52 protein-coding genes and 1 tRNA gene (2 of these 53 running past the window's edge) are annotated in these 57671 nt (G+C 68.1%); 22 read left to right on the forward strand and 31 right to left on the reverse strand.

What is annotated here, in order from left to right; translation table 11 throughout:
* The 3 genes in view from valS to E6C70_RS04010 are tightly spaced (at most 9 nt apart) and all read left to right on the forward strand, a layout consistent with a single transcriptional unit that may run on beyond the window.
* Window positions 1–588 carry the end of a valine--tRNA ligase gene (gene valS, locus E6C70_RS04000; protein WP_136422445.1) on the forward strand. The gene continues 2010 nt to the left of window position 1, outside the view, so only the last 588 of its 2598 coding nucleotides appear in the window; its start codon lies off the left edge, out of view; its stop codon occupies window positions 586–588.
* 9 nt (window positions 589–597) lie between these two features.
* Window positions 598–1047 (forward strand): GNAT family N-acetyltransferase, encoded by a 450-nt coding sequence (locus E6C70_RS04005; RefSeq protein ID WP_136422448.1) that lies wholly within the window; start codon window positions 598–600, stop codon window positions 1045–1047.
* A gap of 4 nt (window positions 1048–1051) precedes the next feature.
* Window positions 1052–1318 (forward strand): hypothetical protein, encoded by a 267-nt coding sequence (locus tag E6C70_RS04010; protein ID WP_136422450.1) that lies wholly within the window; start codon window positions 1052–1054, stop codon window positions 1316–1318.
* 16 nt (window positions 1319–1334) lie between these two features.
* On the opposite strand, the gene E6C70_RS04015 is transcribed toward E6C70_RS04010, so the two are convergent.
* Window positions 1335–2189 carry a methyltransferase domain-containing protein gene (locus tag E6C70_RS04015; protein ID WP_235833261.1) on the reverse strand — a complete coding sequence of 285 codons (855 nt, stop codon included), beginning with the start codon at window positions 2187–2189 and terminating at the stop codon, window positions 1335–1337.
* A 40-nt stretch (window positions 2190–2229) separates the two neighbouring features.
* Here E6C70_RS04015 and E6C70_RS04020 point away from each other — a divergent pair, with 40 nt between their 5' ends.
* Window positions 2230–4269, forward strand: a complete 2040-nt coding sequence (locus E6C70_RS04020; protein WP_136422452.1) for a M3 family metallopeptidase — start codon at window positions 2230–2232, stop codon at window positions 4267–4269.
* Window positions 4270–4749: 480 nt separating this feature from the next.
* Here the strand turns inward: E6C70_RS04020 and E6C70_RS04025 are convergent, their stop codons facing one another.
* From E6C70_RS04025 to sufB, 5 genes are read right to left on the reverse strand one after another with little or no spacing between them, the layout of a single operon-like run.
* The gene (locus E6C70_RS04025; RefSeq protein WP_136422454.1) at window positions 4750–5079 is read right to left on the reverse strand and encodes a metal-sulfur cluster assembly factor; all 330 of its coding nucleotides are present in this window, start codon (window positions 5077–5079) and stop codon (window positions 4750–4752) included.
* A 4-nt stretch (window positions 5080–5083) separates the two neighbouring features.
* Window positions 5084–5848: a Fe-S cluster assembly ATPase SufC gene (gene sufC, locus E6C70_RS04030; protein ID WP_136422456.1), complete on the reverse strand. Its 765-nt coding sequence runs from the start codon at window positions 5846–5848 to the stop codon at window positions 5084–5086.
* Between the two features lie 59 nt (window positions 5849–5907).
* A complete protein-coding gene (locus tag E6C70_RS04035; protein WP_136422458.1) occupies window positions 5908–6261 on the reverse strand; it encodes a non-heme iron oxygenase ferredoxin subunit in 354 nt (117 codons plus the stop codon).
* Window positions 6261–7460 carry a Fe-S cluster assembly protein SufD gene (gene sufD / locus E6C70_RS04040; protein WP_136422460.1) on the reverse strand — a complete coding sequence of 400 codons (1200 nt, stop codon included), beginning with the start codon at window positions 7458–7460 and terminating at the stop codon, window positions 6261–6263. The genes E6C70_RS04035 and sufD overlap by 1 nt, the downstream gene beginning before the upstream one ends.
* Window positions 7461–8879, reverse strand: a complete 1419-nt coding sequence (gene sufB, locus E6C70_RS04045; protein WP_136422463.1) for a Fe-S cluster assembly protein SufB — start codon at window positions 8877–8879, stop codon at window positions 7461–7463.
* A 211-nt stretch (window positions 8880–9090) separates the two neighbouring features.
* Here sufB and E6C70_RS04050 point away from each other — a divergent pair, with 211 nt between their 5' ends.
* Together E6C70_RS04050 and E6C70_RS04055 are read left to right on the forward strand one after the other, a co-directional pair.
* Window positions 9091–10029: a COX15/CtaA family protein gene (locus E6C70_RS04050; RefSeq protein WP_136422466.1), complete on the forward strand. Its 939-nt coding sequence runs from the start codon at window positions 9091–9093 to the stop codon at window positions 10027–10029.
* 109 nt (window positions 10030–10138) lie between these two features.
* Entirely contained in the window at window positions 10139–10822 is a 684-nt protein-coding gene (locus tag E6C70_RS04055; RefSeq protein ID WP_136422468.1) for a hypothetical protein, read from the forward strand.
* Between the two features lie 6 nt (window positions 10823–10828).
* Here E6C70_RS04055 and E6C70_RS04060 read toward each other — a convergent pair whose 3' ends face one another.
* Window positions 10829–11749: a heme o synthase gene (locus E6C70_RS04060; RefSeq protein ID WP_136422471.1), complete on the reverse strand. Its 921-nt coding sequence runs from the start codon at window positions 11747–11749 to the stop codon at window positions 10829–10831.
* A 304-nt stretch (window positions 11750–12053) separates the two neighbouring features.
* Here E6C70_RS04060 and tkt point away from each other — a divergent pair, with 304 nt between their 5' ends.
* Genes tkt through pgl form a run of 6 tightly spaced genes read left to right on the forward strand, consistent with a single transcriptional unit; the run spans window position 12054 to window position 20183 of the window.
* Window positions 12054–14147, forward strand: a complete 2094-nt coding sequence (gene tkt, locus E6C70_RS04065; protein WP_136422474.1) for a transketolase — start codon at window positions 12054–12056, stop codon at window positions 14145–14147.
* Between the two features lie 37 nt (window positions 14148–14184).
* Window positions 14185–15309 carry a transaldolase gene (gene tal / locus E6C70_RS04070; RefSeq protein ID WP_136422476.1) on the forward strand — a complete coding sequence of 375 codons (1125 nt, stop codon included), beginning with the start codon at window positions 14185–14187 and terminating at the stop codon, window positions 15307–15309.
* On the forward strand, window positions 15306–16910 hold the full coding sequence (locus tag E6C70_RS04075; RefSeq protein WP_136422479.1) for a glucose-6-phosphate isomerase: 1605 nt from the start codon (window positions 15306–15308) through the stop codon (window positions 16908–16910). Before tal ends, E6C70_RS04075 begins: the two co-directional genes overlap by 4 nt.
* A 5-nt stretch (window positions 16911–16915) precedes the next feature.
* Entirely contained in the window at window positions 16916–18460 is a 1545-nt protein-coding gene (zwf, locus tag E6C70_RS04080; RefSeq protein ID WP_136422481.1) for a glucose-6-phosphate dehydrogenase, read from the forward strand.
* Window positions 18457–19419 (forward strand): glucose-6-phosphate dehydrogenase assembly protein OpcA, encoded by a 963-nt coding sequence (locus E6C70_RS04085; RefSeq protein ID WP_136422484.1) that lies wholly within the window; start codon window positions 18457–18459, stop codon window positions 19417–19419. The genes zwf and E6C70_RS04085 overlap by 4 nt, the downstream gene beginning before the upstream one ends.
* A complete protein-coding gene (pgl, locus tag E6C70_RS04090) occupies window positions 19416–20183 on the forward strand; it encodes a 6-phosphogluconolactonase (RefSeq protein WP_136422486.1) in 768 nt (255 codons plus the stop codon). Before E6C70_RS04085 ends, pgl begins: the two co-directional genes overlap by 4 nt.
* Here pgl and E6C70_RS04095 read toward each other — a convergent pair.
* Entirely contained in the window at window positions 20164–21744 is a 1581-nt protein-coding gene (locus tag E6C70_RS04095) for an FAD-dependent monooxygenase (protein WP_136422488.1), read from the reverse strand. The two genes, pgl and E6C70_RS04095, sit on opposite strands and share 20 nt — an antisense overlap.
* Window positions 21745–21829: 85 nt before the next feature.
* Here E6C70_RS04095 and E6C70_RS04100 point away from each other — a divergent pair, with 85 nt between their 5' ends.
* Both E6C70_RS04100 and E6C70_RS04105 read left to right on the forward strand, forming a co-directional pair.
* On the forward strand, window positions 21830–22030 hold the full coding sequence (locus E6C70_RS04100; RefSeq protein ID WP_136422490.1) for a helix-turn-helix domain-containing protein: 201 nt from the start codon (window positions 21830–21832) through the stop codon (window positions 22028–22030).
* A gap of 8 nt (window positions 22031–22038) precedes the next feature.
* On the forward strand, window positions 22039–22500 hold the full coding sequence (locus E6C70_RS04105) for a Clp protease N-terminal domain-containing protein (protein ID WP_136422493.1): 462 nt from the start codon (window positions 22039–22041) through the stop codon (window positions 22498–22500).
* 51 nt (window positions 22501–22551) lie between these two features.
* On the opposite strand, the gene E6C70_RS04110 is transcribed toward E6C70_RS04105, so the two are convergent.
* The 14 genes from E6C70_RS04110 to E6C70_RS04175 form a co-directional block, all read right to left on the reverse strand.
* Window positions 22552–22917 (reverse strand): RNA polymerase-binding protein RbpA, encoded by a 366-nt coding sequence (locus E6C70_RS04110; RefSeq protein ID WP_136422495.1) that lies wholly within the window; start codon window positions 22915–22917, stop codon window positions 22552–22554.
* Window positions 22918–22921: 4 nt separating this feature from the next.
* Complete coding sequence (gene secG, locus E6C70_RS04115; protein ID WP_136422498.1) at window positions 22922–23173, reverse strand: preprotein translocase subunit SecG; 252 nt, start codon at window positions 23171–23173, stop codon at window positions 22922–22924.
* Between the two features lie 117 nt (window positions 23174–23290).
* Window positions 23291–24079, reverse strand: coding sequence for a triose-phosphate isomerase (gene tpiA / locus E6C70_RS04120; RefSeq protein WP_136422500.1), 789 nt, complete (start codon window positions 24077–24079; stop codon window positions 23291–23293).
* On the reverse strand, window positions 24070–25284 hold the full coding sequence (locus E6C70_RS04125; RefSeq protein WP_136422502.1) for a phosphoglycerate kinase: 1215 nt from the start codon (window positions 25282–25284) through the stop codon (window positions 24070–24072). Before E6C70_RS04125 ends, tpiA begins: the two co-directional genes overlap by 10 nt.
* 8 nt (window positions 25285–25292) lie before the next feature.
* Entirely contained in the window at window positions 25293–26300 is a 1008-nt protein-coding gene (gene gap, locus E6C70_RS04130; RefSeq protein ID WP_136422504.1) for a type I glyceraldehyde-3-phosphate dehydrogenase, read from the reverse strand.
* Between the two features lie 93 nt (window positions 26301–26393).
* Window positions 26394–27020 carry a superoxide dismutase gene (locus E6C70_RS04135; protein ID WP_136422508.1) on the reverse strand — a complete coding sequence of 209 codons (627 nt, stop codon included), beginning with the start codon at window positions 27018–27020 and terminating at the stop codon, window positions 26394–26396.
* A gap of 116 nt (window positions 27021–27136) precedes the next feature.
* Entirely contained in the window at window positions 27137–28117 is a 981-nt protein-coding gene (whiA, locus tag E6C70_RS04140; RefSeq protein WP_136422510.1) for a DNA-binding protein WhiA, read from the reverse strand.
* A gap of 42 nt (window positions 28118–28159) precedes the next feature.
* Window positions 28160–29032: an RNase adapter RapZ gene (gene rapZ, locus E6C70_RS04145; RefSeq protein WP_136422512.1), complete on the reverse strand. Its 873-nt coding sequence runs from the start codon at window positions 29030–29032 to the stop codon at window positions 28160–28162.
* A 50-nt stretch (window positions 29033–29082) separates the two neighbouring features.
* Window positions 29083–31017, reverse strand: coding sequence for an excinuclease ABC subunit UvrC (gene uvrC, locus E6C70_RS04150; protein ID WP_136422514.1), 1935 nt, complete (start codon window positions 31015–31017; stop codon window positions 29083–29085).
* Window positions 31018–31022: 5 nt separating this feature from the next.
* Complete coding sequence (gene uvrA / locus E6C70_RS04155; RefSeq protein ID WP_136422516.1) at window positions 31023–33926, reverse strand: excinuclease ABC subunit UvrA; 2904 nt, start codon at window positions 33924–33926, stop codon at window positions 31023–31025.
* A 72-nt stretch (window positions 33927–33998) separates the two neighbouring features.
* Window positions 33999–36065 (reverse strand): excinuclease ABC subunit UvrB, encoded by a 2067-nt coding sequence (gene uvrB, locus E6C70_RS04160; protein ID WP_136422518.1) that lies wholly within the window; start codon window positions 36063–36065, stop codon window positions 33999–34001.
* 81 nt (window positions 36066–36146) lie between these two features.
* Window positions 36147–36764 carry a dephospho-CoA kinase gene (gene coaE, locus E6C70_RS04165; protein WP_136422521.1) on the reverse strand — a complete coding sequence of 206 codons (618 nt, stop codon included), beginning with the start codon at window positions 36762–36764 and terminating at the stop codon, window positions 36147–36149.
* 120 nt (window positions 36765–36884) lie between these two features.
* The gene (locus tag E6C70_RS04170) at window positions 36885–37631 is read right to left on the reverse strand and encodes a class I SAM-dependent methyltransferase (RefSeq protein WP_136422523.1); all 747 of its coding nucleotides are present in this window, start codon (window positions 37629–37631) and stop codon (window positions 36885–36887) included.
* Entirely contained in the window at window positions 37612–37812 is a 201-nt protein-coding gene (locus E6C70_RS04175; protein ID WP_136422525.1) for a hypothetical protein, read from the reverse strand. Before E6C70_RS04175 ends, E6C70_RS04170 begins: the two co-directional genes overlap by 20 nt.
* Before the next feature lie 415 nt (window positions 37813–38227).
* On the opposite strand from E6C70_RS04175, the gene E6C70_RS04180 reads away from it, so the two are divergent.
* Together E6C70_RS04180 and E6C70_RS04185 are read left to right on the forward strand one after the other, a co-directional pair.
* Complete coding sequence (locus E6C70_RS04180; protein ID WP_136422528.1) at window positions 38228–38971, forward strand: endonuclease domain-containing protein; 744 nt, start codon at window positions 38228–38230, stop codon at window positions 38969–38971.
* 70 nt (window positions 38972–39041) lie between these two features.
* Window positions 39042–39572: a hypothetical protein gene (locus tag E6C70_RS04185; RefSeq protein WP_136422530.1), complete on the forward strand. Its 531-nt coding sequence runs from the start codon at window positions 39042–39044 to the stop codon at window positions 39570–39572.
* A 364-nt stretch (window positions 39573–39936) separates the two neighbouring features.
* Here the strand turns inward: E6C70_RS04185 and rpsA are convergent, their stop codons facing one another.
* The 5 genes from rpsA to polA all read right to left on the reverse strand — a co-directional run bounded on the left by rpsA (window position 39937) and on the right by polA (window position 47507).
* Complete coding sequence (gene rpsA, locus E6C70_RS04190) at window positions 39937–41382, reverse strand: 30S ribosomal protein S1 (protein ID WP_136422533.1); 1446 nt, start codon at window positions 41380–41382, stop codon at window positions 39937–39939.
* Between the two features lie 171 nt (window positions 41383–41553).
* Entirely contained in the window at window positions 41554–42522 is a 969-nt protein-coding gene (locus tag E6C70_RS04195; protein WP_136422536.1) for a TIGR01777 family oxidoreductase, read from the reverse strand.
* A complete protein-coding gene (locus tag E6C70_RS04200) occupies window positions 42519–43130 on the reverse strand; it encodes a DUF4166 domain-containing protein (protein ID WP_235833262.1) in 612 nt (203 codons plus the stop codon). Before E6C70_RS04200 ends, E6C70_RS04195 begins: the two co-directional genes overlap by 4 nt.
* Window positions 43127–44803 carry a DUF885 domain-containing protein gene (locus E6C70_RS04205; protein WP_136422538.1) on the reverse strand — a complete coding sequence of 559 codons (1677 nt, stop codon included), beginning with the start codon at window positions 44801–44803 and terminating at the stop codon, window positions 43127–43129. Before E6C70_RS04205 ends, E6C70_RS04200 begins: the two co-directional genes overlap by 4 nt.
* A 22-nt stretch (window positions 44804–44825) precedes the next feature.
* Window positions 44826–47507: a DNA polymerase I gene (polA, locus tag E6C70_RS04210; protein ID WP_136422541.1), complete on the reverse strand. Its 2682-nt coding sequence runs from the start codon at window positions 47505–47507 to the stop codon at window positions 44826–44828.
* 80 nt (window positions 47508–47587) lie between these two features.
* Here polA and E6C70_RS04215 point away from each other — a divergent pair, with 80 nt between their 5' ends.
* Entirely contained in the window at window positions 47588–48007 is a 420-nt protein-coding gene (locus tag E6C70_RS04215) for a hotdog fold thioesterase (protein WP_235833263.1), read from the forward strand.
* Here the strand turns inward: E6C70_RS04215 and E6C70_RS04220 are convergent, their stop codons facing one another.
* A complete protein-coding gene (locus E6C70_RS04220; protein ID WP_136422545.1) occupies window positions 48008–48616 on the reverse strand; it encodes an ANTAR domain-containing response regulator in 609 nt (202 codons plus the stop codon).
* 37 nt (window positions 48617–48653) lie between these two features.
* Between E6C70_RS04220 and E6C70_RS04225 the strand changes: the two genes are divergently transcribed.
* The 5 genes from E6C70_RS04225 (at window position 48654) to E6C70_RS04245 (ending at window position 52329) form a co-directional block, all read left to right on the forward strand.
* Window positions 48654–48739 (forward strand) — tRNA-Leu (locus E6C70_RS04225).
* Between the two features lie 39 nt (window positions 48740–48778).
* On the forward strand, window positions 48779–49627 hold the full coding sequence (locus E6C70_RS04230; RefSeq protein WP_136422547.1) for an SDR family NAD(P)-dependent oxidoreductase: 849 nt from the start codon (window positions 48779–48781) through the stop codon (window positions 49625–49627).
* 99 nt (window positions 49628–49726) lie between these two features.
* Window positions 49727–50893 (forward strand): inorganic phosphate transporter, encoded by a 1167-nt coding sequence (locus E6C70_RS04235; RefSeq protein WP_136422549.1) that lies wholly within the window; start codon window positions 49727–49729, stop codon window positions 50891–50893.
* Window positions 50893–51198: a hypothetical protein gene (locus E6C70_RS04240; protein ID WP_136422551.1), complete on the forward strand. Its 306-nt coding sequence runs from the start codon at window positions 50893–50895 to the stop codon at window positions 51196–51198. The genes E6C70_RS04235 and E6C70_RS04240 overlap by 1 nt, the downstream gene beginning before the upstream one ends.
* Window positions 51199–51282: 84 nt before the next feature.
* A complete protein-coding gene (locus tag E6C70_RS04245) occupies window positions 51283–52329 on the forward strand; it encodes a YihY/virulence factor BrkB family protein (RefSeq protein WP_168770848.1) in 1047 nt (348 codons plus the stop codon).
* Between the two features lie 51 nt (window positions 52330–52380).
* On the opposite strand, the gene pyk is transcribed toward E6C70_RS04245, so the two are convergent.
* The 3 genes in view from pyk to gltB are tightly spaced (at most 53 nt apart) and all read right to left on the reverse strand, a layout consistent with a single transcriptional unit that may run on beyond the window.
* Window positions 52381–53796: a pyruvate kinase gene (gene pyk / locus E6C70_RS04250; protein WP_136422554.1), complete on the reverse strand. Its 1416-nt coding sequence runs from the start codon at window positions 53794–53796 to the stop codon at window positions 52381–52383.
* 53 nt (window positions 53797–53849) lie between these two features.
* Window positions 53850–55307, reverse strand: a complete 1458-nt coding sequence (locus E6C70_RS04255; protein ID WP_136422556.1) for a glutamate synthase subunit beta — start codon at window positions 55305–55307, stop codon at window positions 53850–53852.
* A protein-coding gene (gene gltB, locus E6C70_RS04260) for a glutamate synthase large subunit (RefSeq protein ID WP_136422558.1) crosses the window boundary here: on the reverse strand, window positions 55300–57671 show its 3' portion. Its footprint extends 2203 nt past the window's final position; only the last 2372 of its 4575 coding nucleotides appear in the window; its start codon lies beyond the right edge, outside the window — the gene reads right to left on this strand; its stop codon occupies window positions 55300–55302. Before gltB ends, E6C70_RS04255 begins: the two co-directional genes overlap by 8 nt.

Here is a 57671-nt window from a genome sequence, read left to right on the forward strand (position 1 = left end):
GACCTCAGCATGCTCGCAACGCTCAGCGAGGTGGTTCGCCAGGCCACGATCGCGCTCGACTCGTACGACCATGCGCGGGCACTTGAGGTGACCGAGTCGTTCTTCTGGACCTTCTGCGACGACTACCTCGAACTGGTCAAGGAGCGGGCGTACAGCGGCGAGCCGAGCGACCGCGCCTCGGCGATCGGCGCACTGCACATCGCCCTGTCGACCCTTCTGCGGCTGTTCGCGCCGTTCGTGCCATTCGCGACGGAGGAGGCCTGGTCGTGGTCGCACGACGGCTCGGTGCACGTGGCCGGGTGGCCGAACGAGAACGAGCTTCCCGGCGTGGAGGACGGCACGACCGCCGTACTCGACCTCGCCAGCCGCGCACTCACGGCCATCCGTCGGGCCAAGACGGATGCGAAGGTTTCTCAGCGCACCGGGGTGATTTCTGCTGTAATTACGGGTACCGACCAGCAGATCGCCCTGCTCGCGCAGGCGGCAGCTGATCTCAGGGCCGTGGGCCGCATCGCCGATCTCGGTTTCGCCGAGGGAGACGAGCTCACGGTCACGGACGTCGTCCTGGAGGCGGCACCGGAGAGTTAGGAGCGCGTCATGGTCGTTCAGGTCCGTCCGCTGGTCGATCGAGACTTCTTTCCGTGGCTGGGACTCTGGGAGGGATACAGTGCCTTCTACGACTCGCCGGTGACGGATGAGAAGGCGCTGCGGGTCTGGACCTGGCTGATGGACAAGCAGCACGACCTGACCGGTTTCGTCGCGCACGACGGAGACGACCTTCTCGGGCTCGTGCACGTGCGCCAGTATCCGCGAACGCTCGACGGCGATCGCGCCCTGTTCCTCGACGACCTCTTCGTTGACCCCGACTCCCGCGAGCGCGGCGTGGGCGCTGCGCTCATCGAGCAGGCGAAGAGCTTCGCGCGCGAGAACGGGTTGAGCGTGATCAACTGGATCACGGCCGAGGACAACGACAACGCTCAACGCCTCTACGACTCGGTGGCCGAGCGCACCACGTGGGTGACCTACGAGACTCCGGCCATAGGCTGATCGGATGCAACTCGGAACCCGCTGGCCCTACCGATCGACCGAACGACCCACCGGACTGCCGGATGTCGTGCTGATGGCGGTCGATGCCGTCGAGACCGACGAGGAGCTCGTCCCCGACGCGACGGGTGAGTGGCGCTGGACGCTGACCTGGCTCGAGGGACGACCGGTCATCGAACTCGACGACGGAACCGTCATCCGCTACAACGCCGAGGACGACGCAGCGACCATCACGCTCCCGGCCGCAGCCATCGACGACGAGGACGACTGGTAGGTCGCGCCGGAAGCGCTCAGCGGGACGGATCCGCCAGCGGCTTGCGGGCGATGACCTCCCCGTGCGGCATCTGCATCCATCCGTCGGGGTCTTCCTTCCAGTCGAGCCACGCACGCGAGATGGCGCGGAGCCCGTCGACGTCGGCCATACCGCCCTCGACGGCGTGCGCAGCGAAGGCGGACTCCGTCGCCCGCACCGACCAGGAGCTCCCCCACCAGTCCCGCTCGGCATCGGAGGCGAAGCACCAGACCGAGGCCGTGCACGCGACCTGCTCGAAACCGGCCGCACGCACCCAGGCCTTGAGCATCCGTCCCGCGTCGGGCTCGCCCTGGTCGTAGCGTGCCACCGCCTGGTAGGTGCTCATCCAGTCGGCCAGTCCCGGCAACGGGGGGAACCAGGTGACGCCGCCGTAGTCGACGTCGCGGACGGCCAAGACGCCGCCGGGCTTCAGAACGCGGATGGCCTCGCGGAGCGCGTCGATGGGGCGCGCGAGGTGCTGCAGCACCTGGTGGGCGTGCACGACGTCGAACACCTCGTCCTCGAAGGGAAGGGCGTAGGCGTCGCCGACGACGAACTGGGCGTTCTCGGTCCCGGTGTCGGCGGCGTGGGCGGCGGCCTGCTCGACGATGCCCGACGCCGCGTCGACACCGACCACCCGTCCCGGCGACACCCGATCCGCGAGGTCGACCGAGATGGTGCCCGGCCCGCATCCGAGATCGAGGACGACGTCGCCGCGCACGAGATGCGGGATGAGGTAGGCCGCCGAGTTGGCGACCGTCCGCCAGGTGTGCGAGCGCAGCACGCTCTCGTGATGACCGTGGGTGTACTGATCGCGGGGGGCGACCTCGTTCTGTTCCGGATCCATCGCCATGCCTCGAGCCTAGAACCCGCGGCATCAATAGGCTGAACGGATGGCCTCTGCACGCAATCCGCTCCTGACCGAGAGCACCCTCCCGTTCCACCTGCCCCCGTTCGCCGAGATCCGAGAGGAGCACTACGGCGAGGCGTTCGCCATCGGCATGGCGGAGCAGCGCGAGGAGGTGGCCGCGATCAGCGCGAACCCGGATGCGCCGACGATCGAGAACACGCTCGTCGCCCTCGAACGCAGCGGGCGGGTGCTCGATCGCGTGGCGTCGGTGTTCTTCAACAAGGCATCGTCGGACAGCACGGCGTTCACCGATGACCTCGAACAGGACCTCGCGCCACTGCTCGCCGCCCACCACGACGCCATCACGTTGGACCCGGCGTTGTTCGCGAGGATCGACGACCTGTGGCGGCGCGTTGACGAACTCGACCTCGATGCCGAGACGCGCTACCTGCTCGAGCGCTATCACACCGAGTTCACCCTCGCCGGGGCCGGACTGGACGCCGAGCAGAAGCGGCGCCTCAGTGCCCTGAACGCGGAGCTCGCGACGCTGACCACCCGGTTCGAGAAGAACCTCCTCGCCGACACGAACGATCTCGCGGTGCACGTGCTCGATGTCTCCGAGCTGGACGGCGTGGAGGAAGGTCAACTCGCCGCCGCACGGGAGGCCGCGGCCGAGCGTGGGCTCGACGGCGGCTATCTCATCACCCTTCCGCTGTTCACCGGTCATCCGTTGCTCGCATCGCTCACCCGCCGGGACCTGCGCGAGCGCATCATGAAGGCATCGCGCTCGCGCGGCATCCGGGGAGGCGACCACGACAATCGCGACCTCGTGCTCGAGGTCACCCGTCTGCGGGCTCAGCGGGCGAGACTGCTGGGCTTCCGCGACCACGCGTCATCCGTCACCGCCGACGAGACCGCGCGTACCCCCGAGGCCGTCGCCGAGCTGCTCGGAAGGCTGGCGCCGGCCGCCGCGCGGAATGCCGCCGCCGAGAACGCCGCACTGCTGGGCGCGGCAGGCGAGGAGATCGACGAGGTGCGCTCATGGGACTGGGCCTTCTACGCCGAGCGCGTGCGTCAGGCCCGCTACGACGTCGACACCGCCGCGATGAAGCCGTACTTCGAGCTCGAGCGCGTGCTCCGTGACGGGGTGTTCCACGCGGCCGAACGACTCTACGGTGTGACCATCCGCGAGCGGGACGACCTCGTCGCCTACCATCCCGCCGCGCGCGTATTCGAGGTCACGGATGGCGACGGCACCCCGGTCGGCCTGTACATCGGCGACTTCTACATCCGCGACTCCAAGCGCGGCGGTGCATGGATGAACTCGCTCGTCTCGCAGTCGAGCCTGCTCGATGAGCCGGTCGTCGTGGTGAACAACCTCAACATCGGCAAGCCGCCAGCGGGAATGCCGACCCTGCTCACCGTCGACGAGACGGAGACGCTGTTCCACGAGTTCGGGCACGCCCTTCATGGTCTCTTCGCCCGGGTGCGCTATCCGAGGTTCTCCGGCACCAACGTGTTCCGCGACTTCGTCGAGTTTCCCAGCCAGGCCAACGAGATGTGGATGCTGTGGCCGGAGGTCCTCGCCAACTACGCCGTGCACCACGAGACCGGCGAGCCGATGCCAGGCGACCTCGTCGAGCGACTCGAGGCGTCGTCGACGTGGGGACAGGGATTCGGCACGAGTGAGTACCTCGCGGCCGCCATGCTCGATCAGGCCTGGCACCGCATCACCGCCGATGACGAGGTGACGGATGTCGCCGCGTTCGAAGCGCGCGCGCTGGCGGAGGCGGGGCTCGCCGATGAGGCCGTCCCCCCGCGCTACGCCAGCACCTACTTCGCGCACACCTTCGCCGGCGGGTACGACGCGGGGTACTACTCCTACATCTGGAGCGAGGTGCTGGATGCCGACACCGTGGAGTGGTTCCGGGAGAACGGCGGACTCACACGCGAGAACGGCGACCGTTTCCGTGCGCGCCTGCTCGGCGTCGGCGGGTCGAAGAACCCCCTCGAGGCGTACCGCGACTTCCGCGGGCGCGACGCCCGCATCGAGCCGCTACTGGAACGCCGCGGCCTGAGTTGACCGGTAGCTGCCCTACCTGCTGGTGAAAGCGAACGACGAAAGAGCCCGCGTATCGAAACCCGTCACTCGCACGTGCGAGGGCCTCGATACGCGGAGCCGCTGCGCGCCTGCGCTACTCGACCGGCGGTGCCGCTGGTTGAGTAGCCCCGCGACGAAGGAGCAGGGCGTATCGAAACCTGCCTGTCGCACGTGCGAGAGTCTCGATACGCGGAGCCGCTTCGCGTCTGCGCTACTCGACCGGCAGCACCCGCTGGTTGAGTCGCCCCGCGAGCGCAGCGAGCAAGGCGTATCGAAACCCGCCGGTCGCACGTGCGAGGGTCTCGATACGCGGAGCCGCTGCGCGTCTGCGCTACTCGACCGGCAGCTCCGCTGGTTGAGTAGCCCGCGAGCGCAGCGAGCAGGCGTATCGAAACCAAGAACTCGCACGTGCGAGGGTCTCGATACGCGGAGCCGCTGCGCGTCTGCGCTACTCGACCAGCGTCAGATGGCGAAGCCCAGGGCGCGCATCTGGTCGCGACCGTCGTCGGTGATGCGCTCGGGGCCCCACGGCGGCATCCACACCCAGTTGATGCGGAAGGCCTCGACGATGCCGTCGAGCGCCTCGCCGGTCTGCTCCTCGAGCACGTCGGTGAGCGGGCAGCCAGCGCTGGTCAGGGTCATGTGGATGACGAGAGCGTTGTTCTCGTCGTCCCACCCGAGGTCGTAGATGAGGCCGAGGTCCACGACGTTGACGCCGAGCTCGGGGTCCATCACGTCCTTGAGCGCCTCTTCGACCTGGTCGAAGAGTGCCGGAGCGAGAGTGGTGACCATGGTTCTAGCCTACGTTCGCCTCGGTGAGGTACCGGTCGTAGCCCTCGTCTTCAAGGCGATCGGCCAGCTCGCGCCCACCCTGCTCGGCGACTCGGCCGTCGACGAAGACGTGCACGAAGTCGGGCTGGATGTAGCGCAGGATGCGGGTGTAGTGCGTGATGAGCAGGATCCCGAGGCCGGTGTTGGCCTTGGCGCGGTTGACGCCCTCCGACACGATCTTGAGCGCGTCGACGTCGAGGCCGGAGTCCGTCTCGTCGAGCACCGCGAAACGCGGACGGAGGAGCTCGAGCTGCAAGATCTCATTGCGCTTCTTCTCACCGCCGGAGAAGCCCTCGTTCACGTTGCGCGCGGCGAACGACGGGTCCATCCGCAGGCCTTCCATCGCCGCCTTGACGTCCTTGCCCCACGTGCGGATGGCCGGAGCCTCGCCGTCGATCGCGGTCTTGGCGGTGCGAAGGAAGTTGGTGTTGGTCACACCCGGGATCTCGACGGGGTACTGCATCGCGAGGAACAGCCCGGCGCGGGCGCGCTGGTCGACGCTCATGGCGAGCACCTCCTCGCCGTCGAGCAGGATGGAGCCGCCCTCGACGTGGTACTTGGGGTGGCCGGCGATCGTGTACGCCAGGGTGGACTTGCCCGAGCCGTTGGGGCCCATCACCGCGTGGATCTCGCCCTCGTTGATGGTGAGGTCGACACCCTTGAGGATGTGTTTGGTTCCCTGGTCGGTCTCGACGCTGACGCGGAGGTCCTTGATCTCAAGAACGGACATGGATTCTCTATCTCTTTCGTTCGATCGGCGCGGCTGGCGCCGGAAGTTCGGTTGGCGGATCAGACCGCTACGGTCACGGCGGGGTCGACGAAGACGAAACCGTCCCGCACCTCCACCTGGAACACGGGCACCGGTTCGTAGGCCGGGAGCGTGAGGGGCTTGCCGGTGCGCAGAGAGAACTGCGAGCCGTGCGCCCAGCATTCGAGGGTGGGCCCATCGACGCTTCCGGCCGAGGCATCGTCCTCGACGAAACCCTCTGAGAGCGAGATGTCGCCGTGGGTGCAGGTGTCGCCGATGGCGAACACGTCGCCCGTGGCATCCTTCACGACGGCGATCGCAACACCGTCCACGACGAACCGCTTGGCCTCGTTCTCGGGGAGCTCATCGACGGAGCAGAGCTGGGATGCGGGCATCAGCTCACGCTCGTTCCGGCCAGTTCGGCTTCGAGGGCGGCCTGGAGGCGCTGCTCGAGGTCGGCGTCGCCGATCTGCTGCACGATCTCGCTGAGGAAGCCGCGCACCACCAGACGGCGGGCCTCGTCCTCGCGGATGCCCCGAGCCATCAGGTAGAACAGCTGCTCGTCGTCGAAGCGTCCGGTGGCGCTCGCGTGGCCGGCGCCCGCGATGTCGCCGGTCTCAATCTCGAGGTTCGGCACCGAGTCGGCGCGCGTTCCGTCGGTGAGAACGAGGTTGCGGTTCTGCTCGTAGCTGTCCGTGCCGACGGCCTTGTTGCCGATGAGCACGTCGCCGATCCACACCGTCCGTGCCCCGTCGCCCTGCAGGGCGCCCTTGTAGGTGACCCGGGAGCGCGTGTTGGGAGCGTCGTGATTGACGTAGACCTGCTGCTCGAGGTGCTGTCCTGCGTCGGCGAAGTACATGCCGAAGGCCTCGATGTCCGCACCCTGCTCAGCGAGGTGGGTGGAGGGGTTCACCCGCACGATCGACCCGCCGAGCGAGACGACGATGTGCTTGAGCTTGGCGTCGCGTCCGACCCGGCTGAAGTGGTTGGCCAGGTGGATGGCGGTGTCATCCCACTCCTGCACGCTCACGACGGTGAGCTGGGCGCCCTCCCCCACGAGGATCTCGACGTTCTCGGCCAGCAGAGCGTCTCCGCTGTTCTCCAGCACGACGAGCGCGCGGCTGAACGGGGCGGCGTCGATGATGGTGTGCGCACCGCGCGCACCGCCGCCGAGTCCGGAACGGCGCACGTGCACCGCCTTGGCATCCTCGCCGGACACGTCCACGACGAGGGCCTTCTCGAACGCGGTCCACGCGTTGGCGGATGCCCGGTCCTCGGGCGTCCCCGCCGTGCCGACGCGGGTGTCCTCGCGCGAGGTCCAGCCGACGGTGACGCCGTCGGCGTCCGTCGACGTGACGTCGTAGGACGAGCCGTTCAGCTCACCCGCCGTCAGCGCGGTGAGTCGAGAGACGGGCGAGTAGCGCCAGTCCACCTCGCGACCGGTGACGGCCGGGAAGTCCTCGACGTTCGTCGACGTGAAGCGCTCGGAGCGGGTCTGGACCGGCGCCTTGTTGGCCCAGTCCCCGTCGCTGTGCTGCTTCAGTCCGTGCTGCTCGAAGGTGGGAACGGTGGGTGCGTTGGTGACGGCACTCATCTAGCCTACGGATCCTTCCATGCTCATCTCGATGAGCTTGTTGAGTTCGAGCGCGTACTCCATGGGCAGCTCACGGGCGATCGGCTCGATGAAGCCGCGCACGATCATCGCCATCGCCTCGTCCTCGGGCATTCCGCGGCTCATCAGGTAGAACAGCTGCTCCTCGCTCACGCGCGAGACGGTGGCCTCATGGCCGAGCTGCACATCGTCGACACGGATGTCGATGGCCGGGTAGGTGTCGGACCGCGAGATCGTGTCGACGAGCAACGCGTCGCACCGGACGGTGTTGGCCGCGTGGTGCGCGTTGGCATCCACTCGCACCTCGCCGCGGTAGCCGGCACGACCTCCGCCGCGGGCGATCGACTTGGAGACGATCGAGGACTGCGTGTACGGCGCCATGTGGATCATCTTGGCGCCGGCATCCTGGTGCTGACCCGGGCCGGCGAACGCCACAGACAGGGTCTCGCCCTTGGCGTGCTCCCCCATCAGGAAGATGGACGGGTACTTCATGGTGACCTTGGAGCCGATGTTGCCGTCGATCCACTCCATGGTCGCGCCCTCGGCAGCCGTCGCCCGCTTGGTGACGAGGTTGTAGACGTTGTTCGACCAGTTCTGGATGGTCGTGTAGCGAACGCGGGCGTTCTTCTTCACGATGATCTCGACGACCGCGGAGTGCAGCGAGTCGCTCTTGTAGATGGGAGCCGTGCAGCCCTCGATGTAGTGCACGTAGCTGCCCTCGTCGGCGATGATGAGGGTGCGCTCGAACTGGCCCATGTTCTCGGTGTTGATGCGGAAGTAGGCCTGCAGCGGGATCGACACCTGGACGCCCGGCGGAACGTAGACGAATGATCCACCCGACCAGACGGCGGTGTTGAGCGCGGCGAACTTGTTGTCGCCCGACGGGATCACCGTTCCGAAGTACTCCTCGAAGAACTCGGGGTGCTCCTTGAGTGCCGTGTCGGTGTCCATGAAGATCACGCCCTGAGCCTCGAGCTCCTCGTTGATCTGGTGGTAGACCACCTCGGACTCGTACTGAGCGGCGACGCCGGCGACGAGGCGCTGGCGCTCCGCCTCGGGGATGCCGAGCTTCTCGTAGGTGCTCTTGATGTCGTCGGGCAGGTCCTCCCAGCTCTGGGCCTGCTTCTCGGTGGAACGAACGAAGTACTTGATGTTGTCGAAGTCGATCTCCGACAGGTCGGCGCCCCACGTGGGCATGGGCTTGCGCTCGAACAGCTTGAGGGCCTTGAGGCGGCGCTGCAGCATCCAGTCCGGTTCCGCCTTGAGGCTGGAGATATCGCTGACCACCTCTTCCGAGATGCCGCGCCGAGCGGATGCGCCTGCGGCGTCCGAGTCGGCCCAGCCGAACTCGTAGACACCGAGTCCTTCCATTTCGGGGCGGTCGATGAGCACGTCCGACATAATCTCCTCTTTCCTACCTTCGCCAACCGGATATCAGTCCGGCTCATTCCCCTCCCGCGCGTGTGTGCGACGGTCACGAGGCGTGATGTGCGTGGGCAGCTTCTGCGCGTCCCTATGATTGTTGGAGGAACCGCGACCACTCTGGCCGCCCGATCTGCGCGGCGGGGCCCGCTGTTTCCAACTGATCAAGTCTACCTGAGGACCACCCCGCGTGAAGCGTTTCTGGAACTGGCTGCCCGATCACGTCGATCGGCGCGTGCGCGTGCTGGCGTGGCTGTCGCTGATCTGCCAGGTCGTGCTCGTGGGCACCGGCGGACTCGTGCGGCTCACGGCATCCGGCCTCGGCTGTCCCACCTGGCCGACCTGCACCGACGACTCGCTCGTGAACACGCCCGAGATGGGCGTGCACGGCATCATCGAGTTCGGCAACCGCACGCTGACGTTCGTGCTGGTCGTCATCGCGATCGCCATGTTCCTCGCCGTCATCCGCTTCCGCGCCGAGCGCCGCGACCTGTTCCTGCTCGCCCTCTTCATCGGCCTGGGTATCCCCGCCCAGGGCGTCATCGGCGGCCTCAGCGTGCTCACCCACCTGAACCCCTACGTCGTCGGCCTCCACTTCGTGATCTCGGTCGTGCTGGTGTGCCTGGCGACCGTCCTCGTCGTCCGCGTGTACGCCACACCCGGCCCGCGCGAGCGCGCCGTGCCGCGCTGGTTCGCGGTGCTCGCCGTCGTGCTCAGCGTGCTCGTGGCGATCACGATCGTCTTCGGCATCCTCACCACCGGGTCCGGGCCGCACGCCGGAGACGCGAACGCGCCGCGCAACGACCTGAACCCGGAGCTGTTGCAGCACGTGCACTCGTGGCCCGCGTATGCCGTCCTCGCGGTCACGCTGGTGATGCTCGTGGCGACCTTCACCGCGCGCATCCCCGGCCGCCGGGCGGTGCTCCTGCTCCTCGCCGTCGAGGTGCTGCAGATCATCGTGGGCCTGTGGCAGGCTCGCACCGGCCTGCCGCCCTTCCTCGTCGGCATCCACATGGTGCTCGCCGTGACTCTCGCGGCCGCGACCACCAATGTCGTGATGGGACTCACACGGCGCGTCTCGCCCTCCGCCGAGGACGTGGAGCGACCGCACGCCGTCACAACCGCCTGAGCGACTCGCCCGGCGTGCCGCTCCCCCGCTCCCGGAGCACGACGTAGGCTCCCGTCATGGCGGCGGCATCCGTGCTCGGCAGACAGTCCTCCTCGATCGGGGAGGACGGATGACGCCCGAGCGCCTCGACATCGAGTCCCTCGCGCTGGTGCACGCCGCGGCCGCACGTCGGCGGCTGATCGAAACGCCGTTCCCCCAGGGCATGATGCCGGTCTACGTCGACCTCTACCTCGCGGGGGCCCCGGTCGCCTCCTGCGCCGTGCTTCCGGATGATCGCGCCATCGACCTGCTGCACGACCTCACCCGTCTGCTCGACGCGGACACCATCGTGCACACCTGCGACGCCTATCTCGCGGCCGCATCGTCCCCGACGTCGGCGGCGAGCGTGCAGTCCCGGTTCGAGGTGGGAGATCCGAGCGTGTGCGAAGGCATCGCCGTGATGATCGTCTCCCTCGAGGAGGGTGCTCTCTCGGTACGGCTGCCGTACGCGCGCAGCGTCGTCGACGGCGTCGAGTTCCACGACGCGGCGGTGTCGGGCCTGGAGGACGATGACCGCATCGATGAAGCGCTGGCATCCCGACTTCTGGCCATGCTCGACGACTCCGACCTCGGCGTCGCTCCGCTGCCCACCTTCGACGGGGACGAGCTCGCCATCCTGCTGCACGACCCCGACGAGCGCTCGGCCTGCGACGGCTGGGGACTCACCAGCGGTGGCGTGTCGAACGTTCCGGACGGCCATCCGCTGCTCGCTCTGCTCGGCGCCGCACGCTCGAGCATTCGAAGCCGAGGCTGAGGACGCCTAGAACGGCAGCAGCGGGTCGATCGCTATCGCCAGGAACAGCAGCGAGAGGTACGCGATGGACCCGTGGAACACTCGCATCGGCGACGCATCGCCGTGACGGATGGCCAGGTTGTAGAGCCGGTGCGTCTCGTAGATGAACCAGCCGCCCGCAGCGAGCGCGACGACCGAGTAGAGCACGCCCATGCCCGCCACCGGGACCAGCAGCAGCGAGCAGGCCACCGTCGCCCAGGCGTACAGCACGACCTGCAGGCCGACGGCCGCCCGCCCCCGCACGACCGCGAGCATCGGAACACCGGCCGCCTTGTAGTCCTCGCGGTACTTCATCGACAGCGGCCAGTAGTGCGGCGGCGTCCACAGGAAGATGACCATGAACAGGATGAAGGGGGTCCAGGTGAGCGAGCCGGTCACGGCCGCCCATCCGATCAGTACCGGCATGCACCCCGCGACTCCGCCCCAGACGATGTTCTGCGAGGTGCGGCGCTTGAGGATGAGGCTGTAGAAGACGACGTAGAGCAGGATGGCGCCCAGGGAGAGGGCGGCAGCGAGCCAGTTCGCGAACACGCCGAGCCAGAGGATCGACGCGACACCCAGGACGTAGGCGAAGACGAGCGCCTCGCGGTCGCTGAGCTCACCCGTGACGAGCGGGCGCTTGCTCGTCCGCTTCATGACGCGGTCGATGTCACGGTCGATGTAGCAGTTGAACGCTCCAGCGGAGCCCGCGCTCATGGCGCCCCCGACGAGCGTCGCCAGCACGAGCCACACGGATGGCAGCCCGTTCTGGGCCAGGATCATGGTCGGCGCCGTCACGACCAGGAGCAGTTCGATGACACGGGGCTTGGTGAGGGCGACGTACGCAGCGACCTTGCGACGGATGCCGATGGGGCCCGCGGCGGGTCGGGTCTCGAGTGCGACGTTCATTGCTCCCCATCGTCCGGGGTTGCTCAGTGCTGCCCGGTAATGCAGCTTCGAGTCTAAGCCATCGCCGTAGCTCCGGACTCCGGCCGAGCGCCGCCGATCCGGACCCGCCCTCGGCTCCGATGTCAAGCGCGTCATACGCACCGGAGCCCTCCCTATACTGGAAACGCCCGCCGCTGCAGCATGCGTGCGACCCCCTCCAGAGTGCATGTGCTGCGCGCCGATGATGTTGATACGGCGGGCTTCGACAAGGCGGAGTCCGCCCAACAGAACGCGGCTCCCCGGCATCCGAAAGGGTCAGTTTCACGTGGCAGATCTGCAATGGGAACCCATCGACGAGAAAGCGGTGGACACCGCCAGAATCCTCGCCGCCGATGCTGTCGAGAAGGTGGGCAACGGCCACCCCGGAACGGCCATGAGCCTGGCCCCGGCCGCCTACCTGCTGTTCCAGCGCGTGATGCGCCGCGATCCATCGGACGCGGAGTGGATCGGGCGCGACCGCTTCGTGCTGTCGGCCGGCCACAGCTCGCTGACGCAGTACACGCAGTTCTACCTGGGCGGCTACGGCCTCGAACTCCAGGACCTCAAGGAACTGCGCACCTGGGGGTCGAAGACCCCGGGCCACCCGGAGTACGGGCACACCGACGGCGTGGAGATCACCACGGGGCCGCTCGGCCAGGGGCTTTCGTCGGCTGTCGGCATGGCGTACGCGCAGCGTTTCGAGCGCGGACTGTTCGACCCGGATGCCGCTGAAGGCACATCGCCCTTCGACCACCACATCTTCGTCATCGCCAGCGACGGCGACCTCGAAGAGGGCATCACGAGCGAGGCGTCGTCCCTCGCGGGGCACCAGGAACTCGGCAACCTCGTCCTCATCTACGACTCCAACCAGATCTCCATCGAGGACGACACCGATATCGCGTTCACGGAGGACGTGGCCAAGCGCTACGAGGCCTACCACTGGCACGTGCAGACGGTCGACTGGAAGAAGACCGGCGAGTACGTCGAGGATGTCCAGGAGCTCTACGATGCGATCGAGGCGGCGAAGGCCGTCACCGACAAGCCGTCGATCATCATCCTCAAGACGATCATCGGCTGGCCGAGCCCGAAGAAGCAGAACTCCGGCAAGATCCACGGCTCCGCGCTCGGCGCCGAGGAGCTAGCCGCCGTCAAGGAGGTGCTCGGGTTCGACCCCGAGAAGACCTTCGACGTCGACCCCGCCGTGCTCGAGCACACCCGCGAGGCCGTCGAGCGCGGTCAGGCCCAGCACGCCGAGTGGACCAAGAGCTTCGACGTCTGGGCCGAGGCCAACCCGGAGCGCAAGAAGCTGCTCGACCGCGTGCTCACGGGCGAAGCGCCGGAGGGCATGGAGGAGGCGCTTCCGGTCTTCGAGTCCGGAACCGAGGTGTCCACCAGGGCCGCATCCGGCAAGGTGATCAACGCCATCGCCCCCCTGATGCCTGAATTCTGGGGAGGATCGGCCGACTTGGCCGAGTCGAACCTGACGACGATCACGGATGCCGCATCCTTTGTTCCGCAGGAGCGCTCGACCCACGAGTGGACCGGCAACCCGTACGGCCGGGTGCTGCATTTCGGCATCCGGGAGCACGCGATGGCCGCCATCCTGAACGGCATCGTGCTGCACGGCAACACGCGACCCTACGGCGGCACCTTCCTCATCTTCAGCGATTACCAGCGGCCGTCGCTGCGCCTCGCGGCACTGATGAAGGCTCCGACCATCCTGGTCTGGACGCACGACTCCGTGGCCCTCGGCGAGGACGGACCGACGCATCAGCCCGTCGAGCAGCTCGCGACCTTGCGCGCGATCCCCGACTTCACCGTGATCCGTCCTGGCGACGCCAACGAGGTCTCCTATGCCTGGCTGGAGCTGCTCAGCCGTCGCAAGGGACCGGCCGGCATCGCGCTGACGCGGCAGAACATCCCCGTCTTCGAGCGTGGAGACGGCGAGGCATCCGGCGACACCTTGGCCTCGGCGAAGCACGTCGGCAAGGGCGCCTACATCCTCGCGGAGGCCCAGAACGGCGAGCCCGACGTCATCGTCATCGCCACCGGATCCGAGGTGCAGCTCGCCCTGCAGGCGCGCGACCGCCTCTCCGGAGAGGGCGTCAACGTGCGCGTGGTCTCGGCTCCCAGCCTCGAGTGGTTCGAGGAGCAGAGCGCCGAGTACCGCGAGAGCGTGCTACCGAAGGCCGTCACCGCCCGCGTGTCGGTCGAGGCGGGCACCAGCCTCACCTGGGTGCGCTACGTCGGCGATCGCGGTCGCAGCGTGTCCATCGAGCACTTCGGCGCATCCGCCGACTGGAAGACCCTGTTCGAGAAGTTCGGCATCACGACCGACCACGTCGTCGAGGCCGTCCGAGAGACCATCGCGTCGGCCTGAACCACGATCACGACGCGTACTGAGAGAAGACGAAGAGATGACTGAGACCAACACCACCACATCACCGCTCGCGGAGTTGTCCGCCGCCGGTGTGAGCATCTGGCTCGACGACCTGTCGCGCGAGCGCATCACCTCCGGGGGGCTGCAGAAGCTCATCGTCGAGCGCAACGTGGTGGGCGTGACCACCAACCCGACCATCTTCGCGGCCGCGCTGGCCAACGGCGAGGCCTACGACGCCCAGGTGCGCGAGCTGGCCGCGCATGGCGCATCCGTCGATGACGCGGTCTTCGAGATCACGACGGATGACGTGGCTCGCGCCGCCGAGATCTTCGCCCCGGTCTACGAGGCCACCGGCCACGTCGACGGTCGGGTCTCGATCGAGGTGGGGCCCGCTGTCGCGCACGACTCCGACCAGACCATCATCGACGCGAAGCGGCTGTGGGAGAAGGTCGACCGTCCCAACGCGATGATCAAGATCCCGGCGACGATCGAGGGGCTCGACGCCATCACCGAGGTGATCGGATCCGGAATCAGCGTGAACGTCACGCTCATCTTCAGCCTCGACCGTCACCGCGAGGTGATCCACGCCTACCTCGCCGGGCTCGAGAAGGCCCAGGCGGCCGGCATCGACCTCTCCACCATCGAGTCGGTGGCCTCCTTCTTCGTCTCCCGTGTCGACAGCGAGATCGACAAGCGTCTCGACGCGATCGGCACCGACGAGGCGAAGGCGCTCAAGGGCAAGGCGGGCGTCGCCAACGCGCAGTTGGCGTACGAGCTCTACGAGCAGGAGTTCGCCTCCGAACGGGCGCAGGCGCTCATCGCCGCCGGCGCGAACAAGCAGCGTCCGCTGTGGGCATCGACGGGCGTCAAGGACCCCGCCTACCCCGACACGCTCTACGTGACCAATCTCGTCGCCCCCGGTGTCGTGAACACCATGCCCGAGAAGACGATGGACGCCACGTTCGACCACGGGGTCGTCGAGGGCGACACCGTCACGGTGGCCTACGCGTCCGCAGCACGGACGCTCGACGACCTCGAGAAGGTCGGGATCTCCTATGACGACGTCACCGCCCTGCTCGAGAAGGAAGGCGTGGACAAGTTCGTGGTGTCGTGGAACGAACTGCTCGAGACGGTGCGCACCGCCTTGGATGCGGCCAAGTGAGCATCAGCATCTCGGTGACGGGCGCCGCGGCTGAAGCGGTTCGCACGCACCTCCCGGCGCTGGTCTCCGACCTCGTCGCATCCGGCATCACCGCCCTGGACCCTGCGCTGTGGGGGACGGACGCCGAGGACGAGGCCGCCCATCGGCTCGGCTGGACGGAGTCCGTTGCCGGCTCCCGGCCGCTCGTGGCCGAGATCACCGCCCTGCGCGAAGAGCTCCACGCGGCGGGGGTGCGGCACATCGCCCTCGCCGGGATGGGCGGATCCTCTCTCGCCCCAGAGGTCATCACGCGGACGACCGGTGTCGACCTGACCGTGCTGGACAGCACCGCGCCCGGCCAGGTGCTCGACGCGCTCGGAGATCGCCTGGCGGAGACCGCGCTCGTCGTGTCGTCGAAGTCGGGCTCGACGGTGGAGACCGACAGCCAGAAGCGAGTCTTCGAACGAGCATTCCGGGAGGCGGGCATCGATCCGCTCACCCGCATCGTCGTGGTCACCGACCCGGGATCGCCTCTGGACGAGGCCGCTCGCGCCGACGGCTATCGCGTCTTCAACGCCGACCCCACCGTCGGTGGCCGCTACTCGGCGCTCACCGCCTTCGGCCTGGTGCCGAGCGGTCTCGCCGGGGTCGACCTCGACGAACTGCTGGATGAGGCCGAGACCATCGCACTCCAGCTCGCCATCGACGAGGACGACAACCCGGGCCTCATCCTCGGGGCCGCCATCGCCGGGACGGCGCCGCTGCGCGACAAGCTCGGCCTCCTCGCGGACGGCACGCACATCGTCGGGCTCGGCGACTGGGTGGAGCAGCTCGTGGCCGAGTCCACCGGCAAGCTCGGCAAGGGCATCCTTCCCGTCGTCATCGATCACGACGCTCCCGAGCTCACGGAGGACCTGTCCGACTTCCTGCTCGTCAGACTGGTCGACGACGCCGGAGAACACGTGTTCCCGCATGGAAAGGCTAACGAGATCCGCATCAGCGGAACGCTCGGCGCCCAATTCCTGACCTGGGAATACGCCACCGCCGTCGCGGGACGGCTGCTCGGCATCAACCCCTTCGACCAGCCCGACGTCGAGTCGGCCAAGGCAGCCACCCGCGGGCTGCTCGATGCCACCCCCTCCCCCGAGCCGGCCGCGTTCGTCAGCGTGGGCATCGAGGTGCGCGGCACCGCCGACGTCATCGGCGCCTCCAGCGACCTCGCGTCGGCGATCGAGGTGCTCGTCGAGGAGCTGCCTGCAGGCGGCTACCTTGCGATCCAGGCCTACGTCGACCGCATCGCCCTTCCGCGGCTGGCCGAGCTGCGTGACATCCTCGCCAAGCGTTCCGGCAGGCCGGTCACCTTCGGCTGGGGCCCGCGTTTCCTTCACTCCACGGGACAGTTCCACAAGGGCGGTCCCGCGGTGGGGGTGTTCCTGCAGATCACGGAGAACGCGACGACCGACCTGGACATCCCCGATCGTCCGTTCACCTTCGGCCAGCTGATCCAGGCTCAGGCGAGCGGCGACGCGAGCGTCCTGGCCGACCATGGACGCCCGGTGCTGCGCCTCAACCTGACGGATGCGTCGGCCGACACGGCGGCGCTGTTCGACGCGATCCGATAGAGCACATGAATCCTTCAGACGTCACCCCCACTCACAATCCGCTCCGGTCGCCCGCCGACTACCGACTCAACCGCATCGCCGGCCCGAGTGCGCTGATCATCTTCGGCGTCACCGGCGATCTCTCGCGCAAGAAGCTCATGCCGGCCGTCTACGACCTGGCCAACCGCGGCCTGCTGCCCCCGGGCTTCGGACTCGTGGGCTTCGCCCGGCGCGACTGGGAGGACCAGGACTTCGCCACGATCGTCCACGACTCGGTCAAGCAGTACGCCCGTACCGAGTTCCGCGAGGAGGTCTGGGAGCAGCTGAGCCAGGGCATCCGCTTCGTCTCGGGGAGCTTCGACGATGACGAGGCGTTCGAGAACCTCAAGACGACGCTCGAGGAGCTCGATCGTGAGCGCGGAACCATGGGCAACCACGCGTTCTACCTGTCCATCCCGCCTAAGGCGTTCCCCGAGGTGACGGAGCAGCTGCGCCGCTCCGGCCTCGCGCAGGACACTCCCGGCCAGTGGCGGCGCGTGGTGATCGAGAAGCCGTTCGGGCACGACCTGAAATCCGCGCGTGAGCTCAACGAGGTCGTCGGCAGCGTCTTCCCCCAGGACTCGGTGTTCCGCATCGACCACTACCTGGGCAAGGAGACGGTGCAGAACATCCTCGCACTGCGCTTCGCGAACCAGCTCTACGAACCGATCTGGAACACCAACTACGTCGACCACGTGCAGATCACCATGGCCGAGGACATCGGCGTCGGTGGACGTGCCGGCTACTACGACGGCATCGGCGCGGCGCGCGACGTCATCCAGAACCACCTCCTGCAGTTGCTCGCGCTCACGGCCATGGAGGAGCCCATCTCGTTCAAGGCCTCCGATCTGCGCGCCGAGAAGGAGAAGATCCTGGCGGCCGTCCGACTGCCGGAGGACCTGTCCACCGTGACGGCTCGCGGCCAGTACGCAGGAGGGTGGCAGGGCGGCGAGAAGGTGCTCGGCTTCCTCGAGGAGGACGGCATGAGCCCCGAATCGACGACGGAGACCTACGCGGCCGTCAAGCTCGAGATCGGCACCCGCCGGTGGGCCGGAGTGCCCTTCTACCTCCGCGCGGGCAAGCGACTCGGACGCCGCGTCACCGAGATCGCGGTGGTGTTCAAGCGCGCACCGCAGCAGCTGTTCGCGAACAGCCAGACCGCCCAGCTCGGCCAGAACGCGCTTGTCATCCGTGTGCAGCCCGATGAGGGCGTCACCATCCGGTTCGGGTCCAAGGTCCCGGGTGCCGGCATGCAGGTGCGCGACGTGACGATGGACTTCGGCTACGGTCACGCCTTCACCGAAGCGAGCCCCGAGGCCTACGAGCGCCTCATCCTCGACGTGCTGCTCGGCGAGCCGCCGTTGTTCCCCCGGCACGAGGAGGTGGAGCTGTCGTGGAAGATCCTCGACCCCATCGAGGAGTACTGGGAGAAGGCGGGTGGCCCGCTCGACCAGTACAGCCCCGGTTCGTGGGGTCCGACATCAGCCGATGAGTTGCTCGCCCGCGACGGCAGAACCTGGAGACGCCCATGATCGTCGACCTTCCCGACACGACGACGAGCGGCATCTCCAAGTCGCTCGTGAAGCTGCGCGAGGAGGGCGGCGCGGTCGCCCTCGGTCGCGTGCTCACCCTCATCATCGCCTCCGAGGAGGCGACGGCCGAGGAGGCCATCGAGGCGGCGAACGAGGCGTCCCGCGAGCATCCCATGCGCGTCATCGTGCTCGTCACGGATGCGGCTGAGACGGATGCCGAGCCGCGCCTCGACGCCGAGATCCGTGTCGGCGGTGACGCCGGCGCCAGCGAGGTCATCATGCTGCGACCGCACGGCGAGGTCGCCAGCGACGAGCAGAGCCTCGTCATGGGCCTCCTCCTGCCCGATGCGCCCGTCGTGGTCTGGTGGCCGGGGTCGGCGCCCGACGTGCCGGGATCCTCGCCGCTGGGCCGCATCGCACAGCGGCGCATCACCGACGCCTCCGCCCGGGCCGCTGACCCGCAGCAGGCGCTCGTCAGCTGCGCGCGCACCTACACGCCGGGCGACGCCGACTTCGCCTGGACCCGCGTGACGCTGTGGCGCGCCCAACTCGCCGCCGTGCTCGACCAGCCGCCGTTCGAGAACATCACCCGGGTCGAGGTGTCCGGCTCTCTCGACTCGCCGTCGACCACCCTGCTCGCGGCGTGGCTGCACCTGGCCCTCCAGGCGCCGACGCAGTACGCCCTCACCGACGACGCGCACCCTCAGGGCATTCAGGGCGTCCGGCTCTTCCGCGGCGACGACTCGATCGACCTGGTGCGCATGAGCTCGGGAATCGCCACGCTCACGCAGCCGGGTCAGCCTCCGCACGAGGTCGCCCTCCAGCGCCGCAGCCTGCGGGACTGCCTGGCCGACGAGCTGCGCCGGCTCGACCCCGACGAGCTGTACGGTGAAGTCATCACCGCGGGGCTCGCCGGCCTCGACGCACCGGAGCCGATCACCACGGGAGCCCTCGCATGACCAGTGACAGACGCGTCCTCGTGCACGCCAGCACCGAGGAGCTCGCCGCATCCGTCGCCGCTCGCTTCATCACCAAGACCGTGGACATCCTCGACGACCTGGGAAGCGCCACGATCGTCCTCACAGGAGGTCGCGTCGGCACGGCCGTTCTCGCCGCGGTCAACGCGAGCCCGGCTCGCGACAGCATCGACTGGTCGCGTGTGAGCTTCTGGTGGGGCGATGAGCGGTGGCTGCCCCGCGATGACGACGAGCGCAACGAGAAGCAGGCACGGGACGCACTGCTCGACCACATCGCCGTCCCGCCGGAGAACGTGCACCCCTTTCCGGCGACGAATGACGGCATCGAGCTGGATGCGGCCGCTTCGCGTTACGAGGCGGAGCTGGCCGCGCACGGCGACGAGAGCGGCATGCCCCGCTTCGACATCACCTTCCTGGGGGTCGGACCCGACGGCCACATCGCTTCGCTGTTCCCGCACCGCTCGGGCATCAGCATCGACGACTGCGCCGTCATCCCCGTCCGCAACTCGCCCAAGCCGCCGCCCGAGCGACTCAGCCTCACCCGCCCCGCGTTGAACGCGTCCGAGCGCATCTGGTTGGTGCTCGCGGGCGCCGATAAGGCATCCGCGCTGGGCCTCGCCCTCGCCGGGGCCTCGCGCGATGAGGTTCCCGTCGCCGGCATCAAGGGCCGCAAGCGCACCGTCTTCTTCGTGGATGCGGAGGCCGCGGCGGAGGTGCCCGAGGGGCTCATCGCGCCGAGCTACTGAACGCAGGAGCCGGGCTCCAGCGCTCGATCGCCGATCGAAGGCCGTCAACCGCTTGGGCATCGGCGACCCCATCGAGTGCCCACGCGACGTAACCGTCCGGGCGGATGAACAGCGCCGTGTCGCCGAGTTCGGGAGCGTCGACTCGGATGATCGTGTCGGGCACGTCCAATCCCGTGATGCCGTCGTCGACCCCCGGGCCTGACACCAGGACCGGCTTGGCACGTCGCAGCACCTCGACCAGCCGCGTGTGTGCGCCGTCGCCACTGACGGTCAGCTCCGGCGCGAGGTGGCCGACGTACGAGTTCGACGGGTCGGCTCCCCCCATCTCGTACCGGACGTCGGCTCCCGACAGCATGCCCGCAAGGCGAGCGCGCGCCGCGACGTCGCCGAGCAACTCGGCCAGCAACTCGCGCTGGGCGTCCACGCCGGGACCTGGCGCCATGAGAGCCATCTGCGCCCGCGTGTGCATCAGGACGCGCGCGCTCGCGGGCATCCGCTCGCTCTCATAGCTGTCCAGCAGGTCGACGGGGGCGGCCCCGCTGACCACCGCTGCGAGTTTCCAGCCGAGGTTGAGCGCGTCCTGCAGGCCGAGATTGAGCCCGGGACCGCCCACTGCCGAGTGGACATGCGCGGCATCGCCGAGCAGCAGCACTCGTCCATCGCGGTAGCGACTGGCCTGACGCGAGTTCACTCCGATCACCCGGCGCATGTTCTCGTTTCGGCCGATGGCATCGGCAGCAACCGGCAGCGGGTGTCCGGTGACGCGCTCGAACGCTGCCTCGAGCTCTTCCTCCACGGGCTCGGCCGAGTCGTTCTCGGTCACGCTGGCGCCGTTCCACTCCATGACGGAGACGAGCATGCGGCCGGGCGCACCGAGCGGCATGATGGCTACCACCCCGGTCGGGAATCGATTGTGCCGGAAGGGCGCGACAGTGCTCTTCCCCAGACGGATGCCGCCCGTCGCGGAATCACGCGCGTCGTCTGAGATGCCGACGTGCGCCGACCGCGAGACGAATTCGTCGCTCGTGACCCCGTCGAAGTCGATGCCGGCGTGCTTGCGCACGAAGCTGCGTCCTCCGTCCGCGCCGACGACGTACGCACCCGTAAGGGTCGTGGTGCCCGCCGGGCCGCTCACCTCTACGTCGATCGAACCGTCCGACGACTGCGGCGAGCTCGTCTGCCGGAAGCCCAGCACCTCGACGCCGCGCCGGATCTCGACGCCGAGTTCCCGCGCTCGCGCCTCCAGCACCTCCTCGATCCGGGTCTGCGGCACCATCATCAGGGTGAGGGGAACGTCGACGTCACGCAGGTCGAGCGGGATCCCGCCGAACTGGAAGAAGGGCGCGGACGGCGCCGGGCCCGCGGAACCGGCCAGGGGTTCGTAGAGTCCGCGCTGGTCGAGGCACTGCAACACCTGGCCGACCAGGCCATTGGCTCGCTGCGCCGTTGTTCGCCCGTCCAGCCGCTCGACGACGAGCGCGCGAGCTCCCCCGAGGGCGAGCTCGCATGCGAGGAGGAGGCCGTTCGGTCCTGCTCCCGAGATGATGACGTCCGCGTCCATGATGATCCCCTTCCCACGTCACCGACGGCGACTCGGCTGTCAGTGTAGATTGACACATGGCGCGCTGTCAATCTAGACTGACAGCATGACGATCGACCTCGACGCGCAGCTCAGCGCCGCTGACCCGGCAATCCGACTCCGCGCCGTCGGCGCGCTCCACCGGCTGGCGGAGCGCATCGAGGTGGCAGCGGTCGACGCAGCACGTGCCGACGGTTGGTCGTGGGAGCAGATCGGCGACGCCCTCGGCGTCTCCCGGCAATCCGTGCACACGAAGTACGGGAAGTGAGGACAGACATGCACGAGACCTACCCCTCGGACGTCCGGCGGGCCGTGACCGCCGCCGCTGATGAGGCGATCCGACGCGGCGATCGCCGTATCGGCACGGACCACCTGCTCCTCGGCGTCCTCGCCACGGCGGAACCCGAGGCGATTGCCGCGCTCGGTACTGACTTCGACAGTGCCTCGGCGGCATTCGACCGCCTGGATGTCGAGGCCCTCGGAAGCATCGGCATCCGCGCCACCGCTCCCCCGGTGAGCCTGCGGCAAACGACCGCGCGACGGCTCCCGCTCACCTCGGCGTCCCGCGCGGTGCTGCAGCGGAGTCTGCGCTACGCGGTCGCCGCCCGCGGACGCAGGCGGATCCACAGCGACAACATCATCCTGTCGCTGCTGGACTGCACCCCACCCGACCCGGCCGCCGCCCTGCTGGACGTCCTCGGATGCGACCGCGCGGCGATTCGAGAGCAACTCGGCTGAGACGACGAAGACCCTCGCCCGAACAGGACGAGGGTCTTCGTGAAAGTGCCGTTATTCGGCGGATGCGGTGCCGCGACGTTCGCGCAACTGCTGCAGCGCCTCGTCGAGCAACTGCTCCGCCTCCTGCTCGGTTCGCCGCTCCTTGACATAGGCCAGGTGGGTCTTGTACGGCTCCATCTTGGCCACGAGCGGCGGGTTGTCCTTGTCGCGACCGGCCGGCAGACCCGACTGCGGGGAATCGATCGTCTCGGGGATCTCCTCCTCGGGCAGGTTCGCGGCGAAGTAGCGGACGGTCTCGTTGCCGAGAGCGTCCCAGTACGACACGGCAACCCGGTCGGCGTGGAACCCGCGGTCCTGCTCGCCCATCGGGCCTGCTCCGACGCGCGAACCCCGGATGGCGCTGCTTCCTGATGCCATGCGATCAGGCTCCCGTCTCGAACTTGGTGATGAGGCCCAGCACCACGATGCACGCGATCCAGACGAGCGCGAGAATCACCGTGATGCGATTGAGGTTGCGCTCCGCGACACCGGAGGCACCGAGGTTGGAGGTGACGCCACCGCCGAACATGTCGGAGAGACCGCCACCGCGCCCCTTGTGCAAGAGGATGAGGAGGGTGAGCAGGAGGCTCGTGAGCCCGAGCAGCACCTGCAGAACAACCTGGAGAATCTCCACGGAAAACCTTTCAGCTATCAGCGCGCGAGGGCGCCGCGACCACAAGCAAGTATAACCGGCTGACGGGCGGCGGCCTCGACAGGCCCGGGAGTCGACCCGGGCCCGTCGTGGCGCAGGTCAGAGACCGACGTGCTGCGGGAAGCGGACGATGCTGGCGAACTCGTCCAGGTCGAGGCTGGCACCGCCCACGAGGGCGCCATCCACGTTCGGTTCGCGCATGAACCCGGCGATGTTGGCCGCCTTGACGGAACCCCCGTAGAGGATGCGGGTCTTCGCCGCAACGTCCTCGCCGAGGGTCTCCACGAGAACCGTGCGGAGCGCTGCAGCGACCTGCTCGGCCTGCTCGGGCGTCGCTGCCTGGCCCGAGCCGATCGCCCAGACCGGCTCGTAGGCCACCACGACATCGGCTGCGCCGGTCACGCCTGCCAACGCAGCTCGCAGCTGCGCGACCGGAACGGCGCTCGGACCGTGCTTCTCCAGGTCGTCCGCGGTCTCGCCGACGCAGATGATCGGCACGAGGTTGTGCCGGAGGGCCGCCTGCACCTTCGCGCCGACCACCTCATCCGTCTCGTTGTGCAGAGTGCGCCGTTCGGAGTGTCCGATGATGACGTAGCTGCATTCGAGCTTGGCCAGGAAGGCACCTGAGATCTCGCCGGTGTATGCGCCGGAATCGTGCTCCGACAGGTCTTGCGCACCGAAGGCGATGGGCAGCTTGTCGCTGCTCACGAGCGTCTGAACGCTCCGCAGGTCGGTGAACGGCGGGAACACCGCCACCTCGGCCGCCGCGAAGTCGTGCTTGGCGTCGCCTAGGCTCCACGCCAGCTTCTGCACGAACGCAATCGCCTGCAGGTGATCGAGGTTGAGCTTCCAGTTGCCCGCTATGAGCGGGGTTCGCGTCACTGCCATCCGAGGACCTCCAGGCCGGGAAGATGCTTGCCCTCGAGGAACTCGAGGCTGGCGCCGCCGCCGGTCGACACATGGCCGAACTGATCGTCGCGGAAGCCGAGGGCACGGATGGCGGCAGCCGAGTCGCCGCCGCCGACGACGCTGAGGCCGTCGACCTCGGTGAGCGCCTGCGCGACCGCCTTGGTTCCCGCCGCGAATGGGGCCAGCTCGAACACGCCCATCGGCCCGTTCCAGAACACCGTCTTCGAGTCGCGGATGACGTCGGCGAATGCTGCGGCGGTGTCGGGACCGATGTCGAGGCCGAGACCGGATGCACCGAACGGCGAGTCCTCGATGGAGTCGGCCGGACGCACCACGTGCTCGGCATCCGCCCCGAACTTGGACGCCACCACGACGTCGGTCGGCAGGACGATGTTGACTCCGCGTTGCTCGGCGTCGGTGAGGTAGCCCTTCACGGTGTCGATCTGATCGGCCTCCAGCAGGCTCGAACCGACCTTGTGACCCTGCGCCGCGAGGAAGGTGAACAGCATGCCGCCGCCGATGAGCAGTGTGTCAACACGCGGCAGCAAGTGTCCGATGACGCCGAGCTTGTCACTGACCTTCGACCCGCCGAGCACCACCGCGTACGGCTTCTCGGGCGTGCGCGTGAGTCTCTCCAGCACGTCGAGCTCCGCCGCGATGAGCAGGCCGGCAGCGCTCGGAAGCAACTGGGCCAATTCGTACACGCTGGCCTGCTTGCGGTGGACGACGCCGAAGCCGTCCGAGACGAACGCCGTCCCGAATGCGGCCAGCTTCTCGGCGAACGCACGTCGCTCACCCTCGTCCTTCGACGTCTCGCCCGGATTGAACCGCAGGTTCTCGAGGACGGCCAGCTGGCCGTCCTCGAGGGCCGCGACGGTGCTCTCGGCGGAGTCGCCGACCGTGTCGGTGGCGAACGCGACGGGCGAGCCGAGCAACTCCCCCAACCGGTCGGCTGCCGGCCTCAGGCTGTACCGATCGTCGGGAGCGCCGTCGGGCCGGCCGAGGTGCGAGACCACGATGACCTTGGCGCCGTCGCCGAGCAGCTTCTGAAGAGTGGGCAACGAGGCGCGGATGCGCCCGTCATCCGTGATCTGGCCGTCCTTCAACGGCACGTTCAGGTCGCAGCGGACGATGACGCTCGTTCCGCCGAGCGGCCCGAGCTCCTCGATGGTGCGCAGGGACACGCGGCGCCTCAGAGACGCTCGGCGACGTACTCGGCGAGGTCGACGAGACGGTTGGAGTAGCCCCACTCGTTGTCGTACCACGAGGCGACCTTCACCTGGTCGCCGATCACCTTGGTGAGGCCGGCGTCGAAGATGGAGGAGTGCGGGTCGCCCTCGATGTCGCTCGAGACGATCTCGTCCTCGGTGTACTTGAGGATTCCCTTGAGCGGGCCCTCCGAAGCGGCCTTGTACGCGGCGTTGACCTCCTCGACCGTCACCGGACGCGAGGCGGTCACCGTGAGGTCGGTGATGGAGCCGGTCGGAACCGGAACGCGCAGGGCGTAGCCGTCGAGCTTGCCGACGAGCTCGGGCAGCACCAGGCCGAGAGCCTTGGCCGCACCGGTCGACGTCGGGATGATGCTCAGCGCGGCGGCGCGGGCACGACGGAGGTCGCTGTGCGGGCCGTCCTGCAGGTTCTGGTCGGCCGTGTACGCGTGCACCGTGGTCATCAGGCCGCGCTCGATGCCGAAGGTGTCGTTGAACACCTTGGCGAGGGGGGCGAGGCAGTTGGTGGTGCAGGAGGCGTTGGAGATGATGTCGTGGGTCGCCGCGTCGTAGGTGCCCTCGTTCACACCGAGCACGAGGGTAGCGACATCCGAACCCGATGCGGGTGCGGAGACGATGACCTTCTTGGCACCCGCGGTGATGTGCTTGCGGGCGTCCTCCGACTTGGTGAAGCGGCCGGTCGACTCGATGACGATGTCGACTCCCAGGTCTCCCCACGGGAGGTTGGCGGGGTCGCGCTCCTCGAAGACGCGGATGGACTTGCCGTTGACGATGATGTTCTCGTCGTCGTAGCTCACCTCGGCGTCCAGGCGGCCGGTGATCGAGTCGTACTTGAGCAGGTGAGCGAGCGTCTTGTTGTCGGTGAGGTCGTTCACCGCCACGAGCTCGAGGTCGCTGCCCTTGGCGAGCGCGGCCCGGAAGTAGTTGCGGCCGATGCGGCCGAATCCGTTAATACCGATCTTTACGGACACGAATGACTCCTGTTGCGAATGGCGCGTCAGCGCGGTGTGTGGGTGTGAACAAGAACGGGACAACGGCGTCCCAGGCCGCAGAGCGGCCCGCCGCTATGACAGTAGCAGCAGCCCCGAGGTCTTCTCACGGGCGGTCGTCAGGCGCTGGGCGACGTTGGCCCAGTTCACGATATTCCAGAACGCCTTGATGTAATCGGCCCGCACGTTCTTGTAGTCGAGGTAGTAGGCGTGCTCCCAGACGTCGAGCATGAGCAGCGGAACGATGCCAGCGGGAAGGTTGCCCTGCTGGTCGAAGAACTGCACGATGATCAGGCGCTGGCCGATCGAGTCGTAGGCGAGCACCGCCCATCCGGAGCCCTGCACGCCGGCGCCGACCGCGGTGAAGTGCGCCTGGAACGCGTCGAAGGAGCCGAACTCGTCGTCGATGGCGGATGCGAGGTCGCCCGTGGGCTTGTCTCCGCCATCCGGCGACATGTTCGTCCAGAAGATGGAGTGGTTGACGTGGCCGCCGAGGTTGAAGGAGAGGTCCTTCTCGAGCTTGTTGACGTTGGCCAGGTTGCCGCTCTCACGAGCTTCGGCGAGCTGGCTGAGGGCGGTGTTCGCCCCCGTCACGTAGGCCTGGTGGTGCTTGGAGTGATGCAGCTCCATGATCGTTCCGCTGATCGACGGCTCGAGGGCCGAGTAGTCGTAGGGAAGTTCCGGGAGCGTGTATTCAGCCATGTGCGCTTTTCCTCCTTCAGGGGCCGGCGCAAGCCGCAGCCGACCGTAGGCGACCTCCTCAGTCTAGTGAGGCGGTTCGCGCCGTGACGCGGGCTTGCGTCACATCGCGCGGGCCGTTAGAGCGGGTCGAGATCCGTCGGCAGGTTCGCCTCGGTGTCGGGAATGCCGAGATCGATGGCCTTCTTGTCGGCCATGGCGAGCAGGCGACGGATGCGGCCGGCAACCGCGTCCTTGGTCATCGGCGGGTCGGCGTGGTGGCCGAGCTCGTCGAGGCTCGCCTCACGGAACCGCAGTCGCAAGTCGCCTGCGTAACGCAGATGCTCGGGAATGTCATCGGCGAGGATCTCCATGGCGCGCTCGACCCTCGAGCAGGCAGCGACCGCGGCCTGGGCGGACCGACGCAGGTTGGCGTCGTCGAAGTTGACCAGACGGTTGGCCGTCGCCCGCACCTCGCGACGCTGACGCAGCTCCTCCCAGTTGCGCACCGTGTCGGTTGCGCCCATGTGGACGAGCATCGCGCTGATGGCCTCGCCGTCACGGATGACCACCCGGTGCACGCCCCGCACCTCCCGCGCCTTCGCGGCGACGCCGAGGCGGCCGGCCGCGCCCACGAGCGCCATGGCCGACTCGTTGCCGGGGCAGGTGACCTCGAGCGCGGCGGAGCGGCCGGGGTCCGTGAGGGTGCCCTGGGCGAGGAAGGCTCCGCGCCAGACGGCGGCGACCTCCTCGCGTGAACCCGTCGTCAGGCGGTTGGGGAGCCCGCGGATGGGGCGCCGCCGTGCGTCGAGCAGGCCCGTCTGGCGGGCCAGGGTCTCGCCGCCGTCGATCACGCGGACGAGGTAGTGACTGTTGCGGCGGAGGCCGGATGCGGCGACGACCGAGGCGTCGCTGCGCACGCCGTACAGCTCGGCGAGATCCTTGCGCACTCGGCGGGCGACGGTGGCCGAGTCGAGCTCGGACTCCACGGCGATGCGTCCTGAGATGGTGTGCAGGCCGCCGGAGAACCGCAGGATGGTCGCCAGCTCGGCAGCCCTGACGCTGTTCTTGCTGCTCACGACAGCCGCGAGCTCCTCTTTGACGTCAGCGGTCAGAGCCAATCGATGTTCCATTCTGTTGCGGTGGGTGGTGGGCGGGGCCGGTCACTCGCGACCGAGGTCGCGGTTCCTGACGCTCACCCCGACACCCGGATACTGTTCCAGTCTCTGGGCGAGCTCCCGAGCCAGCGCCACCGAGCGGTGCTTGCCCCCGGTGCATCCGATGGCGATGGTGGCGTGCCGCTTGTTCTCGCGGCGGTAGCCGGTGAGCACCGGTTCGAGGGCGGCGGCATAGCGATCGATGAACTCGAGGGCGCCGGGTTGCCCGAGTACGAATTCTCTCACGGACTCCTCGAGCCCCGTGTGACCACGCAGCTCGGGGATCCAGAACGGGTTGGGGAGGAACCGCGCGTCGGCGATGTGGTCGGCGTCGGCCGGCACCCCGTACTTGAAGCCGAAGCTCACGATCGTGACCCGGACCGCCGCCGCGTCCTCCGCCGAGAACAGGTCGGTGATGGTCGTCGAGAGCTGGTGGATGTTGAGCTCCGAGGTGTCGACGACGATGTCGCTGGCGTCTCGCATGTCCAGGAGCCGCTCGCGCTCGGCCGCGATGCCGTCGAGGATCGTGCCGTCGCCCTGCAGAGGGTGCGGCCGGCGCACCGACTCGAACCGGCGCACGAGCGCGGCATCCGAAGCGTCTAGGAAGAGCACCCGCAGCTCGGTACCACCGCGGATGGACGCCACCATCTCGGACAACTCGGAGAAGAACCCGCGACCGCGCACGTCGACGACCGCGGCGACCTTGGGCAGCCCGCTCGCGGCGCGCTCCGCCAGTTCCATGAGCGGTCGCAGCATCTGCGGCGGGAGGTTGTCGACCACGTACCAGCCCAGGTCCTCGAGCGCATTGGCGACCGTCGACCTCCCGGCACCCGACATGCCGGTAACGATGAGGATCTCGTTCTGCGGGGCGTCAGCCATTCTCGGTCATGCCTTCGCTCGGGGGTGAACCCTCAGCCTAGCGAGCCGCCTCAGGACTCGCTGGCCAAATGGTCGTGGATGGTGGCGGCCAGGGTCGGCCCGATTCCGTGGACCTCGCCGATCTCGGCGACGGATGCCTGGCGCAGACGCGCGACGGACCCGAAGTGCTTGAGCAGCACGGCGACACGCGACGGGCCGAGGCCGCCGATCTCCCCGAGGACGGAGGCGATGTCCCGCTTGCGCCTGGCGCGCTGATGCGTGATCGCGAAGCGGTGCGCCTCATCGCGGATGCGCTGGAACAGGAACAGCGCCTCGCTGTTGCGCGGGAGGATGACGGGGAAATCCGAGTCGGGGAGCCAGATCTCCTCGAGTCGCTTGGCGATGCCGGCGAGCTGGATCCCGCGAACACCCGACTCCCGCAGCGCCCGCGCGGCAGCGGCGACCTGGGGCTGGCCACCGTCGACGATGAGCAGGTTCGGGCGGTAGGCGAACTTACGGCGCTTGGTCGGCTCCACGGTTCCGTCGGAGAGCACGTCGTCTTCCGGTTCGCGCATCGCTGCGCTCTCGCCGGCATCGGCGGCACCGGCGTCCGCCGCGTCGTCGCCATCCGCCAGGTAGGCGAGCCGGCGGGTGAGCACCCGGTAGATCGAGTCGGTGTCGTCGCTGGACTCCGGAACGTTGAATCGTCGGTACTCGTCCTTGCGCGCGAGCCCGTCCTCGAAGACGACCATCGACGCGACGATGTTGGTTCCCGAGAGGTGCGAGACGTCGTAGCACTCCATCCGCAAGGGCGCCTCAGCCATGTCCAGTGCCTCTTGGATGTCCTCGAGCGCCTGCGATCGAGCCGTGAAGTCGGCGGTGCGGCGGGTCTTGTAGAGCATGAGCGAATGCGCCGCGTTCTGGCGCGCCGTCTCGAGCAGCGCGGCCTTGTCTCCGCGTTGCGCCGCGTTCAGTCGCACCTTGGTGCCGCGCAACGTGCCGAGCCACTCCTCCATGGCCGTGGCATCCTCCGGCAGGTCCGGCACGACGACCTCCCGGGGCGGCGTCGCCCCCTCGCCGTAGACGGTCTGCAGGATCGACTCGACCAGCTCTCCCGTCGACATGTCGAGCTCCTTGTCGACCACCCAGCCACGCACACCGCGGATGCGCCCGCCCCGCACGATGAACTCCTGCACGGCGGCGGCGAGTTCGTCGTGCACCACGCTGAACACGTCGATGTCCACGGTGTCGCGCAGCACGACCGCGCTCTTCTCGAGTACGGCCTCGAGGGCGCCGACCTGGTCGCGGCGGCGAGCGGCGAGTTCGTAGTTCTGCGCGGCGGAGGCATCCTTCATCTCCTGCACGAGCTCGCCCACCATGTGGCGATCCTGGTTCTGCATGAACCCGACGAACCGGGACACCATCGCATGGTGCTCCTCCACCGTGACCTTGCCGGAGCACGGACCGAAGCACCGGCCGATCTGGCCCGCGAAGCACGGCTTGCCCGACGCCATCGCACGCTTGTAGTCCGAGTCCTTGCAGGTGCGGATGGGGAACGCCTTGATCATCAGCTCGATGACCTCGTCGACCGCCCATTTCTTGGGGTAGGGACCGAAGTAGCGCGCCCCGCGGATCTTCGTGTTGCGGGTCACGAGAACGCGCGGCGCCTCCTCGCCGAGCGTGATGGCCATGTAGGGATAGGACTTGTCGTCCTTGAACATGACGTTGAACGGCGGGTCGAACTCCTTGATCCAGGTGAACTCGAGCTGGAGTGCCTCCACCTCGTTGCCCACGACCGTCCACTCCACCGATGACGCGGTGGTCACCATGCGTCGGGTTCGCTCGTGCAGGGTGTGCAGGGGGGCGAAGTAGTTGCTGAGCCGCGCCCGGAGGTTCTTCGCCTTGCCCACGTAGAGCACGCGCGACGTCGCATCGCGGAACCGGTAGACGCCCGGCTCGGTGGGGATCTCCCCCGCCTTCGGACGATAGCTGAGGACGTTCGCCATCGTGCCTAGCCGGCCACCCGAGCGATCACGCCGTGGTTCTCCGCATCGGCGTCGAGCACCTCGCGCAGGAACGTCCCCGTGTGGCTGGCCGCGACATCCGCCACATCCTCGGGAGTGCCGGTCGCGATGACGAGCCCGCCGCCGGACCCGCCCTCCGGACCCAGGTCGATGACCCAGTCGGCGCTCTTGATGACATCGAGGTTGTGCTCGATGACGATGACCGTGTTGCCCTTGTCGACGAGGCCGTTGAGCACGATGAGGAGCTTGCGCACGTCCTCGAAGTGCAGGCCCGTCGTCGGCTCGTCGAGCACGTAGACGCTGCGCCCGTTCGAGCGACGTTGCAGTTCGGTGGCGAGCTTGACCCGCTGCGCCTCGCCGCCTGAAAGGGTCGTGGCGCTCTGACCGAGCGTGACGTAGCCGAGGCCGACGTCGACGAGGGTCTTGAGGTAGCGGTGGATGGCCGAGATGGGTTCGAAGAACTCGGCGGCCTCGCTGATGGGCATGTCGAGCACCTCGGAGATGTTCTTGCCCTTGTAGTGCACCTGCAGGGTGTCGCGGTTGTAGCGCGAGCCGCCGCACACCTCGCACGCCACGTAGACGTCGGGCAGGAAGTTCATCTCGATCTTGATGGTGCCGTCGCCCGAGCACGCCTCGCAGCGACCGCCCTTGACGTTGAAGCTGAAGCGGCCGGGAAGGTAGCCGCGTGCCTTCGCCTCGAGCGTCTCGGAGAAGAGCGTACGGATGCGATCGAACACGCCCGTGTAGGTGGCGGGGTTGGATCGCGGGGTACGGCCGATCGGCGCCTGGTCGACGTGCACGACCTTGTCGAGGTGGTCGAGCCCGGTGACTCGGGTGTGCTTGCCCGGCAGCTTCCGAGCGCCGTTGAGACGGTTGGCGAGCACCCGGTAGAGCACGTCATTGACGAGGGATGACTTGCCCGATCCGCTCACGCCGGTCACAGCGGTGAAGGTTCCGAGCGGGAACTCCACGCTGACCTTGCGCAGGTTGTTCGCCTCGGCGCCGACCACCGTGATCATCCGCTCGGGATCGACGGCCCGGCGGATGTGCGGTGTCACGATCTCCTTGCGACGGGAGAGGTAGTCGCCGGTGAGCGAGCGCCGATTCTCCAGAAGGCTCTCGTAGGAGCCGGAGTGCACCACCCGTCCGCCGTTGACACCCGCGCCGGGCCCGATGTCGACCACCCAGTCCGCCGTGCGGATGGTGTCCTCGTCGTGCTCGACGACGATGAGCGTGTTGCCGAGGTCGCGCAGGGCGACGAGCGTCTCGATGAGACGGCGGTTGTCGCGCTGGTGGAGGCCGATGGACGGTTCGTCGAGCACGTACAGCACGCCGGTGAGGCCCGACCCGATCTGGGTCGCGAGTCGGATGCGCTGGGCCTCACCGCCCGACAGCGTCGCCGCGGCCCGCGCGAGGTTGAGGTAGTTGAGGCCGACGCGGATGAGGAAGTCGATGCGCAGCTTGATCTCGCGGAGCACCTGGGCCGCGATGGTCGCCTCGCGGTCGGTGAGCTCCATCTTGTTCATGAATTCGCGGGCGTCGCTGAGACTGAGGTTCGCGACATCGGCGATGGAAGCTCCGTGGATGAGCACGGCGAGCACCTCGGGCTTCAGCCGCTTGCCGTGGCAGACGGGGCACGGCACCTCGCGGAGGTACTCCGACCAGCGGGCGCGCTGGACATCCGTCTCGGCCTGCAGGTACTGCCGCTCGATGTACGGGACGACACCCTCGAAGCCGGAGGTGTAGCTCATCTCGCGGCCGTAGCGGTTGCGCCACTTGACCCGGACCTCGAAGTTCTCGCCGCGCAGCACCGCGTTGCGGGCGTTCTCGGCCAGGTCCTGCCACGGGGTCTTCAAGGAGAACTTCAGGTCGCGGGCGAGGCCCTCGAGCAGCTTCTCGTAGTAGTTGTAGAGGCTCTTGCCCTGGGACGTCCACGGCAGGATGACGCCCTCCGAGATGGACGCCTCGGGGTCGCCCAGCAGCAGGTCCTCGTCGACGGACATGCGGGTGCCGAGCCCGGAGCACTCGGGGCAGGCGCCGAACGGGGCGTTGAACGAGAACGTGCGCGGCTCGATCTCGGTCAACTGGATGGGGTGGCCGTTCGGGCAGGAGAGCTTCTCGGAGTAGTTCTCCCATGCCTCCGGGCCCTCGGCATCGACGTAGTTGATGGTGACGAGTCCGTCGGTGAGGCGGAGCGCGGTCTCGAGCGAGTCGGTGAGCCTGCTGAGGATGTCCGGCCCGGCGACGAGGCGATCGACCACCACGGCGATGTCGTGCTTGACCTGCTTCTTGAGCGTCGGCGGCTCGCTCAGCTGGATCTGCTCGCCGTCGACAATGGCCCGCGAATAACCGGACGCGGCCAGTTCGGCGAACAGGTCGACGAACTCGCCCTTCTTCTGTGAGACGACCGGGCTGAGGATCTGGTAACGGATGCCGGCGTCGAGCTCCATGAGCTGGTCGGCGATCTGCTGGACGGTCTGGCGCTGGATCTTCTCGCCGCAGACCGGGCAGTGCGGAACGCCGATGCGTGCCCACAGAAGACGCATGTAGTCGTAGATCTCGGTGATGGTGCCCACCGTCGACCGCGGGTTGCGGTTGGTCGACTTCTGATCGATCGACACGGCGGGACTCAGACCCTCGATGAAATCGACGTCGGGCCGGTCGACCTGGCCGAGGAACTGGCGGGCATAGGCCGACAACGACTCGACGTAGCGGCGCTGGCCCTCGGCGAAAATGGTGTCGAAGGCGAGGCTCGACTTGCCCGAGCCGGACAGGCCCGTGAACACCACGAGCGCGTCCCGCGGGATCTCGAGATCGACTCCCCGCAGGTTGTGAACGCGCGCGCCGCGCACGCTCAGTTTGGCGGTGGAATCGACCTTCGTTACAGACACCTCAGAAGTCTATGAGCACCCTCCGACAGACTTCTCCGTCCCGCACATGCCATCAGCGAACGGCGCCGCCCATCAGGCCAGGTGACCGGCCTTCTCCATCTGCCGCAACTCGCGCTTGAGGTCGCCGAGCTCGTCACGCAACCGGGCGGCCAGCTCGAACTTGAGCTCGCCAGCGGCCTCGAGCATCTGCTGGTTGAGGTCGGCGATCAACGACTCCAGCTGATTCGCGCCGTCCGCGGCGAGGCCCTCACGCCGCAGGTTGGGCATCGGCGATGTCGATCGACGGTCACGGCCTCGCAGCAGCTCGGCGGTGTCCGCCTCCTCGCGCGCGAGGATGTCGGTGATGTCCGCGATGCGCTTGCGGAGCGGCTGCGGGTCGATGCCGTTGGCGACGTTGTACTCGACCTGCAGCTCGCGCCGTCGGGTGGTCTCCTCGATCGCGTTCTTCATCGAGTCGGTCAGGACGTCGGCGTACATGTGCACCTCGCCCGAGACGTTGCGGGCTGCGCGGCCGATGGTCTGGATGAGCGACGTCGACGACCGCAGGAAGCCCTCCTTGTCGGCATCGAGGATGGCGACCAGCGAAACCTCCGGCAGGTCCAGGCCCTCGCGGAGCAGGTTGATGCCGACGAGGACGTCGTACACACCGGCTCGCAGTTCGGTGAGCAGTTCGACACGACGCAGCGTGTCGACATCCGAGTGCAGGTAGCGCACCCGGACCCCGGCCTCGGTGAGGAAGTCGGTGAGCTCCTCCGCCATCTTCTTCGTGAGTGTCGTGACCAGCACGCGCTCGTCGCGCCCGGCGCGCAGTCGGATCTCCTCGAGCAGGTCGTCGATCTGCCCCTTCGACGGCTTGACCACGATCTGCGGGTCGACCAGGCCCGTTGGGCGGATGATCTGCTCCACGACGCCGTCGGCGATGCCCATCTCGTAGCGACCCGGAGTCGCCGAGAGGTAGACCTTCTGGCCAACGCGATTGCTGAACTCGTCGAACTTGAGCGGCCGGTTGTCGAGCGCGCTCGGCAGACGGAATCCGTGCTCGACGAGCGTGCGCTTGCGCGACGCGTCGCCCTCGTACATCGCGCCGATCTGCGGGACGGTGACGTGGGACTCGTCGATGACGACGAGGAAGTCGTCGGGGAAGTAGTCGAGCAGGCAGTGCGGGGCCTCCCCCGGCATCCGCCCGTCGATGTGGCGCGAGTAGTTCTCGATGCCCGAGCAGAACCCGATCTGCTCCATCATCTCGAGGTCGAAGCTCGTGCGCATGCGCAGTCGCTGCGCCTCCAGCAGCTTGCCCTCCCGCTCGAGCTCCTCGAGCCGCTCGCCGAGCTCGACCTGGATGGTGCCGATGGCGCGCTGCATGACGTCGTTCGCCGCGACGTAGTGCGAGCCCGGGAAGACGGCGACGTTGTCGAGTTTGCGCACGATCTCTCCGGTGAGCGGGTGGAGGCTGTACAGCGCCTCGATCTCGTCACCGAACATCTCGATGCGGATGGCGAGCTCCTCGTACATGGGGATGATCTCGATGGTGTCGCCGCGCACCCGGAAGTTGCCGCGCGAGAAGTCGACGTCGTTGCGCTGGTACTGCATGGAGACGAACTTGCGGATGAGCCAGTCGCGGTCGTGGTGGTCGCCGACCTGCAGCGCGATCATCGCATTCATGTACTGCTCGGGCGTGCCGAGGCCGTAGATGCAGGACACGGTGGAGACCACGACGACGTCGCGCCGGCTCAGCAGAGAGTTGGTCGTGGAGTGCCGCAGACGCTCGACCTCGGCGTTGACCGACGAGTCCTTCTCGATGAAGGTGTCCGTCTGAGGCACGTAGGCCTCCGGCTGGTAGTAGTCGTAGTACGACACGAAGTACTCGACGGCGTTGTTGGGCATCAACTCGCGGAACTCGTTGGCGAGCTGGGCCGCGAGAGTCTTGTTGTGCGCGAGGACGAGGGTGGGTCGCTGAACCTGCTCGATGAGCCAGGCCGTTGTCGCGGACTTGCCGGTTCCGGTTGCTCCGAGGAGCACGACATCCGTCTCGCCCGCGTTGATGCGCTCAGCCAACTCGGCGATCGCCGTCGGCTGGTCACCGCTCGGCGAGTACTCGCTGATGACCTCGAAGGGGCGGACGGACCGAGTTGCCTGCATGACATCCAGTCTAGGAAGACCCTCCGACACCATCGCCCTTCGGCTGTACTCCTGTGGCGAACGGCGGCTCGCTCATTACCGTCAGGGCGTGGCCGCGCGTTGCTCTCGACGGATGCGGGCCCAGAGCGCATCCGTCTCGCTCACCGTGTGCGCCATGCTGCCATCGGTGTCGATGATGACGTCGGCGATGCGAAGCCGCTCGGTGTCGCCCGCCTGCGACTCGACGCGGGCGACGGCGTGATCCTCCTCCAAGCCGCGGATCTCGACCAGCCGCTTCACCCGTGTCCTGCGGGTGGCGTTCGCGACGACGATGAGGTCGAACGGATGGTCCACCTGCGCCTCGACGAGCAGCGGAACGTCGTAGACGACGACGGCATCCGGCTTCTCTGCCCCCGCCTTGGCGATGAGCGTCTCCGACAGGGCGCGCACGAGGGGATGGACGATGGCGTTCAATCGGGCGAGGGCCTCGGGGTCGCCGAAGACGCGTTGCCCGAGCCGCGCCCGGTCGAGCGTGCCGTCCGCGGCGATGACGGAGTCGCCGAACTCCTCCCTGATGCTCGCGAGCCCGGGAGTGCCCTTCTCGACGACGCGTCGTGCGAGCTGGTCGGCGTCGATGTGCACGGCTCCGTGCTCGACGAGACGGCGGGCTATGGTCGATTTTCCGGCCGCGATGCCGCCGGTCAGGCCGATGAGGTACACGGTGTCAGCTTACCGGCGCGGGTCAGGCGGCAGCGGAGGCGGCCTCTGTCAGCCGCGTGCCTCCGAAGTCGGCGCTTCCGTCAGCAGCCCGGCGCTTCCATCAGCAGCCTGGCGCTTTGGTCAGCAGCCCGGCGTGAAGCGCTCGGCGATCCAGGCCTCGGTGACGTACGGCAGCAGAATCTCGTCGGCGCGCGTCTCGGGGTGGGCGTCGAGCACCCGGGCGATGCGGTCGAGCATCGCGGTTCGCTCGGACTCGGTCGCGGTGAGGTAGTAGCTGCGCGTGGTGGCGAGCTGCAGGATTCCCTCGCGGGTCGTGCGCTGCGTCCAGCGCTGCTCGTGCTTGCCGGCGATCGTCAGTCCGGCTCCGAGGGTCGGGTGGTAGGCGCTGGCCTCGTGGAGCCCCCGGTGCATGGCAGCCGACAGCTCGTCGACCCAGGGGACGCTCTCATCGCGGGTGTTCCAGATCAGTCCGAGGCGGCCGCCGGGACGTAGGACGCGCAGCACCTCGCGGGTGGCGGCGTCGACATCGACCCAGTGCCAGGCCTGGGCGAACGTCACGAGGTCGGCGCAGGCATCCGGGATCGGCAGATGTTCCGCCGACCCTTCTACGGTCTCGACCTGCGGCAGACGCTCGCCGAGCACACGCAGCATGTCGGCGGAGGGGTCGATCGCGGTCACGGATGCTCCGAGAGCCACGAGCTCGGCCGAGAGCTTTCCGGTCCCGGCACCGACGTCGACGACGTCCTGCGCGGCGCCGAGGAGCCAACGCACCGACTCGACAGGGTAAGACGGGCGGTGTGCGTCGTATCCGTCGGCATTCTCGCGGAATGACTCGGCGTGCTGCCGATCACGGGTGGTATCGCTCATGATTCCAGCGTACGCACGCGGCTGGCTCGCGACGGGCGCCGACCCCCAAGATCAGTGCCATAACGCGCATTCCCTCGAGCATCAGCGCCATAACGCGCATCCCCTCGAGCATCAGCGCCACAACGCGCATCCCGCCGAGCATCAGTGCCATAACGCGCATCCCGCCGAGCATCAGTGTCAAACGCGCATCCGCCCGCGGTGCGTCCCGCCCTCCACAAGCGCTGCACCCGTCGATGGTGCCATAACGCGCATCCCCGCGAGCATCAGTGCCATAGCGCGCATCCGCCGACGACTGAGGCGCGAGATCCCGTGTCCTCCCCTGACGCACCGCGCCTGCCGACCTTCCACGGTTTTGGCCAGCCGGCTGAGAGCGGCTGGCCGTTGCGAGCAAGATCCCACCATGCCCACACGCAAAACACTGCCGGCCCCGATGCTCACGGCGCCGTTCCGGACGGCACTCGTCGATGGAACCGCGCACGGAATCGGGCGTGGTCGTTTACGGGGTCCGGATATCGAGCATCCGTTCCACGGTGTGAACGTCGCTCGCGGACACCTCCAGACGATCGACGGCCTGTGCGACGCCTACCCTGCTCCGCATGCTGCCCGGCCAGTACTTCAGCCACGAGACGGCTGCGCATCTCTTCGGCGTGCCGCTCGCGGACGACGTGAGGATCGACCCGGTCCACGTCACCGTCCTGACGCCGCGCACCCCGCCCCGCGCTCGAGGCGTGATCGGGCACGCCATCGGCGCCGAGACGTTAGCTGTCGGCACCCTGCGGGACAAGCCGGTGTGCTCGCCGGCGGATTGCTGGTGCCAGCTGGCCGAGACACTGTCCTTCGAGGATCTGGTCGCCGCGGGCGATTACCTGATCTCGGGCCAGGCGACGGACGCGGGGCGAGAAGTGCCGCTGTGCACGTTCGAAGTGTTGTCTGTCGCGTCTAACCGGTACGCGCGGCGCAAGGGAGCTCATCTGCGCAGACGCGCGCTGAAAGCCACCCGGTTCGGGGTCGATTCGCGGCCGGAGACCCACTTGCGACTTCTCCTCGTCGCGTCCGGGTTGGCGGAACCACTCATCGGCCACGGCGTCAGGGTTCAGAACGGACGAATTCTTCATCCCGACCTCGTGTTCGAGGAGTTCAAGATCGCCTTCGAGTACGAGGGCGACGGACATCGCACGGATGCGCGCCAATGGCGCCTGGACATCCTCCGTCGCCAGTTGCTCGAGGCCGAGGGGTGGCACGTGATCCGCGTCACCTCACGCGACCTGTACGTCGATCCCGAGGGGTTCATCCGGCGCGTGCGCGACATCTTGGCGCGTCGGGCACGTCTGGCCATGTAACCCGCAGTACCGCAGCGCTTCATGGCGCCGCGTTGGCGAGCTATGTGTGCCGGACCGCCCCCGGCGAGGTGTGGGATACGGACGCCTCGCAGCGCGAGCGGATGCGCGTTATGGCACCGCCACTGTTGCCGATGCGCGTTATGGCACCGCCACTGTTGCCGATGCGCGTTATGGCACCGCCACTGTTGCCGATGCGCGTTATGGCACCGCCACTGTTGCCGATGCGCGTTATGGCACCGCCACTGTTGCCGATGCGCGTTATGGCACCGCCACTGTTGCCGATGCGCGTTATGGCACCGCCACTGTTGCCGATGCGCGTTATGGCACCGCCACTGTTGCCGATGCGCGTTATGGCACCGCCACTGTTGCCGATGCGCGTTATGGCACCGCCACTGTTGCCGATGCGCGTTATGGCACCGCCACTGTTGCCGATGCGCGTTATGGCACCGCCACTGTTGCCGATGCGCGTTATGGCACCGCCACTGTTGCCGATGCGCGTTATGGCACCGCCACTGTTGCCGATGCGCGCTATCGCACAGGCGCGCCGGCGGATCCGCGCTCGGATTCGTCTAATGGCAACCCAACGAGCGAATGCGCGTAATGGCACCGCCGCGCGAGCGGATGCGCACTATGGCACCGCCGCGCGAGCGGATGCACGATGGCAACACCGCGCGAGCGGATGCACGATGGCACCACCGCGCGAGCGGATGCGCACTATGGCACCGCCGCGAGCGAATGCGCGTTATGACACGGTCGCGCGAGCGGATGCGCGTTATGGCACCGCCGCGCGCGGGAGCGGATGCGCAGTATGGCACCGCGGCGCGAGCGGATGCGCGTTATTGCACTGCGGTGACGAGTGCGACGATCGGGCGGGTACCGACCTGCCGACCCCCTGCGCAGGGCGGCGGACGCGGGAACGCGAAACGGCCGGGCCCCGAAGGACCCGGCCGTTCACGAGATGCGGACTAGTTGCCCGAGAGCTTCTCGCGAAGCGCCGCGAGCGAAGCGTCGTCGGCGAGCGTGCCGGCCGATGCGTTCTCGCTCGAGAAGGTGCTGCCGGCGGGCGAGGAGACCGCTGCGGCCTCGTCGTTCGCGGAAGCGACCTGCTTCTTGTGAGCCTCCCAGCGAGCCTGGGCGGCAGCGTACTCCTGCTCCCACTTCTCGCGCTGGGCGTCGAAGCCCTCGCGCCACTCGTTGGTCTCGGGGTCGAAGCCCTCCGGGTACTTGTAGTTGCCCTGGTCGTCGTACTCGGTGAGCATGCCGTAGAGCGCCGGGTCGAACTCGGTGCCCTCGGGGTCGACGCCCTCGTTCGCCTGCTTCAGCGAGAGGGAGATGCGGCGACGCTCGAGGTCGATGTCGATGACCTTGACGAACACCTCGTCGCCGACCGACACGACCTGCTCCGCGAGCTCGACGTGCTTGCCGGAGAGCTCGGAGATGTGGACGAGGCCCTCGATGCCGTCTGCGACGCGCACGAACGCACCGAACGGAACGAGCTTCGTGACCTTACCCGGAGCGACCTGACCGATCGCGTGGGTACGGGCGAACACCTGCCACGGGTCCTCCTGCGTCGCCTTGAGCGAGAGCGACACGCGCTCGCGCTCCAGGTCGACCTCGAGGATCTCGACGGTGACTTCCTGACCGACCTCGACGACCTCGCTGGCGTGCTCGATGTGCTTCCAGCTGAGCTCGGAGACGTGGACGAGGCCGTCGACGCCGCCGAGGTCGACGAACGCACCGAAGTTGACGATCGAGGACACGACGCCCTTGCGGACCTGACCCTTGTGCAGGTTGTTGAGGAACGTGGTGCGGCTCTCGGACTGCGTCTGCTCGAGCAGCGCACGGCGCGACAGCACCACGTTGTTGCGGTTCTTGTCGAGCTCCAGGATCTTCGCCTCGATCTCCTGGCCGAGGTACGGCGTGAGGTCGCGGACGCGGCGCAGCTCGATGAGCGACGCGGGGAGGAAGCCACGGAGTCCGATGTCGACGATGAGGCCACCCTTGACGACCTCGATGACCGAACCGGTGACGACACCGTCGGCCTCCTTGATCTTCTCGACGTCGCCCCAGGCACGCTCGTACTGAGCGCGCTTCTTGGACAGGATCAGACGGCCTTCCTTGTCCTCCTTCTGGAGGACGAGGGCCTCGACCGTGTCGCCGACGTTGACGACCTCGGTGGGGTCGACGTCGTGCTTGATCGAAAGTTCGCGCGAGGGGATGACACCCTCGGTCTTGTAGCCGACGTCGAGGAGGACCTCGTCGCGGTCGATCTTCACCACGGTGCCTTCGATGAGGTCACCGTCGTTGAAGAACTTCAGGGTCTTCTCGACCGCGGCAAGGAAGTCTTCGGCTGAGCCGATGTCGTTGATGGCGACCTGCTTCGTTGCCTTCTCGGTCGTTGCGGTTGTCATGTAGTAGTTGCTCCAGTACGGACAGGATCTGGCCACTCGCAGGGGTAGAGCTGATGGGATGTTCCGCGAGAGGCATGCGGATAGGACGTCACAGACGTGACGTTCCAGACTACCGGCTTTCGTCGGAGCATCGCAAACCGCCCCCGACGGGCTGAAATATCCGCGCGAGCACTACGAACGGATGGCGGACCGCGTCGCGAGAACATCGCGCAGCGCCGGCTCGAGCTCGGGAAAAGCGAACCGGTAGCCCGCATCCGTCAGCCGCTCGGGGAGCACCCACCTGCTCTTGAGCACCAGCTCGGTCTCCGTCCGGATGACGGCCGAGCCGATCTCGAGCACGGCTCGCGGCGCCGGCAGGCCCACCGGCACGCCCAAGAGCCGGCGCAGCGTCGCCATGAAGGTGCGGTCGTCGGTCGGATGCGGGGCGCTGACGTTGACGACGCCGTCCAGGTCGGAGCGCTCGCGCAGGAAGTCGATCGCGCCGGCTACATCGTCGATGTGAACCCAGCTGAATCGCTGCCGCCCGCCGCGCGCCCCGAAGCGGTGCTGCGTGCCCGAGGCCACCCGGCTGCGGGTGCTGAACCACGGACCGTCGAGTTGCGGGCCACCGAGCCCGAACCGCACCAGCGCCGAGAGCGGCCCCATGACGCTGCCGTCGCCGAGCACGATGGCCATCCGCAGCGCGACGCGTCGGGTCGCAGGCAGGTCGCCGTCGAAGAACTCGGCCTCCCACGCCTTCGCGACCTGCACCGAGAACCCGGTTCCGAGTTCGCCGGTCGACTCCGTCATGGGACGGTCCTCGGCGTGGCGGTAGATGGTGGCGGTCGACGAGTTGAACCAGACGGATGGCGGAGCGGCGCACGCTGCGACCGCTTCGCGCAGTTCGCGCGTCGTCTCGAGGCGCGACCGGAAGATCTCGGTCCGATTCTGCTCGGTGTACCGGCAGTTGACGCTCTTGCCCGCGAGGTTGACGAGCACGTCGGCCCCCTCGAGAAGCGCACCGATAGCCGCCCGATCACCCCAGACCGCGTCCGCCCCGGAACGCCCGATGGTGCTCACCTCGTCGCCCGCGCGTCGATATCGCTCGAGCAGGTACTGCCCGATGAATCCGGATGCCCCCGCTATGACGATGCGACTCATTGCTCTCCCTTCGCCCGGACCTCGTAGTCGAAGGATCCGGAGTACTCGTAGATGCGCCCGATGACGGGCAGGTCGATCGTGAGCGCGACGTGCTGCCGCTCGGTCGAGCCGTCGATGCGTTCGACGAGCGTGACGCGGGGACGGATGACGGCGGGCAGTGACACGTGCGCCCGCCCGACCCGCAGGCCGACCGCATTCGATCGCAGCACCAGGGCGCCGTCATCCACGTTCGCATCGAACCCGGCACGCAGCGCTCCCCTCGTCCCGAGTGCGTCGACGAGCCGGCCGGCCACAGCTCGCATGCGATCGACCATCACGCGATCGCCACCGACGAGGTGGAACACGCGGCGAGCGCGAAGCCCGTCATCCGTCTGCCGGTTCTCGATCTCGAACGGCACATCCGTCTGCCAGACCGGGAACAGGATGCCGCCGCCGGCCAGCATCGCCAGGACCGGCCAGAGCCACCGTCGCGGTGTTCCGACGACGTCGAAGGTGCCGCGCCCGCTTCCGACGAACCCGTCGGGGATGGTGGAGAAGTACTGGAGCAGACGCGGATGGAGGGTGTCGAGCCTGCCCGCCATCGCTTCGGAGTAGGGTGACGCGCTCACCTGAGCAGGGTCTGCCGCAGGGTGTCCAGTCCGACGCCGCCGAGATCGAGGGCCCGGCGATGGAACTCCTTGATGGAGAACGCCGGTCCTTCGCGGCTCGCGAGCTCGTCGCGCAGCTGCTCCCAGATGCGCTGGCCCACCTTGTAGGAGGGCGCCTGCCCCGGCCAGCCGAGGTAGCGGTTGACCTCGAAGCGCACGAAGCCGTCGTTCATGTTGACGTTCTCGCGCATGAACTCGAGTGCGTACTCCGCCGTCCACACGCCCTGTCCATCGGGGCGTTGCTTGCCGAGGTGCACGCCGATGTCGAGCACGACGCGGGCAGCGCGCATCCGCTGTCCGTCAAGCATGCCGAGCCGATCCGCCGGGTCGTCGAGGTAGCCGAGTTGCTCCATGAGTCGCTCGGCGTACAGCGCCCAGCCCTCAGCGTGTCCCGACGTGCCGGCCAACTGGCGGCGCCAGGTGTTGAGCTTCGCCCGGTTGTAGACGGCTTGGCCGACCTGCAGGTGATGGCCGGGCACGCCCTCGTGGTAGACCGTCGTCAGCTCGCGCCAGGTGTCGAACTCGGTGACGCCCTCGGGAACGCTCCACCACATGCGTCCGGGACGCGAGAAGTCGTCGGTCGGGCCCGTGTAGTAGATGCCGCCCTCCTGGGTCGGCGCGATCATGCACTGCAGCGTGCGGAGCTCCTCGGGGATGTCGAAGTGGCTCGCCCCGAGCTCGGCGACGGCGCGGTCGCTGGTCTCCTGCATCCACGCCTTGAGTGCATCGGTGCCGTGGAGCTTGCGGGCATCGTCGCCGTCGAGATGGGCGATCGCCTCCCGAACGGATGCTCCGGGCTTGATCTCCCAGGCGACGGCCTCCTGCTCGGCGACCATGCGGGCGAGCTCCTCGACGCCCCAGTCGTAGGTCTCGTCGAGATCGATCTTGGCGCCCAGGAACTGCCTCGACCGCAGGGCGTAGATCTCGCGCCCGACGGCGTCCTGCTCGGTCGCGGCGTCGTCGAGGTCGGTGGCGAGGAAGTCGGCGAGCTCGCCGTACGCCGACGTCGCTGCGCCGGCGGCGTCGGAGAGGTCGCGGGCGAGGGATGCCGGAAGCGATCCGTTCTCGAGCTCGGCATCGGCGGCGAAGCCCGCGAAGAACCCGTCGGGCTCCGCATGCTTGCGCACCTGCGCCAGCACCTCGCGGACCTGTCGGCGCGCGGGGGTGATGCCTCGCGCGATGCCCTCCCGCAATGTCTGGATGTAGCCGTCCATCGCACGCGGCAGGTCGTGAAGCCGGTCGGAGATGTTGTGCCAGTCGTCCACCGTCGCCGTCGGCATGAGGTCGAAGATCTCCCGCAACTCCTGAGCGGGGCTGGCGATGACGTTCAGGTCGCGGAGGTGCAGGGCGGCGTCGTGGCTCTCGACGCTGAGGGTGAGTTCGCTCAGCAGGTCGGCCTTGGTGACCCGATCGACGTCGTCGACGGGCTCGGACGCAGCGAGGGCTTCAGCCACTCGCCTGCTCGCTGCCGCCGCGGCATCGGCTCCGGAGGGCGAGTAGTCCCCGAACCGACCGTCGTTCTCGGCACGGCCGATGTAGGTTCCGATGGTGGGGTCGAGGTCGACGAGGGTGTCCACCCACTCCTCGGCGATGGCGTCGATGGGCGTGGGGGTGCGCTGCGTTTCACCGGTCATTCCTCGACCATAGGGGAGGCCGTCAGTGCGCCGCGACATCCCAGTTCTCGCCGCGGCCCACCTGCACGTCGAGCGGAACGAGGAGGTCGGCCGCTCCGGCCATGCGTCTGCGCACGATCGCCTCGAGCGCGTCCCATTCCCCCTCGGCAACCTCGAAGATGAGTTCGTCGTGCACCTGCAGCAGCATGCGCGAGCTGAGGCTCTGCTCCGACGTGTCCGCCTCGATGCCGACCATGGCGATCTTGATGATGTCGGCCGCCGAACCCTGGATGGGCGAGTTGAGCGCGGCACGCTCGGCTGCCTCGCGGTGGATGCGGTTGGGGCTCGCGAGCTCGGGGAACGGACGGCGGCGACCGAAGATGGTCTCGGTGTAGCCGTCGAGCTTGGCCTGCTCCACCACTTGGCGCAGGTAGCCCCGCACGGCCCCGAAGCGCTCGAAGTAGTCGCCCATCAGCTGCCTGGCCTGAGCCGTGTCGATGCGCAGCTGCTTGGAGAGCCCGAAGGCGCTCAGTCCGTAGGCCAGCCCGTACGACATCGCCTTGACCTTCGTGCGCTGCAGGGAGGTCACCTCCTCCGGCTCGACGTCGAAGATGCGCGAGCCGACGAAGCGGTGCAGGTCCTCGCCGGAGTTGAACGCCTCGATGAGCCCCGGGTCGCCGGAGAGGTGCGCCATGATGCGCATCTCGATCTGCGAATAGTCGGCCGTCAGCAGCGTCTCGTACCCCGCGCCGGACTGGAACGCGGCTCGGATGCGCCGGCCCTCCTCCGTGCGGATGGGGATGTTCTGGAGGTTGGGATCGTTGCTCGACATGCGCCCCGTCGCCGCGCCGATCGTGGTGTACGTCGTGTGGATGCGTCCCGTCCCGTCGATCGACTTGTCGAGCGTCTCGACGATCTGACGCAACTTGCTGGCGTCGCGGTGCTGCAGCAGCAGGCCGAGGAACGGGTGCGGGTTGGATTCCTGCAGGTCGGCGAGCGAGCCCGCATCCGTGGAGTACCCCGTCTTGTTCGCTCGCGTCTTGGGCATGCCGAGCTGGTCGAAGAGCACCTCCTGCAGCTGCTTGGGCGAGCCGAGGTTCACCTCCCGGCCGATCTCGGCGTAGGCGGATGCCGCCAGCGCGGCCGCGGTCTCGCCGAGCTGGCGGGACAGCTCGGACAGCTCGTCGTGGTCGACAGCCACTCCGCGCAACTCCATCTCGACCAGGACCTCGGTGACCGGGATCTCGATGTCGGTGAGCACGCGTCGCGAGGAGTCGCTGAGCTCCGCGAGCACGACGGACGCTACGCGCGCGGTGTACCAGGCCTGGATGGGCGGTCCGGCGACGATGGTGTCGTCGGGAACGAGCTGGTTGGCGTCGGCCTCGGGCATCGACTCGTGCAGGTAGCGCTGCACGAGGTCGGCCAGGTTCTTCTCCTGCAGGCTCGGGCGCAGCAGCCAGCCCCCCAGGAGCGCGTCGGTGCGCAGGCCGTCGAAGGCCAGTCCGGTGCGGCGCAGTGCCTTGAGCTGCGGCTTGGCGTCGGCCATGATCTTGGCGGCGTCGCTCGCGAGCCAGGCCTCGAACGACGCGTACTCGGGACGACTCGGCTGCCAGGGGACGCTGATCGCTTCGGTCGGGCTCGCCACGCCGAAGCCGATGACGCGACCGTCGAGCATCTCGACGGTGACGCCGAGGCCCTCCGGATGTTCGCTGGCCGCCCCGGCGAGCCAGGAGCCGAGCTCGTCGCCGCGCAGCGTCCGGGGTGACGGCGTCGGCGGAACACCAGCCGCAGCCGCGGCCATCGCGGCGGCACCTTCAGCCCCCGTCGTCGTTCCGGAGCCTTCGAGCTTGTAGACGCGATCGAGGAGGGTGCGGAACTCGAGCCGGCCGAAGAGGTCCCGCACGGCCTCCTCGTTCATCGACTGTCGAGTGAGGTCGCCGGGGCCGATCGGCAGGTCGACGTCGTCGACGAGGCGGTTGAGCCGACGGTTGCGCACGGCGTTCTCGCGATTGTCGCGGAGGTTCTGGCCGACGACGCCACTGATGGAGTCGGCGTTGTCGAGGATTCCCTGCAGGTCGCCGTAGAGTCCGAGCCACTTGACGGCGGTCTTCTCTCCGACCTTCGGGATGCCGGGCAGGTTGTCGCTGGTCTCCCCGACGAGCGCCGCCACCTCGGGGTACTGCTCGGGACGGATGCCGTAGCGCTCGTGCACCGCCGCCGGGTCGTACCGCTTGAGCTGCGAGACACCCTGCGAGTTCGGGTAGAGCAGGGTGACGTCGTCATTGACCAGTTGGATGGTGTCGCGGTCACCCGACACCAGGAGCACTCGATAGCCCTGCTCGACGCCTTGACGGGCGAGCGTGGCGAGGATGTCATCCGCCTCGAAGTCCTCCTTGTCGACCGTCACGATGTTCATGGCGGTGAGGGCATCGCGCAGCAGCGGCACCTGGCCGACGAACTCGGGCGGAGTCTCGCCGCGGGTGCCCTTGTACTCGGCGTACTCCCGCGTGCGGAACGAGTGCCGCGAGAGGTCGAACGCCACGGCGATGTGGGTCGGCTTCTCGTTCGCGAGCAGGAGCAGGAGCATCGAGAGGAAGCCGTGGATGGCGTTGGTGTGCTGCCCGTCGTGTGTGCGGAAACTGTCCACCGGGAGGGCGTAGAACGCCCGGAACGCCAGCGAATGGCCGTCGATGACAAGGAGGGTAGGCTTTTCTGCGTCCGACACGACCCCCAGCCTACAAGCCGCCTCCGACACGGATTCCGCCGACGGAGAGGCACCGCGAGGGCCTCGCAGAAATGGTGATGATGCCTGATTCCGACCCGTGGGAACTCCTCCGCACGCTGGGCTCAGGAGCCCTCGCGACGACGATGCGGATCGAGTTCGTGGAGTTCGCCGTCGAGCGATCGGTGGCGCGGATGCCTGTGGAGGGCAACACCCAGCCGGCGATGCTCATGCACGGCGGGGCATACGTCGTGCTCGGCGAATCGCTCGGGTCGATGGCCGCAACGCTGTTCGCGGGTCCGGGTCGGCTGGCGGTGGGCATCGACATCAACGCGACGCATCACCGTTCCGCGACATCCGGCTGGGTGACGGGCGTCTGCACCCCGGTGCACCTCGGCCGCACGATCACGTCGCACGAGATCGTCGTCTCCGACGATCAGGATCGTCGGTGCAGCACCATCCGCATCACCAACCTGCTCCGCGACATGCCGACGCGGGCGTAGTCAGCTCTTCTTGGGCGCCAGTTGCTCGATGATCGCCTGGGCGACGTCGTGCATGGTGAGGCGGCGATCCATCGAGGCCTTCTGGATCCAGCGGAACGCCTCGGGCTCGGTCAGGCCCATCTTCTCGTTGAGCAGGCCCTTCGCCCGGTCGACCAGCTTGCGGGTCTCGAAGCGCTCGACGAGGTCGCCAACTTCCGCCTCGAGCGCGATGATCTGCGCATAGCGGGCGAGGGCGATCTCGATCGCGGGAAGCAGGTCGTTCGGCGTGAACGGCTTGACGACGTAGGCCAGCGCTCCGGCCTCGCTGGCCTGCTCGACGAGTTCCTTCTGGCTGAAGGCGGTCAGCAGCACGACGGGCGCGATGTGGTTCTTGGAGAGCTGCTCGGCAGCCTGGATTCCGGTGAGCTTGGGCATCTTGACATCCATGACCACCAGGTCGGGACGCAGCTCCGTGGCGAGCGCCACCGCGGTCTCCCCGTCACCGGCCTCTCCGACGACGTCGAAACCGTTGTCGCGGAGGATCTCGACGATGTCGAGACGGATGAGCGACTCGTCCTCGGCGACGACGACTCGGCGCGGCGGAACAGTGGTGGTGTCTGCGTCTGTCACGTCAGAGAGCCTACGGTATCCTGATGCAGGCTCGTGAGCCGGTGTGGCGGAATGGCAGACGCGGAGCACTCAAAATGCTTTGTCCGAGAGGACGTGTGGGTTCGACCCCCACCACCGGCACCATGACGGGGTCCTCCGTCTGGGGAGAGTAAGGAACCACCCATGGCCGCACCCGTCGTCCTCATCACCGGAACATCGTCGGGAATCGGCCTCGCCACGGCCGTCGCGGCCGCTGCGCAGGGGTTCACCGTGGTCGCCACGATGCGCGATCCGTCCCGCGCCGACGCACTCACCTCCGCGGCGCAGGCCGCCGGGGTCGAGCTCGACGTCCGGGCGCTCGACGTGACGGATGCCGAGGCTGCAGCATCCGTCGTATCAGGGGTCGTCGCCGATCATGGGCGACTCGACATGCTCGTCAACAACGCCGGCGTCGGCCACGTGGGAACGATCGAGCTGGACGACATCGCGGAGTACCGCTCGGCGATGGAGGTCAACTTCTTCGGCGTCGTCGCGCTCACGAAGCTCGCGCTCCCCCACTTGCGTGCCTCCGGAGGTCGTCTCATCACCGTGACGAGCGTGGGAGGGGTCGTCGGACAGCCGTTCAACGAGGCGTACTGCGCGGCGAAGTTCGCCGCAGAGGGCTTCCTGGAGTCCTTGGCGCCAGTCGCCGCATCCGTCGGTGTGGACGTCGTCATCGTCGAGCCCGGCGCCGTGGCGACCGAGTTCGCCGGGAACGCCGGAGTCGACGCGGCGCTCGCCCTCGCGGCGGGCACCGACTACGCGCCCGCCATCGACGCCTACGTCAATCGGACGCTCGCCCAGTTCTCACCGCACACCGCGCAGACGCCGGCGGGAGTCGCCGACGCGATCGTGGCGGCCATGAGCGTCGACTCCCCCGCCATCCGCATCCAGACCTCTGACAGCGCGCGTGCCTTCGCCGGAGCGAAGATCGCCGACCTCGACGGTTCGCGCGTGAGCGGCATCACGAGCGGCTGGATCGCCACGGACTGACCGAGGGTCCACCCGGGAGAGTTCACCGCCCGTTCACCCAGCACTTCCGGCCGAGGGTCGAAGCTGGAGGGGTTTCGTCCTCGCAGCGAAGGAATCCCCATGGATGTGCTCATCACCGTCGTCCTCGTCATCGTCGTCGCGCTGATCTTCGACTTCACCAACGGCTTCCACGACACGGCGAACGCCATGGCCACGTCGGTGGCGACCGGGGCGCTGAAGCCGCGGACCGCCGTGATCATCTCCGCCGTGCTGAACCTCGCGGGAGCCTTCCTGTCGACGGAGGTGGCGCAGACCGTGTCGGGCGGCATCATCAAGGAGGGCGATGGCGGCGTCCAGATCACGCCGACCCTCATCTTCGCGGGGCTCATCGGCGCGGTGCTGTGGAACCTCACGACCTGGTACTTCGGGCTCCCGTCGAGCTCGACCCACGCGCTGTTCGGAGGTCTCATCGGCGCAGCGATCATCGGCGTCGGCTTCGGCGCCGTCGACTGGGCCGTCGTCATGTCCAAGATCGTCATCCCCGCTCTCGTCTCCCCGTTCGTCGCCGGCCTCGTCGCCCTGCTGGCAACCGTCGTGGCCTACCGCATCACCCGGATGGCGCGCTCCAACGGATCGGAGAGCGGGTTCCGGCACGGGCAGACCATCTCCGCGTCGCTGGTCTCGTTCGCGCATGGAACCAATGATGCTCAGAAGACGATGGGCGTCATCACCCTGACCCTCATCGCGGGCGGCTACCAGCAGAGCGGCACGGGCCCGCAGTTCTGGGTGATCCTGGCCTGCGGTTTCGCCATCGCCCTCGGCACCTACCTCGGGGGCTGGCGCATCATGCGCACCGTCGGCAAGCGCATCACCGACGTGCAGACGCCGCAAGGGTTCGCGGCCGAGACCAGCTCGGCGGCCACCATCCTCATCTCCTCCCACTTGGGCTTCGCCCTCTCCACCACCCAGGTCACGTCGGGCGCGGTCGTCGGCGCCGGCCTCGGAAGGCGGCTCGCATCAGTGCACTGGGGAATCGTCGGACGCATCGGACTCGCGTGGATCGTGACGCTGCCCGCCGCCGCCCTGGTCGGTGGCCTCTCTGCATGGCTCGCCGTCACGAGCACCCTCGGGCTCATCATCGTGGCCGTGGCGGCGCTCGTGGTCGGCGGCGGCCTCGTGCTCCTGGCGAGGCGCAATCCGGTCAACCGCCACAACGTCAACGACGAGCAGGACGAACAGTCCGAGGACCGAACACCCGTCGCCAGCGGAGCAGGAAGGGAATCCTGATGCACACCATCGTCAGAGCGGCCGGAGAGGGCCAGTGGCTCGGCATCGACTGGGCTGCATTCGTGCTCGTGTTCGTCGTGACCCTCGCCGCCGGCCTCGCCGTGGTGTCGTTCTACGCCACCGGGTTGCGTCTGCTCGCGGTCGGGGCGCAGGACGACACCGTCGACTCCTCGGGAACACTGGTGCGCGGTGAGCGCGATCGTCCTCGGCCGGCCGGGGCTACTGCGGGGGCCTACGTCGCTTTCGCACTGGCCGCCGCCGCCGTCCTCTACGGGCTCTACCTCCTCATCCCCCAGTTCCACTGACCCGCGGCGGTACGCGCGTCGTCGACGGTTGTCCGGCGGCTGTAGGGTGATCCGGTGCGCCACGGCGGCGCTGAGGGAGCATCGGTGACGCAGGCAGATGAGGCGGCCGTCGCCGCAGAGGAGAAGCAGGTCGCCCCTCGTGGCCCACAGGACCTCCGCCCCGAGACCTGGCGGTACATCGTGGCCCGCACGACGCGCGGTTTCGGCTTCGACGACCTGCCCGATGCCGCGGCGTCGCTGACGTACTACGGCGTGCTGTCGATCTTCCCGGCACTCATCGCGATCGTCGCCGGCTTCGTCACGTTCGGCGACGGGCGCTCGGCCATCGAGACCCTCCTCAAGGGATTCGACAACGCCCTCCCCGGCATGTCCACGAAGAGCCTGATGGACGCGCTCGACGAGCTCGCCAAGGTGTCGGGCATCTGGCCGTTCATCCTCGGGACCCTGCTGACCGTATGGACCGTCTCACGCTACGTCGGCGGCTTCTCGCGCGCCATGAACCGCATCTACGGCATCGACGAGGGTCGCGGCTTCATGAAGCTCAAGCCTCAGCAGCTGCTCGTCAGTGTCGCCTACATCATCATCGTCGGCCTCATGGGAAGCCTCATCGTGCTCTCCGGATCCGTGGCCGACGCGGTGGGCGAGGCACTCGGCATCGGCGAGCCGTGGTTGACCCTGTGGTCCATCGTCAAATGGCCGCTGCTCGTGCTGCTGGCCGTCTTGCTGATCGGGCTGCTCTACTACGCCACGCCGAACCGGCACATCACGCAGTTCCGCTGGCTGAGCTTCGGCGCCGTGATCGCACTCACGACCCTCATCATCAGTTCGGCCGTGTTCTTCATCTACGTGCTGAACTTCTCCAACTACGACAAGATCTACCGCTCGCTGGCCGGCGCCCTCATTGCGTTGATCTGGCTGTGGATCGCCAACCTCGCCCTCCTCTTCGGTGCCGAGTTCGATGCCCAGGTCGAGCGTGGACGCCAACTCCAGGCCGGCATCGCGGCGGAGGACTCACTGCAACTCGAGGTGCGCGACGACCGACTCGCCCTCAAGCGGGCGAAGCTCAAGGCCGACCTGCGCTCGGGCGGCGTGGAGATCAGGCACAACGCGGCACCCCGCGCTCCGCGCTGACACGAACGGGGCCGGCGCGACGTTCCGCACCGGCCCCGTTCGACGGAGCTGCTAGAGCACCTCTCCGACGATGTGCACGCGCACGTCGTTGGTGGTGCCGGGGATACCGGGAGGGGACCCGGAGATGATGACCACCCGCTCGCCGATCGCCGCCTTGCCGGTGGAGGCGAGCACCTCGTCGACCTGGGCGACCATCTGGTCGGTGTGCGTGACGCGATCCACGACGTAGGACTCGACGCCCCAGTTGAGCGCCATGCGACGGCGGATGGCCGGGTCGGGCGTGAAGGCCAGGATCGGGATGCTGCTGCGCAGACGCGACATCCGTCGCACCGACTCGCCCGACTCCGTGAACACGCACAGGTACTTCGCCTCGACGAAGTCGGCGACCTCGACGGCGGCGAGGGTGATGGCACCGGCCTGCGTGCGCGGCTTGGTGCCGAGTGGCGGAATGCGGTCGAGGCCGTGCTGCTCGGTCGACTCGACGATGCGTGCCATGGTCTGGACGGTGATGACGGGGTACTCCCCCACGCTGGTCTCGCCCGAGAGCATGACCGCGTCGGCGCCGTCGAGGATGGCGTTGGCGACGTCGGAGGTCTCGGCGCGGGTCGGCACCGGAGCGTGGATCATCGACTCGAGCATCTGCGTCGCGACGATGACGGGCTTCGCCAGTCGGCGCGCGATCTCGACGGCACGCTTCTGCACGATGGGCACGGCCTCGAGGGGCAGCTCGACGCCGAGGTCGCCGCGGGCGACCATGATGGCGTCGAACGCCTCGATGATCTCCTCGAGGTGCTCGACGGCCTGCGGCTTCTCGATCTTGGCGACGACCGGGACGCGGCGGCCCTCCTCGTCCATGATCTCGTGCACGCGCTCGATGTCGGCGGCGTTCCGCACGAAGGAGAGGGCGATCAGGTCGGCTCCGAGCTGGAGTCCCCAACGCAGGTCGGCCTCGTCCTTCTCGCTCAGCGCGGGGACGTTGACGGCGACACCGGGGAGGTTGATCCCCTTGTTGTTCGAGACCGGGCCGGCCACGATGACCTTCGTGCGCACGCGCACGCCATCCGTGTCGATGACCTCGACGCGCACCTTGCCGTCGTCGATGAGCAGGAAGTCGCCCGGCTTGACGTCGTCGGGCAGGCCCTTGAACGTGGTTCCGACGAGGTCCTTGGTGCCGACGACGTCCTCGGTGGTGATGGTGAAGATGTCACCCTCGGCGAGGTAGTAGGGGCCGGCCTCGAACTTGCCCAGGCGGATCTTGGGTCCCTGCAGGTCGACCAGCGCGGCGACGGCGCGACCGGAGTCGTTGGCCGCCTTGCGGACGTTCTGGTAGACCCCCTCGTGCACGTCGTAACTGCCGTGGCTGAGGTTCATGCGGCAGACGTCCACCCCGGCGTCGATGATGGCCCTGATCTGCTCGTAGCTCGATGCGGCTGGGCCGAGTGTTGCGACGATTTTCGCGCGTCTCATGTGTTGTCTGTACTCCGTGCTGATTGTGGATTCCCCATCGGGGGTCGGGTGGTCTAGAGGGTGAAGCCGCGGTCGGTGGGCCGCACGGGCGACGGCAGTTCCGTCTCCCCTTCAAGGTACCGGTCGACGGCGGCGGCCGCAGCCCGGCCCTCGGCGATGGCCCAGACGATGAGCGACTGGCCGCGCCCCGCGTCGCCCGCCACGAACACGCCCGGCTGGGCGGTCTCGTAGTCGCGACCGCGATCGACGTTGCCGCGGGCATCGAAGGTGACGTCGAGTTGCGAGCCGAGTTCGTGCTGCTCCGGGCCGGTGAAGCCCATCGCGATGAGCACCAGGTCGGCCGCGATCTCACGCTCCGTCCCGGCCTTGGGGATGCGGCGTCCGTCGATGTACTCGGTCTCGGCGACCCGGAGCGCACGCACCTCGCCGACCTCGTTGGCGAGGAATTCGACGGTGGACGCGAGGAACTGCCGGTTGCCGCCCTCCTCGTGCGCGCTGGAGACCTCGAACACGGTGGGATCCATCGGCCACGGCTGGTGCTCGGGCCGGCCGGTCGACGGCTGGATGCCGATGGCGAGATTGGTGACGGATGCCGCCTGCTGGCGGTGCGCCGTGCCGATGCAGTCCGCCCCGGTGTCGCCGCCGCCGATGACGACGACGTGCTTGCCCTCCGCGGTGATCTGGTTCTCGACCCTGTCGCCCGCCCCGACGTGGTTGGACTGGGTGAGGTACTCCATGGCGAAGTGCACGCCGGGCAGGTCGCGACCGGGGATGGGCAGGTCGCGCGGCAGCAGCGCTCCCGTCGCAACCACGACGGCGTCGTACCGGGCACGCAACTCGTCCCAGGTGATGTCGACGCCGATGTCGACGCCGGCACGGAAGCGGGTGCCCTCCGCGGTCATCTGGGCCAGACGGGACTCGAGGTGGCGCTTCTCCATCTTGAAGTCGGGGATGCCGTAGCGCAGGAGTCCGCCGATGCGGTCGTCCCGTTCGAACACCGCCACCGTATGGCCGGCGCGGGTGAGCTGCTGCGCGGCTGCGAGGCCGGCCGGACCGGAACCGACGACGGCCACGGTCTTGCCGGTCAGGCGTCCGGGCGGCTGCGGCTGCACCCATCCGTTCGCGAAGGCCTGGTCGATGATCGAGACCTCGACCTGCTTGATGGTCACAGCGGGCTGGTTGATGCCGAGCACGCAGGCCGACTCGCACGGAGCCGGACACAGCCTCCCGGTGAACTCGGGGAAGTTGTTGGTGGCGTGCAGGCGCTCGATGGCCGCGTGGCCCTCGCCCCGGAAGGTGAGGTCGTTCCACTCGGGAATGAGGTTGCCGAGCGGGCAGCCCTGGTGGCAGAACGGCACCCCGCAGTCCATGCAGCGTCCGGCCTGGCGGCGCAGCTGGCCGGAATCGCCCTGCTCGTAGACCTCTTTCCAGTCCATCAGGCGCACGGGGACCGGGCGGCGGGCGGGCAGCTCTCGTTCCGTGACTTTCAGGAATCCCTTGGGGTCAGCCACCGGTCACCTCCAGGATGCGGGTCCAGACGACGTCGCCGTCGGGGTCGAGCCCCTCGGCCACGGCGAGATTGCGGGTCTCGAGCACCGCGGCGTAATCCCGCGGGAGCACCTTGGTGAAGCGGTCGAGTGCGGCATCCCCCTCGGCGAGGAGGCCGTCAGCGAGAGCCGAGCCCGTCTCCAGCGCGTGCTGGCGCAGCAGGTCGAGCACGATCTCGCGATCGGCGCTGCCGAGGGGAAGAAGCTCGAGCTCACCGCTCGCGAGCGAGTCGGCGTTGACCCGTGCCGTCACGAGGTCGTGGATGTACGCGGTTCCGCCCGACATGCCGGCGCCGAGGTTGCGGCCGGTCTCCCCGAGGATGAGCGCGAGTCCGCCGGTCATGTACTCGAGGGCGTGGTCGCCGACGCCCTCCACCACCGCGGTCGCTCCGGAGTTCCGCACCAGGAATCGCTCGCCGACGGTTCCGCCGATGAACAGCGTTCCCTGGGTAGCCCCGTAGCCCATCACATTGCCGGCGATGACGTTCTGCGCGGGGTCGAAGGTGCTGGTGCGCGGAGGACGGATGACGATCTGCCCGCCGGAGAGTCCCTTGCCGACGTAGTCGTTCGAGTCGCCCTCGAGGCGCAGGGTGATGCCATCGGGCATGAAGGCGCCGAGCGACTGGCCGGCCGACCCCGACAGCTCGACCGTGATCGTGCCGGCCGGCAGCCCGTTCTCGCCGTGGCGCTTCGTGACCTCGTGGCCCAGCATGGTTCCCACGGCCCGCTCGGTGTTGCGGATGGGCAGGGAGATCGACACGGGCGCGCCGTGGTCCAGCGCGTCCGCCGCACGCCGGATGAGCTCGTTGTCGAAGTGCTCGGCGAGCTCGTGGTGCTGGGGTCGGGCGTTGCGCCTCGGCTCGGCGTCGGCGAAGTCGGGGCCGACGAGGATGGGCGCGAGGTCGAGACCCGCGGTCTTCCAGTGCTCGACGGCGCGGTTGACGTCGAGCAGGTCGCGGCGCCCGACGGCCTCCTCGAGGGAACGCAGTCCGAGCTGGGCGAGGTACTCGCGCACCTCCTGCGCGATGAACTCGAAGAAGTTCACGACGTACTCGGCCTTGCCGCTGAACCGTTCGCGCAGGACGGGGTTCTGGGTGGCGACGCCGACGGGGCAGGTGTCGAGGTGGCACACGCGCATCATGATGCAGCCCTCGACGACGAGCGGAGCGGTGGCGAAGCCGAACTCCTCGGCCCCGAGCAGAGCCCCGATCACGACGTCCCTTCCGGTCTTCAGCTGGCCGTCCACCTGCACGACCACGCGATCGCGCATGCCGTTGAGCATCAGGGTCTGCTGCGTCTCGGCGAGCCCGAGCTCCCACGGCGTTCCGGCGTGCTTGAGCGAGTTGAGCGGGCTCGCGCCGGTTCCGCCGTCATGACCGGAGATGAGGATGACGTCGGAGAGCGCCTTGGCGACGCCAGCGGCGACGGCGCCGATGCCCGATTGGCTCACGAGCTTGGTGTGCACGCGGGCACTCGGGTTGGACCGCTTGAGGTCGAAGATGAGCTGCTTCAGGTCTTCGATGGAGTAGATGTCGTGGTGCGGCGGCGGGGAGATCAGGCCGACTCCGGCCGTCGCATGCCGGGTGCGCGCCACCCACGGGTAGACCTTGGTGGGCGGCAGCTGGCCGCCCTCACCGGGCTTCGCGCCCTGAGCGAGCTTGATCTGCAGGTCGGTCGCATGGGTGAGGTACATGCTCGTCACGCCGAACCGGCCGGATGCGACCTGCTTGATCGCGCTGCGGCGCTCGGGGTCGAGCAGGCGGTCGAGGTCCTCTCCCCCCTCCCCGGTGTTCGACTTGGCGCCGAGCCGGTTCATGGCGATCGCGAGGGTCTCGTGCGCCTCCTTGGAGATGGATCCGTAGCTCATCGCCCCGGTGGAGAACCGCTTCACGATGGAGGCGACGGACTCGACCTCGTCGATGGGCACGGGCGTGCGCGCGGAGCTCAGCGCGAACAGGCCGCGGAGGGTCATCAGCTGTTCGGCCTGGTCGTCGACCAGCTGGGTGTATTCGCGGAACACGTCGTAGCGTCGCGTGCGGGTGGCGTGCTGCAGGCGGAACACCGTCTCGGGGTTGAACAGGTGCGGGGACCCGTCGCGCCGCCACTGGTACTCGCCGCCCGTGTTGAGACGTTCGTGCGCCTTCACGGCGGCGTCCGCCGGGTAGGCCGTGGCGTGCCTGGCGAGGTTCTCCGCGGCGATCACGTCGATGCCGACGCCGCCGAGCTTGGAGGTGGTTCCGGTGAAGTACTGCGCGATGAACTCGTCGGACAGCCCGACGGCCTCGAACGCCTGGGCCCCCGCGTACGACGCGATCGTCGAGATGCCCA

This window comes from Orlajensenia flava, assembly GCF_004801905.1.
Lineage (GTDB): Bacteria > Actinomycetota > Actinomycetes > Actinomycetales > Microbacteriaceae > Orlajensenia > Orlajensenia flava.

Bases quoted from the DNA above. Each gene is read 5' to 3' on its own strand.
- E6C70_RS04005 (WP_136422448.1), top strand. From the start codon at position 598: ATGGTCGTTCAGGTCCGTCCGCTGGTCGATCGAGACTTCTTTCCGTGG.
- E6C70_RS04010 (WP_136422450.1), top strand. From the start codon at position 1,052: ATGCAACTCGGAACCCGCTGGCCCTACCGATCGACCGAACGACCCACC.
- E6C70_RS04015 (WP_235833261.1), bottom strand. From the start codon at position 2,189: ATGGCGATGGATCCGGAACAGAACGAGGTCGCCCCCCGCGATCAGTAC.
- E6C70_RS04020 (WP_136422452.1), top strand. From the start codon at position 2,230: ATGGCCTCTGCACGCAATCCGCTCCTGACCGAGAGCACCCTCCCGTTC.
- E6C70_RS04025 (WP_136422454.1), bottom strand. From the start codon at position 5,079: ATGGTCACCACTCTCGCTCCGGCACTCTTCGACCAGGTCGAAGAGGCG.
- sufC (WP_136422456.1), bottom strand. From the start codon at position 5,848: ATGTCCGTTCTTGAGATCAAGGACCTCCGCGTCAGCGTCGAGACCGAC.
- E6C70_RS04035 (WP_136422458.1), bottom strand. From the start codon at position 6,261: ATGCCCGCATCCCAGCTCTGCTCCGTCGATGAGCTCCCCGAGAACGAG.
- sufD (WP_136422460.1), bottom strand. From the start codon at position 7,460: ATGAGTGCCGTCACCAACGCACCCACCGTTCCCACCTTCGAGCAGCAC.
- sufB (WP_136422463.1), bottom strand. From the start codon at position 8,879: ATGTCGGACGTGCTCATCGACCGCCCCGAAATGGAAGGACTCGGTGTC.
- E6C70_RS04055 (WP_136422468.1), top strand. From the start codon at position 10,139: ATGACGCCCGAGCGCCTCGACATCGAGTCCCTCGCGCTGGTGCACGCC.
- E6C70_RS04060 (WP_136422471.1), bottom strand. From the start codon at position 11,749: ATGAACGTCGCACTCGAGACCCGACCCGCCGCGGGCCCCATCGGCATC.
- tal (WP_136422476.1), top strand. From the start codon at position 14,185: ATGACTGAGACCAACACCACCACATCACCGCTCGCGGAGTTGTCCGCC.
- zwf (WP_136422481.1), top strand. From the start codon at position 16,916: ATGAATCCTTCAGACGTCACCCCCACTCACAATCCGCTCCGGTCGCCC.
- E6C70_RS04085 (WP_136422484.1), top strand. From the start codon at position 18,457: ATGATCGTCGACCTTCCCGACACGACGACGAGCGGCATCTCCAAGTCG.
- pgl (WP_136422486.1), top strand. From the start codon at position 19,416: ATGACCAGTGACAGACGCGTCCTCGTGCACGCCAGCACCGAGGAGCTC.
- E6C70_RS04095 (WP_136422488.1), bottom strand. From the start codon at position 21,744: ATGGACGCGGACGTCATCATCTCGGGAGCAGGACCGAACGGCCTCCTC.
- E6C70_RS04100 (WP_136422490.1), top strand. From the start codon at position 21,830: ATGACGATCGACCTCGACGCGCAGCTCAGCGCCGCTGACCCGGCAATC.
- E6C70_RS04105 (WP_136422493.1), top strand. From the start codon at position 22,039: ATGCACGAGACCTACCCCTCGGACGTCCGGCGGGCCGTGACCGCCGCC.
- E6C70_RS04110 (WP_136422495.1), bottom strand. From the start codon at position 22,917: ATGGCATCAGGAAGCAGCGCCATCCGGGGTTCGCGCGTCGGAGCAGGC.
- tpiA (WP_136422500.1), bottom strand. From the start codon at position 24,079: ATGGCAGTGACGCGAACCCCGCTCATAGCGGGCAACTGGAAGCTCAAC.
- E6C70_RS04135 (WP_136422508.1), bottom strand. From the start codon at position 27,020: ATGGCTGAATACACGCTCCCGGAACTTCCCTACGACTACTCGGCCCTC.
- rapZ (WP_136422512.1), bottom strand. From the start codon at position 29,032: ATGGCTGACGCCCCGCAGAACGAGATCCTCATCGTTACCGGCATGTCG.
- uvrC (WP_136422514.1), bottom strand. From the start codon at position 31,017: ATGGCGAACGTCCTCAGCTATCGTCCGAAGGCGGGGGAGATCCCCACC.
- uvrB (WP_136422518.1), bottom strand. From the start codon at position 36,065: ATGCAGGCAACTCGGTCCGTCCGCCCCTTCGAGGTCATCAGCGAGTAC.
- E6C70_RS04170 (WP_136422523.1), bottom strand. From the start codon at position 37,631: ATGAGCGATACCACCCGTGATCGGCAGCACGCCGAGTCATTCCGCGAG.
- E6C70_RS04180 (WP_136422528.1), top strand. From the start codon at position 38,228: ATGCTGCCCGGCCAGTACTTCAGCCACGAGACGGCTGCGCATCTCTTC.
- rpsA (WP_136422533.1), bottom strand. From the start codon at position 41,382: ATGACAACCGCAACGACCGAGAAGGCAACGAAGCAGGTCGCCATCAAC.
- E6C70_RS04195 (WP_136422536.1), bottom strand. From the start codon at position 42,522: ATGAGTCGCATCGTCATAGCGGGGGCATCCGGATTCATCGGGCAGTAC.
- E6C70_RS04205 (WP_136422538.1), bottom strand. From the start codon at position 44,803: ATGACCGGTGAAACGCAGCGCACCCCCACGCCCATCGACGCCATCGCC.
- E6C70_RS04215 (WP_235833263.1), top strand. From the start codon at position 47,588: ATGCCTGATTCCGACCCGTGGGAACTCCTCCGCACGCTGGGCTCAGGA.
- E6C70_RS04230 (WP_136422547.1), top strand. From the start codon at position 48,779: ATGGCCGCACCCGTCGTCCTCATCACCGGAACATCGTCGGGAATCGGC.
- E6C70_RS04235 (WP_136422549.1), top strand. From the start codon at position 49,727: ATGGATGTGCTCATCACCGTCGTCCTCGTCATCGTCGTCGCGCTGATC.
- E6C70_RS04240 (WP_136422551.1), top strand. From the start codon at position 50,893: ATGCACACCATCGTCAGAGCGGCCGGAGAGGGCCAGTGGCTCGGCATC.
- pyk (WP_136422554.1), bottom strand. From the start codon at position 53,796: ATGAGACGCGCGAAAATCGTCGCAACACTCGGCCCAGCCGCATCGAGC.